The 57,671-nt window shown below is 36.4% G+C and carries 49 protein-coding genes, 1 pseudogene and 1 riboswitch (2 of these 51 only partly in view); of the genes and pseudogenes, 13 read left to right on the forward strand and 37 right to left on the reverse strand.

The features are described from left to right. Window positions 1-375: the 3' portion of a porin Omp33-36 gene (gene omp33-36, locus B9T31_RS01145; protein ID WP_086180126.1), read on the forward strand. It extends 510 nt beyond the left edge of the window; only the last 375 of its 885 coding nucleotides appear in the window; its start codon lies off the left edge, out of view; the stop codon is at window positions 373-375. 45 nt (window positions 376-420) lie between these two features. Here the strand turns inward: omp33-36 and B9T31_RS01150 are convergent, their stop codons facing one another. The 3 genes from B9T31_RS01150 to B9T31_RS01160 form a co-directional block, all read right to left on the reverse strand. Then, the gene (locus tag B9T31_RS01150; protein ID WP_086180127.1) at window positions 421-2,397 is read right to left on the reverse strand and encodes a BCCT family transporter; all 1,977 of its coding nucleotides are present in this window, start codon (window positions 2,395-2,397) and stop codon (window positions 421-423) included. A gap of 207 nt (window positions 2,398-2,604) precedes the next feature. Continuing rightward, window positions 2,605-4,314 (reverse strand): cation acetate symporter, encoded by a 1,710-nt coding sequence (locus B9T31_RS01155; protein WP_086180128.1) that lies wholly within the window; start codon window positions 4,312-4,314, stop codon window positions 2,605-2,607. A 1-nt stretch (window position 4,315) separates the two neighbouring features. Then, window positions 4,316-4,648 carry a DUF485 domain-containing protein gene (locus tag B9T31_RS01160; RefSeq protein ID WP_086180129.1) on the reverse strand — a complete coding sequence of 111 codons (333 nt, stop codon included), beginning with the start codon at window positions 4,646-4,648 and terminating at the stop codon, window positions 4,316-4,318. A gap of 189 nt (window positions 4,649-4,837) precedes the next feature. Between B9T31_RS01160 and B9T31_RS01165 the strand changes: the two genes are divergently transcribed. Together B9T31_RS01165 and B9T31_RS01170 are read left to right on the forward strand one after the other, a co-directional pair. Then, on the forward strand, window positions 4,838-8,329 hold the full coding sequence (locus B9T31_RS01165) for a PAS domain-containing hybrid sensor histidine kinase/response regulator (protein ID WP_086180130.1): 3,492 nt from the start codon (window positions 4,838-4,840) through the stop codon (window positions 8,327-8,329). A gap of 383 nt (window positions 8,330-8,712) precedes the next feature. Next, window positions 8,713-9,480 carry a hypothetical protein gene (locus B9T31_RS01170; RefSeq protein WP_086180131.1) on the forward strand — a complete coding sequence of 256 codons (768 nt, stop codon included), beginning with the start codon at window positions 8,713-8,715 and terminating at the stop codon, window positions 9,478-9,480. 54 nt (window positions 9,481-9,534) lie between these two features. Here B9T31_RS01170 and B9T31_RS01175 read toward each other — a convergent pair whose 3' ends face one another. After that, the gene (locus B9T31_RS01175) at window positions 9,535-10,185 is read right to left on the reverse strand and encodes a response regulator (RefSeq protein WP_086180132.1); all 651 of its coding nucleotides are present in this window, start codon (window positions 10,183-10,185) and stop codon (window positions 9,535-9,537) included. 367 nt (window positions 10,186-10,552) lie between these two features. Between B9T31_RS01175 and msuE the strand changes: the two genes are divergently transcribed. Beyond that, complete coding sequence (msuE, locus tag B9T31_RS01180) at window positions 10,553-11,284, forward strand: FMN reductase (RefSeq protein ID WP_086180133.1); 732 nt, start codon at window positions 10,553-10,555, stop codon at window positions 11,282-11,284. 313 nt (window positions 11,285-11,597) lie between these two features. Here msuE and B9T31_RS01185 read toward each other — a convergent pair whose 3' ends face one another. Together B9T31_RS01185 and B9T31_RS01190 are read right to left on the reverse strand one after the other, a co-directional pair. Then, window positions 11,598-12,905 (reverse strand): CitMHS family transporter, encoded by a 1,308-nt coding sequence (locus B9T31_RS01185; protein WP_086180134.1) that lies wholly within the window; start codon window positions 12,903-12,905, stop codon window positions 11,598-11,600. 222 nt (window positions 12,906-13,127) lie between these two features. Continuing rightward, on the reverse strand, window positions 13,128-13,751 hold the full coding sequence (locus B9T31_RS01190; RefSeq protein ID WP_086180135.1) for a LysE family translocator: 624 nt from the start codon (window positions 13,749-13,751) through the stop codon (window positions 13,128-13,130). Window positions 13,752-13,882: 131 nt separating this feature from the next. Between B9T31_RS01190 and B9T31_RS01195 the strand changes: the two genes are divergently transcribed. The 3 genes from B9T31_RS01195 to B9T31_RS01205 all read left to right on the forward strand — a co-directional run bounded on the left by B9T31_RS01195 (window position 13,883) and on the right by B9T31_RS01205 (window position 15,733). Next, window positions 13,883-14,368, forward strand: coding sequence for an Lrp/AsnC family transcriptional regulator (locus B9T31_RS01195; RefSeq protein ID WP_086180136.1), 486 nt, complete (start codon window positions 13,883-13,885; stop codon window positions 14,366-14,368). A gap of 114 nt (window positions 14,369-14,482) precedes the next feature. After that, window positions 14,483-14,881, forward strand: coding sequence for a DoxX-like family protein (locus tag B9T31_RS01200; RefSeq protein ID WP_086180137.1), 399 nt, complete (start codon window positions 14,483-14,485; stop codon window positions 14,879-14,881). Between the two features lie 15 nt (window positions 14,882-14,896). Then, complete coding sequence (locus B9T31_RS01205; protein ID WP_086180138.1) at window positions 14,897-15,733, forward strand: SDR family NAD(P)-dependent oxidoreductase; 837 nt, start codon at window positions 14,897-14,899, stop codon at window positions 15,731-15,733. A 43-nt stretch (window positions 15,734-15,776) separates the two neighbouring features. Here the strand turns inward: B9T31_RS01205 and B9T31_RS01210 are convergent, their stop codons facing one another. After that, window positions 15,777-16,955, reverse strand: coding sequence for an acyl-CoA dehydrogenase family protein (locus tag B9T31_RS01210; RefSeq protein ID WP_086180139.1), 1,179 nt, complete (start codon window positions 16,953-16,955; stop codon window positions 15,777-15,779). A gap of 142 nt (window positions 16,956-17,097) precedes the next feature. Further along, on the reverse strand, window positions 17,098-19,041 hold the full coding sequence (acs, locus tag B9T31_RS01215) for an acetate--CoA ligase (RefSeq protein ID WP_086180140.1): 1,944 nt from the start codon (window positions 19,039-19,041) through the stop codon (window positions 17,098-17,100). 572 nt (window positions 19,042-19,613) lie between these two features. On the opposite strand from acs, the gene B9T31_RS01220 reads away from it, so the two are divergent. Continuing rightward, complete coding sequence (locus B9T31_RS01220; protein WP_086180141.1) at window positions 19,614-20,597, forward strand: mechanosensitive ion channel family protein; 984 nt, start codon at window positions 19,614-19,616, stop codon at window positions 20,595-20,597. On the opposite strand, the gene B9T31_RS01225 is transcribed toward B9T31_RS01220, so the two are convergent. From B9T31_RS01225 to prfB, 5 genes are all read right to left on the reverse strand, one after another. Beyond that, window positions 20,574-21,284, reverse strand: coding sequence for a 16S rRNA (uracil(1498)-N(3))-methyltransferase (locus tag B9T31_RS01225; protein ID WP_086180142.1), 711 nt, complete (start codon window positions 21,282-21,284; stop codon window positions 20,574-20,576). The two genes, B9T31_RS01220 and B9T31_RS01225, sit on opposite strands and share 24 nt — an antisense overlap. Before the next feature lie 13 nt (window positions 21,285-21,297). Next, window positions 21,298-22,581, reverse strand: a complete 1,284-nt coding sequence (locus B9T31_RS01230; protein ID WP_086180143.1) for a 3-deoxy-D-manno-octulosonic acid transferase — start codon at window positions 22,579-22,581, stop codon at window positions 21,298-21,300. Window positions 22,582-22,674: 93 nt separating this feature from the next. After that, window positions 22,675-23,760, reverse strand: coding sequence for an alkene reductase (locus B9T31_RS01235; protein WP_086180144.1), 1,086 nt, complete (start codon window positions 23,758-23,760; stop codon window positions 22,675-22,677). A 20-nt stretch (window positions 23,761-23,780) separates the two neighbouring features. Beyond that, entirely contained in the window at window positions 23,781-24,080 is a 300-nt protein-coding gene (locus tag B9T31_RS01240) for an ArsR/SmtB family transcription factor (protein ID WP_086180145.1), read from the reverse strand. Window positions 24,081-24,220: 140 nt separating this feature from the next. Continuing rightward, window positions 24,221-25,316 (reverse strand): peptide chain release factor 2 gene (gene prfB / locus B9T31_RS01245; protein ID WP_139840889.1). Its coding sequence is split into 2 segments (ribosomal slippage): window positions 24,221-25,243 and window positions 25,245-25,316, totalling 1,095 coding nucleotides; the frame shifts between segments, so codons are not numbered across the junction. Between the two features lie 368 nt (window positions 25,317-25,684). Between prfB and B9T31_RS01250 the strand changes: the two genes are divergently transcribed. Continuing rightward, window positions 25,685-26,461, forward strand: coding sequence for a putative porin (locus tag B9T31_RS01250; protein WP_086180147.1), 777 nt, complete (start codon window positions 25,685-25,687; stop codon window positions 26,459-26,461). Window positions 26,462-26,655: 194 nt separating this feature from the next. On the opposite strand, the gene B9T31_RS01255 is transcribed toward B9T31_RS01250, so the two are convergent. The 10 genes from B9T31_RS01255 to B9T31_RS01300 all read right to left on the reverse strand — a co-directional run bounded on the left by B9T31_RS01255 (window position 26,656) and on the right by B9T31_RS01300 (window position 40,377). After that, complete coding sequence (locus B9T31_RS01255; protein WP_086180148.1) at window positions 26,656-27,591, reverse strand: bifunctional helix-turn-helix transcriptional regulator/GNAT family N-acetyltransferase; 936 nt, start codon at window positions 27,589-27,591, stop codon at window positions 26,656-26,658. Window positions 27,592-27,846: 255 nt separating this feature from the next. After that, window positions 27,847-29,565 (reverse strand): single-stranded-DNA-specific exonuclease RecJ, encoded by a 1,719-nt coding sequence (gene recJ, locus B9T31_RS01260; protein ID WP_086180149.1) that lies wholly within the window; start codon window positions 29,563-29,565, stop codon window positions 27,847-27,849. After that, on the reverse strand, window positions 29,566-30,222 hold the full coding sequence (pdxH, locus tag B9T31_RS01265) for a pyridoxamine 5'-phosphate oxidase (protein WP_086180150.1): 657 nt from the start codon (window positions 30,220-30,222) through the stop codon (window positions 29,566-29,568). A 9-nt stretch (window positions 30,223-30,231) separates the two neighbouring features. Next, the gene (glmM, locus tag B9T31_RS01270) at window positions 30,232-31,563 is read right to left on the reverse strand and encodes a phosphoglucosamine mutase (RefSeq protein ID WP_086180151.1); all 1,332 of its coding nucleotides are present in this window, start codon (window positions 31,561-31,563) and stop codon (window positions 30,232-30,234) included. A 115-nt stretch (window positions 31,564-31,678) separates the two neighbouring features. Further along, entirely contained in the window at window positions 31,679-33,145 is a 1,467-nt protein-coding gene (gene guaB, locus B9T31_RS01275) for an IMP dehydrogenase (protein ID WP_086180152.1), read from the reverse strand. Window positions 33,146-33,311: 166 nt separating this feature from the next. Continuing rightward, window positions 33,312-33,677, reverse strand: a complete 366-nt coding sequence (locus tag B9T31_RS01280) for a YkgJ family cysteine cluster protein (RefSeq protein ID WP_086180378.1) — start codon at window positions 33,675-33,677, stop codon at window positions 33,312-33,314. A gap of 224 nt (window positions 33,678-33,901) precedes the next feature. Then, window positions 33,902-34,480: a TMEM165/GDT1 family protein gene (locus B9T31_RS01285; protein ID WP_086180153.1), complete on the reverse strand. Its 579-nt coding sequence runs from the start codon at window positions 34,478-34,480 to the stop codon at window positions 33,902-33,904. Between the two features lie 71 nt (window positions 34,481-34,551). Continuing rightward, window positions 34,552-34,691: riboswitch (yybP-ykoY riboswitch) on the reverse strand. A gap of 78 nt (window positions 34,692-34,769) precedes the next feature. After that, on the reverse strand, window positions 34,770-36,716 hold the full coding sequence (locus B9T31_RS01290) for a 2-oxo acid dehydrogenase subunit E2 (RefSeq protein ID WP_086180154.1): 1,947 nt from the start codon (window positions 36,714-36,716) through the stop codon (window positions 34,770-34,772). A gap of 2 nt (window positions 36,717-36,718) precedes the next feature. Next, entirely contained in the window at window positions 36,719-39,421 is a 2,703-nt protein-coding gene (aceE, locus tag B9T31_RS01295; RefSeq protein ID WP_086180155.1) for a pyruvate dehydrogenase (acetyl-transferring), homodimeric type, read from the reverse strand. 296 nt (window positions 39,422-39,717) lie between these two features. Next, the gene (locus B9T31_RS01300; protein WP_086180156.1) at window positions 39,718-40,377 is read right to left on the reverse strand and encodes a M23 family metallopeptidase; all 660 of its coding nucleotides are present in this window, start codon (window positions 40,375-40,377) and stop codon (window positions 39,718-39,720) included. Between the two features lie 108 nt (window positions 40,378-40,485). Here B9T31_RS01300 and B9T31_RS01305 point away from each other — a divergent pair, with 108 nt between their 5' ends. Further along, window positions 40,486-40,929 (forward strand): DUF721 domain-containing protein, encoded by a 444-nt coding sequence (locus B9T31_RS01305; RefSeq protein ID WP_086180157.1) that lies wholly within the window; start codon window positions 40,486-40,488, stop codon window positions 40,927-40,929. 93 nt (window positions 40,930-41,022) lie between these two features. On the opposite strand, the gene lpxC is transcribed toward B9T31_RS01305, so the two are convergent. From lpxC to gshB, 8 genes are all read right to left on the reverse strand, one after another. Beyond that, complete coding sequence (lpxC, locus tag B9T31_RS01310) at window positions 41,023-41,925, reverse strand: UDP-3-O-acyl-N-acetylglucosamine deacetylase (RefSeq protein WP_086180158.1); 903 nt, start codon at window positions 41,923-41,925, stop codon at window positions 41,023-41,025. A 125-nt stretch (window positions 41,926-42,050) separates the two neighbouring features. Further along, on the reverse strand, window positions 42,051-43,232 hold the full coding sequence (gene ftsZ, locus B9T31_RS01315; RefSeq protein ID WP_086180159.1) for a cell division protein FtsZ: 1,182 nt from the start codon (window positions 43,230-43,232) through the stop codon (window positions 42,051-42,053). Between the two features lie 156 nt (window positions 43,233-43,388). Continuing rightward, window positions 43,389-44,651 carry a cell division protein FtsA gene (ftsA, locus tag B9T31_RS01320; RefSeq protein ID WP_086180160.1) on the reverse strand — a complete coding sequence of 421 codons (1,263 nt, stop codon included), beginning with the start codon at window positions 44,649-44,651 and terminating at the stop codon, window positions 43,389-43,391. A gap of 67 nt (window positions 44,652-44,718) precedes the next feature. Further along, window positions 44,719-45,573 (reverse strand): cell division protein FtsQ/DivIB, encoded by an 855-nt coding sequence (locus B9T31_RS01325; protein ID WP_086180161.1) that lies wholly within the window; start codon window positions 45,571-45,573, stop codon window positions 44,719-44,721. A gap of 3 nt (window positions 45,574-45,576) precedes the next feature. Next, the gene (locus B9T31_RS01330; RefSeq protein WP_086180162.1) at window positions 45,577-46,506 is read right to left on the reverse strand and encodes a D-alanine--D-alanine ligase; all 930 of its coding nucleotides are present in this window, start codon (window positions 46,504-46,506) and stop codon (window positions 45,577-45,579) included. A 55-nt stretch (window positions 46,507-46,561) separates the two neighbouring features. Further along, window positions 46,562-48,010, reverse strand: coding sequence for a UDP-N-acetylmuramate--L-alanine ligase (murC, locus tag B9T31_RS01335; RefSeq protein ID WP_086180163.1), 1,449 nt, complete (start codon window positions 48,008-48,010; stop codon window positions 46,562-46,564). Between the two features lie 12 nt (window positions 48,011-48,022). Beyond that, window positions 48,023-49,120: an undecaprenyldiphospho-muramoylpentapeptide beta-N-acetylglucosaminyltransferase gene (murG, locus tag B9T31_RS01340; RefSeq protein WP_086180164.1), complete on the reverse strand. Its 1,098-nt coding sequence runs from the start codon at window positions 49,118-49,120 to the stop codon at window positions 48,023-48,025. 387 nt (window positions 49,121-49,507) lie between these two features. After that, window positions 49,508-50,449, reverse strand: coding sequence for a glutathione synthase (gene gshB, locus B9T31_RS01345; protein WP_086180165.1), 942 nt, complete (start codon window positions 50,447-50,449; stop codon window positions 49,508-49,510). Between the two features lie 256 nt (window positions 50,450-50,705). Between gshB and B9T31_RS01350 the strand changes: the two genes are divergently transcribed. Further along, complete coding sequence (locus B9T31_RS01350; RefSeq protein ID WP_139840890.1) at window positions 50,706-51,089, forward strand: DUF1090 domain-containing protein; 384 nt, start codon at window positions 50,706-50,708, stop codon at window positions 51,087-51,089. Between the two features lie 81 nt (window positions 51,090-51,170). Here B9T31_RS01350 and B9T31_RS01355 read toward each other — a convergent pair whose 3' ends face one another. From B9T31_RS01355 to pyrE, 3 genes are all read right to left on the reverse strand, one after another. Next, window positions 51,171-52,412, reverse strand: a complete 1,242-nt coding sequence (locus B9T31_RS01355; protein ID WP_086180166.1) for an amidohydrolase — start codon at window positions 52,410-52,412, stop codon at window positions 51,171-51,173. A 109-nt stretch (window positions 52,413-52,521) separates the two neighbouring features. Continuing rightward, window positions 52,522-53,214, reverse strand: coding sequence for an ankyrin repeat domain-containing protein (locus tag B9T31_RS01360; RefSeq protein ID WP_213033211.1), 693 nt, complete (start codon window positions 53,212-53,214; stop codon window positions 52,522-52,524). A 328-nt stretch (window positions 53,215-53,542) separates the two neighbouring features. Beyond that, on the reverse strand, window positions 53,543-54,193 hold the full coding sequence (gene pyrE / locus B9T31_RS01365; RefSeq protein WP_086180167.1) for an orotate phosphoribosyltransferase: 651 nt from the start codon (window positions 54,191-54,193) through the stop codon (window positions 53,543-53,545). Between the two features lie 40 nt (window positions 54,194-54,233). Here pyrE and B9T31_RS01370 point away from each other — a divergent pair, with 40 nt between their 5' ends. Both B9T31_RS01370 and B9T31_RS01375 read left to right on the forward strand, forming a co-directional pair. Next, a complete protein-coding gene (locus B9T31_RS01370; RefSeq protein ID WP_086180168.1) occupies window positions 54,234-55,052 on the forward strand; it encodes an exodeoxyribonuclease III in 819 nt (272 codons plus the stop codon). 416 nt (window positions 55,053-55,468) lie between these two features. Next, on the forward strand, window positions 55,469-55,816 hold the full coding sequence (locus tag B9T31_RS01375; RefSeq protein ID WP_086180169.1) for a Spx/MgsR family RNA polymerase-binding regulatory protein: 348 nt from the start codon (window positions 55,469-55,471) through the stop codon (window positions 55,814-55,816). Window positions 55,817-56,064: 248 nt separating this feature from the next. On the opposite strand, the gene B9T31_RS01380 is transcribed toward B9T31_RS01375, so the two are convergent. From B9T31_RS01380 to B9T31_RS01390, 3 genes and pseudogenes are all read right to left on the reverse strand, one after another. Beyond that, window positions 56,065-56,502, reverse strand: a complete 438-nt coding sequence (locus tag B9T31_RS01380; RefSeq protein ID WP_086180170.1) for a DUF2147 domain-containing protein — start codon at window positions 56,500-56,502, stop codon at window positions 56,065-56,067. A gap of 232 nt (window positions 56,503-56,734) precedes the next feature. After that, window positions 56,735-57,403 (reverse strand): annotated as a pseudogene (locus tag B9T31_RS18205) (glutathione S-transferase family protein). A 226-nt stretch (window positions 57,404-57,629) separates the two neighbouring features. Next, a protein-coding gene (locus B9T31_RS01390) for a transporter (RefSeq protein WP_086180171.1) crosses the window boundary here: on the reverse strand, window positions 57,630-57,671 show its final stretch. It continues 726 nt past the right edge of the window; only the last 42 of its 768 coding nucleotides appear in the window; its start codon lies beyond the right edge, outside the window; its stop codon occupies window positions 57,630-57,632.

Below are 57,671 nucleotides of genomic sequence, written 5' to 3' on the forward strand. Positions count from 1 at the left end.
GAAAGTGGTACAATTCACACTGTTTTTGATCGTGCTGTGATTGGTAACAAGAAAGATGTTGCAACAGCTCGTGCAAAATATGTAGGTGCAATTGATGGCACAAACATGGCAATTGGTTTTGAAACTGGCCTAGTTTATGGTGAACACACTGCATATAACATCAAATCTGATTTGTACCTTACTCCAGCGTTAAGCGTTGGTGCAGCTTATTCTGCAACAAGTGCAAATGTTGCATCTGATAAAGTTTGGAGTGCAAATGTAAACTACTTTATCACTCAAGACATTTCAGTTGCTGCTAGCTATGCAAGTACAAGTGCATTAGGTAACCACTCTAATCACCAAGCAGTTGGCTTAAATGCTAAATACCGTTTCTAATTTTTATTAGAAATCATAAAAAAGGACGCTAAGCGTCCTTTTTTATTACTCGGCGGTTCTAACCAGACTAAGAAAATGTAAATGACGTTCGTATTGATCAATAATATCTTGTATTAAATCTTCAATGGTCCATTCCATTACATCATAATTTTGACCACCTTCTTTTAGAAATACCTCGGCTTGGTAATACTCTAATGGCTCCATTTCAGCTTGAATATCAGCCATAAAACTTGGAGGAATGGTTTCCGTTGCCATGACTTGATAAACAAATTTAATTTCATCTAAATGATCCACTCTTAATTTCAGACCATTTTCAACAGTTTGAATTTTCACATCTAAATTTCGTCGTAAGAACTCACGTTTAATTTTCTCAAATGCATCTAAAACTGTTGTCTGAATATATTCATCAATTTCCGATTTTTGATGTGGATAATGCATTATTAAACCCAAGCGTTGTTGCCAACTCCTTGGTTTTTGAATAGCACGAGGCGTAATACGCGCCAACTTTAATGCTTGTATCTTCGTAATATCGAGTCTTAAAGCTTTTAATAAACCCCAACACATCATTAACATGATAAATGTGAATGGTAGTGCACTTAAAATGGTCGCTGATTGTAATGCATGCAAACCGCCAGCCAATAACAATATACTTGCTAATGCTGCCATTAATATGGCCCAAAACAAACGCTGCCAGATTGGAGAACCTTCCTTTTTGGAGGTCAAATAATCGGTTACCAAAGCACCAGAGTCTGCTGATGTTACGAAAAATAAAATCACCAATACCGTTGCAAGAAAACTCATGGTTCCAGAAAATGGCAAGGTATTTAAAAATTCAAATAATGCCATTGAAGAGTCTTTCTGGACGACCGTAATTAAGGCTGTATTTCCTTCATGAAGAATACTGTTTAATGCAGCATTACCCATAAAGCCCATCCAGATTAATGTAAATCCTGTTGGAATCAGCAAAACGCCAACAATAAATTCTCGAATTGTTCGTCCTTGCGAAACTCGAGCAATAAATAATCCAACAAATGGCGACCATGAAATCCACCATGCCCAATACATAATGGTCCAACCACCAATCCAATTATTAGATTGATATGCATACAAATTAAAGGTCATATTAAATAAGTTGGATACATATTGACCTGTATTTTGGATGGTTGTTTGCAATAAATAAATGGTTGGTCCTGCAAAAAAAACAAATAATAATAGGAATAATGCTAAGACTAAATTAATCTCAGACAGTCGCTTAATGCCTTTATCCAATCCCAATACAACGGATAAAGAAGCAAGCGCTGTAACCATCACAATAAGTATTAATTGCGTAGAAGCAGAATGTTCAATTTGAAATAAATGATGTAGACCTGAGTTAATTTGAGTTACCCCAAAGCCTAAGGTTGTTGCGATTCCAAATATCGTTCCAATTGTTGCAAACGTATCTACGCCATCACCAATTGGACCATAAATTTTGTTTCCAATGATTGGATATAACGCAGAACGTATTTTTAAAGGTAAATTATGCCGATATGCAAAATAGGCTAAAGATAAACCAACAATCGTATAAATTGCCCAAGCATGAAATCCCCAATGAAAAAAGGTAACTTTCATCGCCAATTGCGCAGCTTGAACTGTTTCAGCATCACCTACTGGTGGGGAAATATAATGCATCACAGGTTCGGCAATGCCAAAGAACATTAAACCAATACCCATACCTGTAGTAAATAGCATGGCAAACCACGATGCATTCGTATAGCTTGGTTGACTATGGTCTGGTCCAAGTTTAATTTTTCCCATTTCTGAAAGAGCAATATAGATGAGAAGAATTAAAAAAATGGCAACAGATAAAACATAAAACCAACTGAAGGAATCTGTTACCCAGTGGTTTAATTGTTTTGTAATGAGATCAAACGTGTCTGGTGTCAATAAAACAATCGTGATAAAAATCCCAATAATAATGACAGTACTTAAAAAAACATTTGGATTCACATTGGAATACCAGTTTGTTTTCTTGGAAGGCATAATTCCCCCATTTTGAATTTATTTAAATGACTTATAAAGATTTGCTGTTAAAGCAATTAGACACATATTCATGTGAAAAGCGAGATTAAGAAAATATAAAATATTTATTCAATAATAATTAATTGTTAAAAATAAAGCTGTTATAACACTGTTATAATCTCGTAACAAAAAAGCCTCTAAAAAGAGGCTTTTTTTAATCTATTTTAATTAGTGATCAGATGCACCAGAAATTCCTAGCCCCGTTTGTGAGCGTACAAACTGCGCATCAAATGCTTTACGTTCTGCTTGTGCTTGTGCTGAATTATCAGTCACAGAGAACAACCAACAGCAGATGAATGATAAAGGCATTGCAAAAATAGCAGGACCATTAAATGGATTCACAGGCTTATCTGAAATACCGAACGTATCGACCCATACTGCTTTTGAAAGAACAATCAATGTCACTGCTGTAACAAGACCAACAACGCCACCTATCACCGCACCACGTGTTGTTAGACCTTTCCAGTACATTGAAAGTACAAGTACAGGGAAGTTCGCACATGCCGCAACTGAGAATGCTAAACCAACCATGAATGCAACGTTTTGCTTTTCGAATAGAATTCCTAACACCATCGCAAAAATAGCTAAACCTAATGTTGCAATTTTAGACATACGTAATTCAGATTCAGGTGTCGTTTCACCTTTCTTAAATACGTTGGCATATAAATCATGAGAGATTGCTGAAGCACCAGATAAGGTTAAACCAGCAACAACTGCAAGAATTGTGGCAAATGCGACTGCTGAAATAAAGCCCATGAACAAATCACCACCCACTGCATCAGATAGGTGAATCGCTGCCATGTTATTGCCGCCAACAAGTTCTAACTTCCCTGTCACCGCCATTTTTGCAACATCTAAGAATTGTGGATTGTTTGAAACATAAAGAATCGCACCAAAACCAATAATAAATGTTAATAGATAGAAGTAACCAATAAAACCTGTCGCAACTACTACAGATTTACGAGCTTCTTTAGCATCTTTTACAGTAAAGAAACGCATTAAAATATGTGGCAAACCAGCGGTACCAAACATTAATGCAAGACCTAATGAAATTGCATCAATTGGATTCGATGCTAAATTCCCAGGCCCCATGATTTTTGCAGCATCTGTTAATGATACATCATGAACTTTAGAGAACACATGAATCGCTTGTTCAAACATATTTGTGAAGCTGAAACCCACACCTTTCATAACCATGAAAGCCATAAATGTAGCACCCGAAAGCAACATTACAGCTTTAATAATTTGAACCCATGTTGTTGCCAACATTCCACCAAACATTACATATGCCATCATTAAAAGACCAACAATGACAACTGCAATATTATAATTCAATCCAAATAACAGCTTAATAAGCTGTCCTGCACCCACCATTTGTGCAATTAAATAGAAAGCAACAACAACAAGTGAGCTAATAGCTGCTAAGGTACGTACAGGCTTTTCAGCTAATCGGAAAGAAACAACATCAGATAAATTATATTTACCAAGGTTACGTAAGCGTTCTGCAATTAAGAATAATACAATTGGCCAGCCAACCATAAATCCTAAAGAATAGAGCAAACCATCAAAGCCTGATAAAAAAACCATGGCAGAAATACCCAAGAAGGATGCTGCTGACATATAGTCACCCGCAATGGCTAAACCATTTTGGAAACCAGAAATTCCTCCACCAGCGGTATAAAAGTCTTTGGTACTCGTCGTTTGTTTAGCAGCCCATTTTGTAATAAATAAGGTTGCACCCACAAAAATAAGGAACATGATGATTGCAGGCCAATTGGTTGCTTGCTGTTCTGCAGCACCCAAATCTGGGCCAGCAAATACCATTCCAGGTATAACGACCGTAGATGCAATAAGCGCTTTAAGTGAATTCCATTTCATCTTAATTAGGTCCTTTTTCTTGAGCAATCGCTTCAACTTCACGCACTGCTTCTTCATTTAACTGATCTAATTTATTATTCGCAATATAGGAGTACACGCCACATAAAACAAATGATAAAACGATAATGCCCAATCCGAGTGGAATCCCCCAAGTGGTTACTCCACCTGAAAGTGAACTTAATAAAAATTCTTTGTTATAGCCTACTAACAGCATAAAACCGACATAAACAACTAGCATGATGATCGTCAATGTCCAACTAAGGATACTTTTTTGACGAACCATTTCTTTAAACTTTGGATTTTGTAGAATTCGATCTACCTGAGTTCCATCCATAATCTTACTCCTTGATGTATCTAGACCCTAGATACATGAAACTTTTTAATTTGTATTTTCGATGACAAAAGTAACAAGGTTATAGGGTGGTTGTAATTTAGACTTTGGTCGTTAAAAAAATATCAATTCAAACTGTATCGTTCACGAATGGAGTATGATGCTGAATAAAACGATTGTGATGTGAGCAATATGAACAGTTGGCTACTAATTGGAGTGCTTGTCCTTTATATCGCACTTCTATTTATTTGTGCTTTTTTTGGCGAAAAACATGCAAGTCGCCTAAGTACACGTGGTCGAATGTTCTTATTTAGTCTAACACTTGGTGTGTACTGTTCATCTTGGACCTTTTATGGCGCAACTGGTGCTGCAGTACGAGATGGAATTTTATTTTTACCTATTTACTTAGGTCCATTGCTTTTTGTTGCTCTAGGTTACGATATTTGGCGACGTTTAGGTCGTGTGCGACAGCATCATGCGATCTCCTCTATTGCCGATTTTATTGCTGCTCGTTATGGTAAAAGTGGAATGCTTGCCTCATTGGTGACCATTCTTGCTGTTATTGCGATTATTCCTTATTTAGCCCTCCAACTTAGAGCTATTGCATTAAGTGCAAATGTTATTTTAGCTCCTACAGAAGGACTGACAAATACCACCAATAGTGTTTTATTTTTAACAGGCATGCTCGCAATTTTAGCCATGATATTTGGAACAAGACAAATTGCCAATACAGAACAGCATGGCGGTTTAATGCTTGCAGTTGCATTCGAATCTTTTGTTAAGCTCTTTGCTTTACTTTGTGTAGCAGGATTTTTCTTATTTGATTCACCTGAAAATATAGTACTTATTTCACAAGATATTTCACATACATTCAAAAATATACAAATGTATGGTGTTCCAGATACCTTTTGGATTCAAACCTTACTTGCAGGTTTAGCGATTATTTGTTTACCTCGCCAATTCCATGTTGCTGTCGTGGAATTACGTGATGAAAAACATATTAAAGGTGCAAGAAAATGGTTTGCAGTTTATTTAATTTTGACCATTGTTGCCATCATTCCTATTGCAAGTTGGGCTTTACATGCTGCACCACATTACTTAGCTGTACCTGATGTTGCAGTTTTATCATTGCCTTTAAGTTATAACCAAGATTGGTTAACTTTATTGGCATTTTTAGGTGGATTTTCTGCCTCTACTGGAATGCTTCTTGTTTCATCCGTCGCTTTGTCCATTATGCTGAGTAATGATCTTATTATGCCAGCATTATGGCGATTTGAAATATTTTCGAGGCATGATAAACGCTTACCGCTTGTCCTTAAATTTACACGTCGAATCTGTATTTTAGCCGTGATGCTACTTGGCTTTTTGTTCTTTCATTTTTTCAATGATATTGATCAACTTTCTGTTTTTGGCTTATTAGCATTTAGCGCAGTTGCACAATTTTCACCTTCTCTGATTGGTGGTTTATATTGGCGTGGAGGAAGTAAACAAGGAGTTTATGCAGGTCTTATTATTGGTTTTCTCATGTGGGCCTATACTTTACTTTTACCCACAATATTAAGAAGCTTACCGCAAGATTTTCATAGTTACACCCATCATTTTTTAAATTTTGGTCCATTCGGTTTAACGTGGCTCCGACCCGAAGCATTGCTTAATTTTGAATCTTTAGCACCATTAACTCATGGCGTTATTTGGTCATTAGGCTTAAATATCATTCTCTTCATTTGGGTTTCTCATATTTTCCGCCCAAGTATTGCTGAACAAATTCAGGCTGAAAGCTTTTTTTATTATGAAACGAAACCCTTACCATCTCAGTCGTCCAATACAGAAGTCAATTATTTACAACACGATGTTGCTCGCTTAAAAGTAGCCGATCTCATTACACTCGCAAAACGGATTACTGGAGATGAGCCTACTTTACGTGCTTTCCAACAATTTTGTACCCAAAATGATGTTGTACTCAATGAAAATAGTAATGCCAATGGGATGTGGTGGCGTTTTACTGAACAATATTTAGCAGGAACAATTGGAGCCGCATCAGCGCGAACACTCTTAACAACAGCCATGGTCAATAATGGTTTAGCCCTTGGGCAAGTTGCTAATATTCTTGACCAAGCCTCACAATGGCAACGTTTTAACCAAAACCTAATCATGACCATGATTGATCATATGACGCAAGGCGTCAGCGTTGTTGATGAGAATATGTGTTTGGTTGCTTGGAATAATCAATATTTAAAACTTTTTGATTATCCTAAAGATATTGTTTATGTCGGATGCCCAATTTCAGATTTAATTCGTTATAACGCTGAACGTGGTGAATGTGGTCCTGGTTCGATTGAGGAACATGTTCGCAAACGAATCCATTGGATGAAAGTTGGTAGTGCTCATGAATTTGAACGTATTCGTAAAGATGGACTTGTCATTCAAATGCGTGGAAATCCAATTGAAGGTGGTGGATTTGTCACAACTTTTGCTGATATTACAGCCTTTCGTGAAAATGAAGCCGTCTTAGAAGCACGTGTTCAAGATCGGACACAGCAACTTGCGAATGCGTTGACAGAGCAACAACTTGCACGTGAACAAGCCGATAAAGCCAATATGTCAAAAAGCCGTTTTATTGCCGCTGCAAGTCATGATTTACTCCAGCCCATGCATGCAGCACGGTTATTCAGTACTGCACTAGAACAAAGTATACAATCAAAAGAAGATCGAGTGACTTTACAGCAACTTGATCGTGCCTTACATGGGGCTGAAAGTATGCTCTCTGCACTCTTAGATATTGCGCGTTTGGAAGGTGGAACAATTCAACCGAATCGTCAATCTTATCCCTTACATGATTTATTAAATGATTTAGAGCTGCAATTTAAATCAATTGCTGCTCAGCGGAATATTCATTTTAGCGTCCATGATGCACAATTTTGGATTGATACCGATCCACAATGGATTCGACGTATTATCCAAAACTTTGTCAGTAATGCTTTGAGATATACTGCCAAAGGACGTGTGATTGTCGGTGTTTTACGTTCCGCAAGCCGCCCGAATCATATTCGTATTGGTGTTTGGGATACTGGTCCAGGTATTGCTGAAGAGCAACGGATCAAACTTTTTCAAGAATTTGAGCGCTGCGGACATACTTCACCTTGGGGAGAACAAGGTCTTGGCTTAGGTCTTGCTATTGTACACCGCATGACCAGTTTATTAGATTATCCCGTACATGTTTATTCACGTTATGGGAAAGGTTCATGCTTCATGATTGAAGTCCCTACCGTTACTGCACCTAAAATGATAATCAGTCCAACTCAAACGATACCATTGAAATCAAAAGCCTATAAAATACTATGTCTGGATAATGATGAAACTATTCTTGAAGGTATGGCAACATTACTCACCAAATGGGGATATCAGGTTTTTAAAGCGATTGAACCTGAACAAGCCTGTCAAATTATCGAGCAGGAAAATATTCAAGTTTGGTTGGTCGATCAACATTTAAATCAAAACAAAATGGGGCTTGATTTTATTTTACAATATCGTCAAGAGCATATTGCAATCGCGCTCATTACAGCAGATTCAGATCCTGAGTTACCGCAAAAACTCAAAGACCTCAATATTATTTTGTTGAAGAAACCTTTAAAACCAGCATCTTTACGGTCATGGTTATCTGGTCTAAAAATTAATGATACTTAAACTTAAAGTATTTTTAGCCTCTGAATAGCATTAATTCAAAGCTTTTTATATATCATTCCATTATCGCTAGATCATTCATCTCATGGTCTAGCGATGTCATGAGAAAATTTTTTCTGCCAGAAACTAAAGTTTTTAATCAGATTGTTTACTGTGTTGGCATTAACTTCCAAAATATAGTTAACAATACTTTAATCTTTGATTTAATAAACTAATTTATTGATTTTATTGAATATATTTTGTAATTTTTTGCCACACCCAATACTCAACTTATAGCGTATTCTATTTTATAAGATGAAAAACCAACAATTAAACGATTAGTTTAGTCTCTAAGATTTGATCGACATTGAACTGACTAATCACCTCCACATTAGAGGTAACATTAAATGAATACCCCACAAAATATGACTCAAAATAATAGTCAAAATCAACAATTCCATCGCCAATATGGTGAAAATTCACTCTTACCAGATATAAATTGGCAAAACTTATTTCCGCACAGTCATCTCTCATCTGTACATTTAAATGCATTAAATACGCTCTATCAAGCAGCAGTTCCTTTAGCTCTTCAAGTATTTAATGAACTTAATTTTGATGTGTTTACGCCAAATGCATATAAACCTCAAGGGCTTGGTCTTTTTGAAAAAATTGCAGAGCAAGAAAGTAAATTAATTAAAATTTTAGAAAATGAATCTCAATGCTTAGATGAAAGTACACGTCATCAAATTTGGAGCATGTTGTTACGTGGTGGGGCAGTATTGGTATTTAAAGCATGGTTAGGTAAAGTTAAAACTGATCAATATTTATTAGATACAACACAATTTGATGAACTTTCAGATTTATTATTCATTAAAACATCACCAATAACCTTAGCAAAATATTTAAATATTAACCCTCACTCTAAACAAGATCATATATTTTTAATGTATGACAACAGTGTCTATTTAGATCATTTTAACTGCTTAGAGACGGCAGCTTTATTTGTTGAATTAGGTGTATATGATGCAACGTTCTTAAGTTTGAGAGATGATAAAGTTGCACAATATTTGATTGAACGTGATTTGGTCACAACCGAACAAATAGATGAATTACAATGCGCATTAAATCCTTTATTTTGTACAGCTTTGAACCCTAAACAAGATTGTATTGCTTAATTAACTTGACTAAAACAGATATAAAAAGCCTTCATTATGAAGGCTTTTTATATCTTAAATTTTCTTTTCATCTATATTTAACGCATTAATGGCAAGCACTGCTTGAGTACGATTTTGTACCCCCAATTTACGGAAAATTGCCGTAACATGTGCCTTAATTGTCGCTTCAGAAACATCCAATTCATATGCAATTTGCTTATTCAACAAACCTTCTGCAACCATCATTAAGACTCTAAATTGCTGCGGTGTTAAAGACTGAATACGTTCAGCTAAAGCCGTTTCATCCGAAGCTCGTGGATCAAAACTCATATTCTTTGGTAAGTTCGGTGGTAACCAGATTTCCCCTTCTAATACTTGTTTAATCGCTTCTCCAATATGACTTGGATGCGCTGATTTAGGAATATATCCCATAGCACCATGCGCAATTGCACGCTGAATAATAGTTGATTCTTCATGTGCAGAAACCACAACTATTGGAAGAGACGGATACTGTGCTCGAACATGTACTAAAGCTGAGAAACCTGAAGCACCCGGTAAATTTAAATCAAGTAAAACAAGATCTGGCTCAGGACCTTTTTCTAAACGTTCGTAAAACTCATTCACAGCAGCTGTTTCATGAATTTGAGCCTGTGGCAAACTATAACGTACTGCTTGTATTAAAGCATGACGGAATAAAGGATGATCATCAACGATTAAGATATTCATAAGTAACGCGAGAGATCTTGAGCACAATGATCCCTATTCTAACCATACATTTAGGATTTAGGATACGTAATTGATCATATTTTTGAATAAAATTTGAGATTTATATACAAATAATGCATGTATTTTCGTATTTTTAAAAATCTAATCACTTTTTCTTATAAAATTCATACAGGGATTAAAACAACTTTGTATCATTTAATATGATTATATTTTTCAATAAGTTAAGTATCATTTTATATGAAATATCAAATATATATCACTTATATCTAAAAATATGATAACTAATATTTTTTTCATTATTTTACTGTCATGTTCACTTATTAGTTAATAACAAGTATTCCGAGATATATAACTTTTAGGTTTCAAAATGTCTAACATTAATCAACAAAAACCATTAAATATTGTTGCCGTTTCAGGTGGACTCAATAACCCGTCTAAAACAGAAGCTTTAGTTCAAGCAATTATAAATGAATTAGGTGAAGCAACACCCATCAATGTTCACTTCATTAAATTTAGTGAAATTGGTTCTTTATTAGGTGGTGCAATTTATCGCAATCAACTCCCTCAGCGAGTACAAGATGATTTAGCCGCAGTGGAAGCTGCAGATGCTTTAATTGTTGGAACGCCTGTTTATCGCGCATCTTTCACAGGTTTATTTAAACATTTCTTTGATTTTGTGGAACAAACTGCTTTAGTTGATGTTCCAGTATTATTGGCAGCATCAGGCGGTAGTGATCGTCATGCTTTAGTACTTGAGCATCAATTACGCCCATTATTTAGTTTCTTCCAAGCACAAACTTTACCAATTGGCGTTTATGCAACAGATCGTGACTTTACGCCTGAATATACAATTCATAGTGAATTATTACGTGATCGTATTACTTTAGCTGTTGCACGTGCATTACCAATTCTTGAGTGGGCGCCTGCCAAAGGTCAACGTGCTGAAGTCATTAAAGAAAAATCTCAACAAGCGAGTCAAAATTTAGGGATTAATAAGCAAATTGAACAAGAGGAAGTTCTTCCCTCTGCAGCAGTTCCAAGCCTAGATGCTGCTGAAGCCCTGTTACACCCAAATAAGCCAAAAACTCATGTTGCTTAATTTATTTGATATTCAATAAAAAGAAGTAACACAAATCAAAAACTTTCCCATGTTGGAGTGTTTTCCCTAAATGTAATAATGGCATCTTACAATTAGGGCTCATGCTCCAACACAAGAAAGTCATCAATATAAATAAATAGAAAATATCTTTTCTTCAAAATAATTTAAAAATATTATGAAATTCCAAGTTTCCCTTCAAGGCTCGGCTTGAAGGTTTTTTTTATGATGAAAAATTTTATGCTAACGATCACATTAGAAAAACATTAAAAACTTCTCAAAACCTGTCTTTTCATAGCACAGATTTTATCTACAATTAATACAAACCTAATAAATAACCAACTGCCAATAGGTAAAAACTATATAGCCAAATCCAGCCAAATGAATAACGTAAATGGCGCCCCATTTCTGTACCCGCCAATCCCATGGCTAACCATGTCGCAGGTGAAAATGGACTTACAAATGTGCCTGCATTATTTCCAATAGCCATTGCATAGACAACTGAATTTGGAGATACGCCTGCTGTTGCTGTTACTTCCTGAACAATTGGTAATAAAGCAAAGTAATAGGCATCTGTACTGGTAAATAAATCCATAGGAACACCAAGAACTCCTACAAAGATATGTAAACCTCCTACCCATGTGCTTGGTAAAATATAAATTAAATCAACAGCAATGGACTTTAACATTCCAGAATCTGACAAAATTCCTAAAAATGCACCCGCAGCAAAAATAATTGCAACCATGCTTAACGCTTGCGGTGCATGACGACTAATCGCCTGCATTTGTTCTTTAGGATTTGGAAAATTAATTAGCAGCACTAATGCTAAGGCAATCATAAATACATAAGGTGCTGAGAACAATCCAAAGGCTAGACAAGTAATTGCACTTAAAATTAAGACAATATTAATAATAAAGTTTTTAGGTTTAATTTCCGTATTACTATCTTCAGGTAAATCTTTAATTAAACAGTCTTGTTCAAATGGTGTCGTCCCCATAAGCTTTGCTTTCGCAATTCGACGTTGCTCTCTTAATCCCATGATTGCAGCAAAAGCAACCATTCCAAGCATTCCTAAAATTTGTACAGGAATAATGTGTTGCCATAAAAAGGCAGCATCTATTCCTGTCACAGCAGAAGCTCTACCCAGTGGCCCTCCCCATGGCACCATATTCATCACGCCCATACTACCAGCCATGAGTAAAAGCATTAAATATGGACTCATTCCTAATTGACGATATAAAGGAAGTAAAGCAGGAATAATAATTAAAAAAGTTGCTGCACCTGAACCATCTAGATGGACAAATCCAGCAATAATCGTGGTTACGATAGCGACAATAACAACATTCCCTTTTGTCAATGTAACCATTCTTTTTATTAACGGATCAAAAATGTGTAATTCTTTTAAAATACTAAAAAATAAAATTGCAAATAAAAACATAACCGCTACTTTCGTAACTTTCGTTATCCCTGATTCAAAGAAAGTTGCAACTTCGGATGGAGAAAAACCCGCAATAAATGCGCCAATAAGTGGAATAATAGACATCGCAAAAATTGGATTTGCCTTGCCCATCATCAATAATGTCACAATAGTAACAATAATTAGAATCCCGATTAGAGTTAACATCAGAATCAGATACTCCATGTAATTAATTTAGTTTTATGGGAAATAATATGCTTTTATAATAGTGATATATTACTCAATAAATATTATTTATTTAAAATATAATACATTTATATACTTTAAAACAAATTATTTATCGTTTTAATACAATATAATGATTTATATTAAATTTAATCTTGTAATTGATACTTTTAAATGAAGGATATAACTTTTTTAACAACCTAATTAACCAATATTTATTTCGCTATATAGCATTGAAAGTGCTAAAAGCCCCATAATACTTGATAAGATTTTTAATAATATTTGTTGTATTCTTACACTAGTTAATTTTACTTTTAATTGTGAAGAAAAAATAATATATCCTGAACCAACGAACATAAGCGTCATGATTGTCATCAACAATAAGAATATGCTGAGATGAGGCAAAGACTGAGAACCAAAAATAGTCGGTACCAATGCGAAATAAAATGAAATTGTTTTAGGGTTACTCAAGGTAAGTAATAAACCATCGCGATAGGAGGAAAAACTTGCGTTAATTTTAAGTGAATATTCCAACAAATTTTCTTTAATAATCCAAAATTTATATGCTAAATATAGCAAATAAATAGATGACCCGATTGTAAGATAAAAAGTAAATCGCGAATTTATTTGTGTAATGGTTGTCATCATAAAAATAGAGATCGATAAATAAATTATATCTCCAGTAATAAGGCCAAATAGCATCATCCAACCATTTCTTTTTCCTTGTGAAATCGTTTTCAACATAATTCCAATCATGCCAGGTCCCGGTATAAAAGCTGCGAAAGCTAACGTGAAAATATACGTGATCATTTGTATTTTAAGTTCCATCATCATGTCATTTTATGGCTAATTTCGTTTTATATTTTTTTATAAAACCATAGGTAAATGTGTTCTATTCATTTCCCATAATGATAAAAATAAGGTATAAAATACCCTTAAATGATTATTTTTAGAAAAATATGCCTGAAGTTAAAATAGATAAGACAGATGCTAAAATTTTAGAAATTCTTCAGATAGATTCTAGAATTACCAATGCTGATCTGTCCGAACAGCTTGGAATGTCAAATTCGCCTTGCTGGCGCAGAGTCAAACAATTAGAAGATACAAAAATTATTCAAGGTTATGGTGTATTTCTAGATCGGAAAAAAATTGGTCTAGGGGTCATGGTCTTTATTCGCGTTTCAATTGATAGTCATAGTGAAAAAGAAGCAAAAAAATTCGAAGAGCAAGTTATTGCTTTAGACCATGTGATTGCATGCTATAGTATTGGTGGAGATGCTGATTTTTTACTGCAAGTTGTTTCTCCAGACTTAGATACCTATGCTGATTTTTCCATGTCCATCATTCGACGTTTACCAGGAATTAAAGAAATGCAAAGTATGTTTGTTCTAAAAGAAATTAAGCCCTTTTTATCTTTTCCGATTCAGCATCAATATTCAAAATAAGTATGAAAGGTAACCGTTAGAATTCTATCTTCTAGCTGTCTCTTACAAATCAGTCTACTTTAATTAATTTATCTCAATTATTTTCAATAAAATTAATATTTCAAATACGATAATATGAACAATTTAAAAGCATTAACCTTCATTAATATCACTCTTGCCTTTTTATGGTTTTATCAGGGTTTAGTTCCTAAGCTTCTGTTTACTAATACAGATGAAATTGCCATCTGGCAATGGGTTGGACTATCTTATGATCACGCAAAATTAGCTGGTCAAACTTCAGGCATCATTGAAATATTTTTTGGATTAGCATTTCTTTGCACGACCCATCGTTACTTACACTTTTTAAGTATTTTCGGTCTAATATGTTTATTAATACTGGTTGCATGCTTACTTCCAAATACATTAATTGGTGCATTCAATCCAGTTGTCATGAATATCGCCATGATTAATCTCTCTATTTTATATTTATTCCTCAAGCCTACACAGGTTCAAATCCCCATACCAAAAATTTAAAATAAAGGAATCGCAATGAATCAACTTCAAACAAAAGGCTGCGTGGTTATAACTGGTAGTAGTAAGGGCATTGGCTTTGGTTTAGCCCAAGCATTTCTTCAGAAAAATTATTGCGTAGTTCTTTCTGGACGAGATCAAAATCAACTTAATTCGGCATATCATCAATTACTAAAACAATTTGATGCATCAAAGATTCATTGCATTCAATGCGATGTTACTCAAAAAATAGATCTTGAAAATTTATGGCATCAAGCAATTCAAAAATTTAATAATATCGAAATTTGGATTAATAATGCAGGGGGTAGCACGGCAACTTTAGACTTTAAAGACATTTCTAATTTTGATATCGAAAATACAGTTAAAACAAATATATTGGGAACAATGCTTGGTTCTCAGGTGGCGTTACAAGGAATGATCAAGCAAAATTTTGGTCAAATTTTTAATATGGAAGGTTGGGGAAGTAAAGGAGAATGGAGCTCAGGTATGACCGTTTATGCGACGACAAAATATGCCGTGAGTTATTTTAGTAAAGCTCTCGTTAAAGAAGCAAAATCATCTCCCATTTGTGTTGGTACATTAAGCCCTGGCATGGTTGCAACAGATCTACTGATTACTTCATGGAAGAATGGCAACGTGCAAAACTGGAAGAAAATGAAGCGCTTATTTTTCTTTATCATTGATCCACCAGAAATCGTCTGTCAGTATTTGGTGAGAAAAATCATTCAAAACCAAAGAAAGCATGCCCGCATCGTCTGGATGACCCCATGGCGTCTATTTTTAAGATTTTTTCAACCTTCATATTGGAAAAGAAACCCTGTTAAAGATACCGATTTAGAACACCTTGGTCACTGAGAATTTATATATTTCAATAAATTCTCTGCCATAAACGTCATCACTATGAATAAAAACCTGGATTTGGAACTTTGCCTGTAAGCACCCATTCCCCAATTTCCTGATATTTATAATCTACAGGATCATGTAACGTTTGAGTTCTTACATTTCGCCAAAAACGATCTAAATTTAACTTTGCTGTTGTCGCACGAGCACCCAAAACTTGGAAAATATTTTGAGTGATATATAACGATGTATTCGTTGCAGCAATTTTGGCTGTAATCACCGCAATAGAAACTTCTCCGCGTTGTTCTGCTGTAAGCTCTTCGCCAATATTCCAAGCCGATTGCAATGCTTCAATTGCTTTATTGGCAAGTAAGCGAACACTTTCTAATTGCACATAAAATTCAGCAAAATGTTTTTGAGTAAATGGATCATTGACTGCATTTTCAACTAAAGAAGTTGACCATGCTTTTTGTGTCTGAATTGTTTGTTTAGCAACTTCAAAGGCTCCTTCAGCAACCCCTAAAAACAAATGCACAAAAATAAGCTGTGCAATTAATGGTCGCAAACTTGAATATGGTGTGCTTAAAGGACCAGGATTCAATAATAATTCTTCTTGTTGTATGTGAACGTGCTCAAAGTGGCTGGTACCGCTGTCTGTTTGACGTTGCCCCATATTATTCCAATCACCTAAAAAACTAACACCTTTACGGGCTGTTGGAATTACACCTATTAATAATTTTCCTGCTTCGTTATACCCTGAGCACAATAAAATATCTGAATCTATTGAACCTGAACAGAAACTTTTATCACCATGAAAAACATATTCATGTTCAGATATTTTTGTTGCAGTTGTTCTTCTATCTAGCGGATTTAAAGTATTTCCCCAAAATAAATGTGCTTGTGCAGTTTGTTTAAACCATGCTCCATATTGTTCAGGTTGTGCGAATAATTGAACTGTCGCAATTAATAAATGATGGAAACCATAGACATGTGCAAGTGAACTATCGACCTGTGCAATCGTTTGAATCGTTTTATAAATGGTCTTCCAATCTGCACCTTGTCCACCAAACTGTTTGGCAATCGATAAACTTAACAAACCACTTTTACGAATTAAATCACGTTCAAACTTTGGATTTCCACCTTGTTTATCACGCTGTGCTGCCGTTGTTGCAAATTGTTGAGCTAGCTGTTGTGCGATCTCAATTGGGTCAGATAATGTTGAAGATACAGCATTCATATTATTTGCGTCTTTTCGTTTCATTTGTACAATATTTTTAGCTTAGCAGAGCTCGATTCTAGACTTTATCTCAATGTCTGCTGAGCTTATCTTAAAAAGCAAATTACCATTTGATTTTCCAAATGGTAATGTTTTGCATCCATTAATGCTTTGGGTACACTGTCTTAATCAAATATTCAACTACTTGAGGCTCTGCCAATGTTGAAGTATCCCCCAAACTATCCAGTTCATTGGCCGCAATTTTACGTAAAATCCGACGCATAATTTTTCCCGAACGTGTTTTTGGTAATGCTGGTGCCCAATGTAAAGCATCTGGTGTTGCAACAGGACCTAAAATTTTACGTACCCATGCAATCAACTCAGCCCTCAGTTCATCAGACTCATCAACGCCCACTTGTAATGTCACAAACGAACAAATTCCTTGTCCTTTAATATCATGGGGCATTCCGACTACCGCTGCTTCTGCAACATATTCATGTGCAACAAGCGCACTTTCAATTTCAGCTGTTCCTAGACGATGACCTGAGACATTTAATACGTCATCCACTCGTCCCGTGATCCAATAATAACCATCTTCATCTCTTCTTGCGCCATCACCAGCAAAATATCGACCTGGATATGTTGAAAAATAGGCTTCTATAAAGCGTTTAGGATCTCCCCAGATTGTTCGCATTTGCCCAGGCCAAGAATCTTTGATAATCAAATTTCCTTCAGCAGCACCTTCAAGCTCAATACCATCAGCATCCACAAGTGCAGGCTGAATACCAAATAATGGACGTGTTGCTGAACCAGGTTTTAATGGTGTTGCACCAGGCAATGGAGAGATTAAAATTCCACCCGTTTCAGTTTGCCACCATGTATCTACAATCGGACAGCGTTCTTCTCCCACCACTGTATAATACCAATTCCAAGCTTCAGGGTTGATTGGCTCACCGACTGAACCGAGTAACCTTAAACTACTTCGATTACTTTCACGAACAAATTGATCACCTTCACGCATCATGGCGCGAATTGCTGTTGGTGCGGTATAAAGAATCGTAATATTGTGTTTATCTACAATATGTCCAGTCCGTGCCCATGTTGGATATTGAGGAATTCCCTCAAACATGACGGTAGAAATACCATTTGAAAGTGGGCCATAGAGTACATATGAATGTCCTGTAATCCAGCCAACATCCGCTGTACACCAAAAAACATCATCCTGTTTGATATCAAAAACTTCTCTGAATGTACTATTCACATAAGTTAAATAACCACCAGTTGTATGTAATACACCTTTCGGTTTCCCAGTAGAACCAGAGGTATACAAAATAAAGAGTGGATCTTCAGCATTCATCGGCTCAGGTGGACAATCATCTGTGACGGTCATAATTTCCATGTGATACCATAAATCTCGTCCTGCTTTCATGGTAATTGGATTGCCTGAACGGTGGACAACGATCACATTTTCTACCGATTCAGTACCTGAAATTTCTAAGGCTGCATCTACATTTTCTTTGAGGAAAATTGGCTTTCCACCACGCATTCCTGAATCTGCCGTAATAACGACTTTGGCTTGACAATCTTCAATACGACTTGCCAAAGAATCTGGCGAGAATCCACCAAAAACCACACAGTGCACTGCCCCAATACGCGCACATGCCAGCATTGCAATTGCGGTTTCAGAGACCATTGGCATATACAATACCACCCGATCCCCCTTCTTCACGCCATTCTTTTTTAATACATTTGCAAAGCGACACGTTTCATCATGCAACTCCACAAATGAAATAATTTTGTGTCGTGATGGATGATCTCCTTCCCAAATAATAGCAGGCTTATAGGGGTGCTCTTTTAAATGTCGATCTAGGCAATTTGCGCTAATATTTAATTGACCATCTGCAAACCATTCAATTTTAAAATGATCTGGATCAAAACTCGTATTTTTTACTTGAGTAAATGGTTTAATCCATTCTAGTTTATGTGCTTGTTCTGCCCAAAATGCATCAGGATTTTCAATAGAATATTGATACCTTTTAAAGTATTCATCTTCATTGGTCCGCGCTGTTCTTTTAAATCCTTCCGGTACTGGATAAATCTCTTTCATACGCTACTTCCTTGATATTTACATCTCATCACGAAATGCCATGCCTAATTCTCAATTTGTTATACATGCATGCTGTCTCAGTATGGCGACTATTTTTTACACTATTCAATACATCTTTGGTCGTACAATCTTATTTCCATTTCATATCAAAGAATGGATTGATTTATCTTTAAAATATATTTGCTTCGCTTCGTCTAAAAAAGCCCCCCTTAGTATTTTTTCATTCAATTCTCTAAAATTTCAATTGAACATTTTTCTAATTTAATTCTATCACTATGCCTCAAATGTATAATTAATATACTATTATTTATGCTAAATGTATCTCGTAATATTCATTTTTGCTTTCTAGGTAATCAATCAGAAATATATAAAAATAATGTGTTAAAACGCTTACTTCAAACCATTAAAAATATTATCTCCATTATTTTTCCTTCTTTTAAACTAAAATAGCACCTTGAATATCTAAACATATAAATAAATTTCTGCCAGAATATCGCTCGTATACGATAAACAAAAATTAAATTGTTTATATGCAATAAATCACCCTATTCATCATTTTAATGGGAATAATAATGGCTGAACAAAAAGGTAGTTTGAGTGAACTTGTTGCTCAGGAAACATCTCAACTTCTACAAGAGGCAAGTGAAAGAACTGCTCAAACGGTCATCGCACATACCACAAAATACAATGATGCTTATGCAGCTATTGATAAAATTATTGATGGCTTTTGGTCTCGACTACCTTATATTTGTATTGCCCTTGTCGTTTTTACTATTTTTTATTTACTTTCAAAATTGTTTAAATTTTTTATTCGCAAAACATTAACTGAACGTTCATATAGCAAACAAAATCTCGTTTTAGTCCTCAATCGTGTGGGTAGCTCAGCGATTGTTTTCTTTGGTTTTCTGATCGCAATGGTTATCTCTGTTCCAGGATTTACTCCAGGTCAATTAATGAGTGCACTAGGGATTGGTTCTGTTGCCATTGGTTTTGCATTTAAAGATATCTTTCAAAACCTATTATCTGGCATTCTGATTTTACTTGGAGAGCCATTTAAAATTGGTGATGATATTATCGTGGGTGGAATGGAAGGAACCGTTGAAGATATTCAAATTCGTGCTACATTTTTACGTTCACCAGATGGTCGACGTATTGTCATCCCAAATGCGACCGTTTATACCAGTGCGGTTACTGTGAATACAGCATATCAACGTCGACGGTGTGAGTTTAATATCGGCATTGGTTATGAAGCTGATGTACAAAAAGCGAAAAATTTAATTCTTGAGATTCTAAATCAAGAACCGACTATCTTAAGTCAACCAAGTTTTAGCGTAAATGTAACAACACTGGCAGACTTTTCCATTCATTTGTCTGTTCGTTGGTGGATTAATACCACTGAAACATCCATTGCGACATCAGTAAGTAAAATACAAGAAGTCGTGATTGAACAATTTAATCAAAATGAAATTTCGATTCCTTATCCAATTCAAGAAATCAAAATCCAACATGATTCCATCAGCAATGCTTCGGCATTAACTCACAAACAAACGACCTAATATATAGGGAATAACGGTTTCAGTACGAATAATACGACTACCTAAGCTCATTGCTTGACAGCCATTTTTTATAAGTAAATCAATTTCATAGGAAATAAACCCACCTTCAGGTCCAACAATAAAAATACAAGGTCGATTGACTGCATGTGGCATCTCTTTTTCAGCATAAGGATGTGCGACAAAAGCAGGACTATTTACCGTAATAAGATGTGGTAAAACATCTTCTACAAATGGTTTAAATCGCTTATATTGTTCAATTTTAGGAGGATGAGTATCGCCCGCTTGTTCTAAACCTAAATGAATAAAATGATCTAATTGTTGCAAAAATGGAGTTTGCCAATAACTTTTATCCACACGATAACTGTGTAATAAAATAATTTTTTCAACACCTAAAGTCACACTGTCTGCAATTAATCGCCTTAATACTTTCGGTCTTGGTAATGCGAGAATTAACGTGACAGGAAGCTTTGCAGGCACTATTTCTTCAGATATAGGTTTTATTGACACAGCATGTTCAGATATGGCAACAACTTCTGTTAAATAACGTTTCCCTCTTAAAATACCAACCTTTAGGGTATCGCCTATATTAATTCCCACATGTACAGATAAATGTTCAAGTTGCCGTTTTGAAGTAATTTGCCAAATATCTGTCTTTGTCTGTCTTTCATCTAGCAGAACAATATTCATTGCATCAATCCAGTTATATTAAATACTGATCAATAACTTGAATATGCTTGTGCAAAGAACCTTTATTGGCACGCATAATATGATCTGCATTTAAATTCAATTGCTCAACTAAAATTGGATCAAAGGTTAATTGCACCAAAGCCTCTGCCGCCTCTGCAAATGTATGAACAACTTTAATGGCTTGAGCATCTACAAATTCATCAACAATTGTTTGAAAATTAATATAATTTTCCCCTAGAATAGTAGGTACATGCAATGCAAGTGGTTCTAAAATATTATGTCCACCACCAGGCTCATTTAAAGACCCTCCCACAAAGCATGCTTGGCTCAAAGCATACCATAGCCACATTTCACCCATGCTATCTGCCAAATAAACTTGCGTTTCTAATTGAATTGTTTCACGCAAACTACGACGATGTGTCTGCAATTCTAAGTCTTGGCACACCTGAAAAACTTCATCAAATCGTTCAGGATGTCTTGGCGCAACAATACATAGTAATTCCGAATATTGTTGTAAATATGGTTTTAATGCCTTAAGTAATAGTTCTTCTTCAGGCGCATGTGTACTGGCTAAAATGATAATTTTTCGTTCACTCAGCTGCCATTCTGACTGAAGCTGATGTGCCTGTTCAATAAACATTTGGGGTGCAGCAATATCAAATTTAATACTACCCACAACTTGTGCTTTTTCTGGTGATATTCCTAAATCAATAAATCGATCTAAAGTTGCCTGATCTTGTGCCAATAATTGTTTCAAACCTTGAAGCATTGGTTTCGTTAGCTGAGGTACTTTGGCATAGCCTTTCGCAGATTTTTCAGATAAGCGTGCATTAATTAACAAGCACGGTACATGCATTTGATTCGCTTGGTCTATTAAATTCGGCCATAATTCTGTTTCAACTAATGCCAATAATTTTGGTTGATATTTTTCTAAAAATTCACGAACTAAGTACTGCTGATCGGCTGGTAAATATACCGCTTGAAACAAATCTAAATAAGGGGCTTTTAAAAATAAAGATTTTGCACGTGCCTGTCCAGTTTTTGTTGTATTTGTCACAAGCACCGGATGCCCATGTTTTAAATAATGCGCTATTAAAGGTTGTGCTGCATTGGTCTCACCCACAGACACCGCATGGAACCAAATGGCTTGCGTATTTTTGACCATCTGAAAAGGGCCAAATCTTTCTAAAATTTCTTGTTGCAGTTGTTCAGTGCTATCCGCTCGTTTCTTGATCCGCCATTTATAGTAAGGCTTAATGAGAGTTAATGCTGCGTTATACCAAAATGGGGTAGCCAAATGAACTGCCTCAATATTTAATCAATGTAAAATATAACAGAGCCATATTCATAAGTTAATGAATATGGCTCAATATGTTACAAATTCATCACTTTAAACAGACTGAGTGTCGGTTATTAATGCAGATTCTAAACTTGGATAATCCGTATAACCTTCTGCTACAGTTGTCCCAATCATGTTCTCAAATCGAATTTCATTTAAAGGTGCATTTTGTACCAAACGCTCAAATAAATCTGGGTTTGAAATATAAGCTTTACCAAAAGAAACAGCATCGGCTTGTTCAGATTCAAGTAATGCCAAAGCATCTTCTCGAGTTAAGCGCATATTCGCAATGTATGGTACACCTGAACGTTGCTTTAATTCTTCTGAAATACTGTCATCCGCAAGATGTTCACGCGTAAAGAAAAAAGCAATATTACGCTTCCCTAATTCTTCAAGTGCATAGCCAAATGTTTCACGTGGATCATGATCACCCATATCATGTTCATCACCACGCGGTGCTAAATGAACACCTACACGCCCAGCTCCCCAAACCTCAATTAATACATCAACCACTGCTAATAAAAAACGAGCACGATTTTCAACTGAACCGCCATATTCATCTTCACGAAGATTGGTACTACTTTGTAAAAATTGATCAATCAAATAACCATTCGCAGCATGCAACTCTACACCATCAAAACCTGCCTCTTTTGCACGAATAGCAGCTTGTTTGAATTGCTCAATAATCGCATGAATTTCTGAAATTTCCAGTGGACGTGGAACAACATATTCTCGTTTAGGACGAAGCAAACTCACATGACCTGCTTGTTGTACCGCACTGGCAGAAACAGGTGTTTCACCCTTTAATAAATCTGGATGTGATACGCGTCCGACATGCCAAAGCTGTGCAACAATTAATCCACCTTTTTCATGAACCGCAGATGTCACATTTTTCCAACCTGCAACTTGTTCATCTGTGAATAATCCAGGGGTATTTAAATAGCCATTGGCTTCTTCAGAAATTACTGTTGCTTCAGAAATAATGAGACCTGCACTTGCACGCTGAGCATAATATTCTGTCATTAGGGCTGTAGGGACACGATCCGCAGTTGCACGACTACGTGTTAACGGTGCCATAATGACACGATTTTTTAAATGTAAATCACCAAGAATTAAGGGCGTGGTAAATTCAGCCATAACTACCTCTTACTCACTGCTTAAAGTGAGTTTTTTAAATAATTTATATACTGCTGAATCAAAACTTCATTGCGGGAGAAATAAGACCATTGCCCATGTTTATGGGCTTGAATTAGTCCTGACTGTTGTAAAACAGATAAATGATTTGACATGGTCGACTGAGAAACATTGCCTAATTTTTCAATATGACCAGCACAAACGCCACGTTTAAAGTCACCACATTCGGCTGTAGACAAAAATTGTTCGGGTGATTTTAACCACTCTAAAATTTGTCTACGCGTCGGATTGGCTAATGCTTTAAAAATTAAATCTATATCCATTTTCAAACACATCTAAGCATTGATTGCATGATTCAGCATACTACTTTTAATATATCGTATTTTTTAGATATTAATATCTATTTTTTTCGATGTATTAACAATTTCGCTGAATATTGCAATCTTTATTGGTTAAATAATAATTAAAGACCTTGCTTTAAACTTGCTTCAATAAATCGATCCAAATCACCATCAAGTACTGCACCCGTATTTGAATTCTCAACACCAGTACGTAAATCTTTAATCCGTGAGTCATCAAGTACATATGAGCGAATTTGACTGCCCCAACCAATTTCAGATTTGGTATCTTCCAACGCTTGAGCCGCTTCATTACGTTTACTCATCTCTAATTCATAGAGTTTTGCACGTAACTGTTTCCAAGCATGATCGCGGTTTGCATGTTGTGAACGCTGATTTTGACATGCCACGACAATGCCCGTTGGAGCATGCGTTAAACGTACTGCCGAATCAGTTTTGTTAATATGCTGACCACCTGCTCCCGATGCACGATAAGTATCCGTCCGGACATCTGCTGGGTTGATTTCAATTTCAATATTGTCATCCACTTCAGGAGAGACAAATACTGCTGAAAATGAGGTATGACGACGATTTCCTGAATCAAATGGTGATTTACGTACTAAACGATGTACACCAGATTCAGTCCGTAACCAACCATATGCATATTCACCATCAACACGAATAGTCGCAGACTTAATACCGGCAACATCGCCATCAGACTCTTCCATTAACTCTGCTTTAAAGCCATGACGTTCAATCCAACGTAAATACATTCGAAGTAACATCGAAGCCCAATCTTGTGCTTCAGTACCGCCTGAACCCGCTTGAATTTCCACATAACATGGATTTGGATCCATTGGATTATTGAACATACGGCGAAATTCTAATTGTGCTAACTCTTCCTCGGCAGTCGTCAATTCAGACTGCACGTCATTCAACAAACTATCATCATCTGCTTCAACAGCAAGATCAAGCATTGCTTGAGCATCTTCCAATTGAATTGAAAGCCCATCTAGAACATTCAACACATTCTCAAGTTCACCCTTTTCTTTAGCCATGGCTTGTGCACGGTTTTGATCATTCCAAATGGTCGGATCTTCTAATTCACGGAGAACCTCTTCTAAACGCTCTTTTTTCAGATCGTAGTCAAAGATACCCCCGTAATGTTTGACCACGGTCGTTTAAGTCTTTTAATTTGCTCAGATAAGGATTAATTTCCACGTAAAAACTCTCAATGCAGTGAATACTGATAAACTAAAATGCATTATAACATACAGAAAATGATCTAACTGAAAGGTCAAAATTTGAATTTATGTATTTAAAATCTATGAATTGTGGAGATTTTAGTCATTTTATCCTTCATTCATGGGCTATTTAATGAATATTTCATCATGAAAATTGCTTTTTTATGCTTTATTTTAATTTTTTTATTCAATTATTTCAAGTAGATAAACAATATCATTAACAGGAAATTTACAATAGTTACATCCCTATAACACTGATGGATTGTAAAATTAAATATATTTGCTTACACTGAAGTTGTAACAAAATATGTTTAATACTGTTTACACTTCAGAGGGTTTCAAACGATGAAAAAATTAGCAATTGCATCAGCATTACTTTCTGCCCTTGCACTCACAGGCACAGCAAATGCATACCAAGCTGAAGTCGGTGTAACAGCTGGCCTAGTAGATCCTGATAATTCCAGCACAAAAGGTATTTATGGTGTAGAAGGTACAGCATATTTTAAACCTGTACAAACACGTAATGCACCACTTGCTGAAGCTGCTTATTTAGACCGCGCAAGTAATGTCAATGCGCAATATGCTTATAGCAAAGTAGATGATGTTAAATTACATAACTATTCTGCAGGTGTTGAATATTTTGTACCAAATTCAGATTTTTACTTAGGCGGTGATATTGGTCGTCAAGATATGAAATTCAAGCATGATTCGAATTTCAATACGACCCTTTATTCTGCAGAAGTTGGTTATTTACCAGCACCTGGTTTGCTCGTTGCAGCTGGTGTAAAAGGTTATCATAACGATGATCATGACCGTACAGCACCAAGTTTACGTGCTAAATACGTTACTGAGCTTGCAAATGGTCAAGACATTAACTTAGAAGCTGGTGCAACTTTTGGAAATATTAAAGATTACAATCTTGCAGCAGATTACTACTTAGATAAAACACTGAGTGTTGGTGCTGATTATTACAAGCAAGATTTATTAGATAACCGTGAGTTTGGTATCACTGCACGTAAATTCTTCACACCAAGTATTAGCTTAGAAGGTCGTGTTGGTTTTGGTAAAGTGAATGACACTGACTATAATTCTTATGGTTTAGCAGCAAAATATCGCTTCTAATTCTATATAGTTTCATAAAGAACCGCTGTCATCAGCGGTTTTTTATTCATAAGAAAATAACAATAAAGCTCAAATGAAAATCAGATTTATTCTATAAAATATACACAGCATTACGTGCTCTTGATATTTAAACTTTATGTCTATTTTTTAAATTTAAATCGAGATAAGCCTACAAAATTACTGCAATTTCAAGCTCAGGATTTTAAATCTTTCAGCATATAAATATCACAAGAATTATGCCCCGTGCTTCCCACTGGCTTATCCAGTAATTTAAAACCAAAAGATTGGTATAAATCAACTGCAGCACTCAGTTCATTTAGAGATTCTAAATAGCAATACTGATATCCATATTCGATTGCTTTATTAATGGCTAAATTAATTAGTTTTCTACCAATACCTAATCCTGTAAGACTACTTTCAATATACAATTTTTGTAATTCACAATATTCTTCTCCAGCACCTAATAAAGGTGCAATTCCAACGCCCCCTTTTACTTTCCCCTCTATTTCTATGACCCAATAACCTGAGCCTTGCGTACAGTAAACTTCACTCAACTGATGAAGAGATGGATCATTTAAACTTACACCTTCAAGATGATCAATTTGATTATCTATAAAACTTTGTCGTATAACCGCAGCAATTTCGGCATTATCTTTAAGCTCGATTGGTCTTATATTTAACTGAATTTCTCTTTGTTTTCGTGCATTCTTCAAGGCTTTGGTGAAGTTTTTAACTGTGGATCGTAATTGCTGTAATTCTACTTCCGAAGAAAGCATAAGTGCTTCTGCTGTAAACTGATTGGCATATTGATTAATTTCAATTAACCTACTTTCTCCTTTTTCAGTCAATGAAAAAGTGACCGACCTAGCATCTGTGGGATTTATTTTTCTTGAAAGCAATTCACTTTTTTCCAACGTTTTTAATGTTCGGCTAATACTCGATTTTTCCACGCATAAAATATTCGCTAATTCTGTCACGCCCAAGCCCTGCTCGGTCTGATTTAACTCAATTAAAATATGACTCTGGAGAGGAGAAAGCTCCGTTCCTATTGTTTTACGACTGAGCATTCCTAATTCACGAACCAATTCACGGAAAGATGCTCGAAATAACTCTGTTTCTTTTGCTTGCATAGGATCACTCAAAATATATCAAATTTAGTTAACACTGTTAATTAAATTTAGTATATTCAAAATCAAATTTGATGCAAGATATTTAATCAATATTCATCCCTCAATTTTTTCAATGAATTAAATTTAAAGACAATGAAAACACGCTCATTCATTGATTGATAAGTGATACTCATAAAAAAAAGCCCAATCCGAATGGACTGGGCCTTTATAATTTTTATATTAAAAACAAGATCAATAAGATCCAGCATCACGTGATTAAGTTTTTTTAAGATTCTGACTTAAATAGAGTATTCGTAGTTGTAGTGAAATATTGCCATTAAATTCATTCCGAGCTAACTCATAGACAAGATCTACAACACCTAAAGCTGGATTAAAATCATATTTTTCAGCAGCATTAAATGCAATTGCTTCTACAACTTGCCCATTTTTTAGACCCAACCTAAGCTTAAGATGTTTCTCTTTTAACCAACGTGAATCCAAAACATCAAATTTTCCTTCAAAAATAGGTGCAGGAAATTTCTGCCCCCAAGGCCCTAAACTCTGTAATAGATCGACCGTACTGAGTTGAAAACTTTCACTGGGAAGTTCTCCATCCGTCAATAAAACTGAATCAAATAAACTTTCATCATATTGTGCAATTAGGTTTTCAAATTCAATTTTAAATGATTGAAATTGCTCTTTTTTTAAAGTTAAACCTGCAGCGGCCGCATGCCCACCAAAATGACTAATCATCTCTGGATGTTTTTCTGCAACCAATTCAATTGCATCGCGAATATGAATGCCATCAATCGAACGTGCTGACCCCTTTAAATGAATGCCATCTTCATCTGCTGCAAATACAATAGAGGGTCTATAAAATTGTTCTTTTAACCGACCTGCGACAATTCCAATAACACCTTGATGCCAATGCGTATCAAAAACGACAAGTGCTGCTGGTAATTGTTGCTGATCAAATTTCAACTTTTCAAGCTCTTGCAAGGCTTCTTGTTTAATTTGATTCTCAACTTGGCGTCGTTCAATATTTAAATGATCTAATTGTTGAGCCAATGGATAAGCCGTTTCAATATCGTCTGCCAATAAACACGCAATACCAATATCCATTGTTTCCATACGACCCGCAGCATTAATACGTGGTCCAATGACAAAACCTAAATCTGCTGCATGTAATTGTGCGGCATTTCTCCCAGCGATCTCAAGCAATGCACTAATTCCTGGGCGACATAAATGCTGTTGAATCCGTTTCAGTCCTGCATCAACTAAAATACGATTATTAAAATCTAAACTTGCCACATCTGCATAAGTACCCAAGGCAACCAAATCTAAATATTGAGTGACTTGGATAACCGATTTATGTTGTTTTTTACGATAACTTGATAAATTTGCAAGTAAATAAAATGCAACGCCAACACCCGCTAATGCTTTACTTGGAAACGCACAGCCTAATTGATTCGGGTTAACAACAGCATTAGCCGTAGGTGTTTCTTTGGTCGTAAGATGATGATCGGTAATAATTACCTGCATACCATGTGCTTGAGCTTGTGCTACACCCGTATGACTTGAAATTCCATTATCTACAGTGATCAACAAATCTGGTTGAAAACGCTGAAATGCTAAATCTGCAATTGCGGGTGTTAAGCCATAACCATATTTAAATCGATCTGGAACTAGATACTCAACCTGTGCACCAAACTCCTGAAGCGCAAGCACCATCAAGGCTGTACTGGTTGCACCATCGGCATCATAATCACCCACAATGACTATTTTTTGTTTTTCATCAATTGCACTATCGATAATCTGAATGGCTTGTTCCAAACCTTTCATGGTAGGTGCGAGTAAGTTTTTTAATTTAAGTTCAAGTTCCTTTTCCGAATGTACACCTCGTCCAGCAAGAATTCTTGCAACAAATTCGGGGAGGTCCTGAAAAATTTCAGGACGTGAAACTAAAGGACGTTGTTGGACAATCATTTCTTTCATTTAAGGCATAAGCCTTTGTAATGTCCAAATATCATTGGTTTTTTCATAAATCAAACGGTCATGTAACCGATTTGGTCGACCCTGCCAAAACTCATAATAGTCTGGGCATAAACGATATCCCCCCCAAAACTCGGGTTTCTCTAAAACACGGTCTTGCCCAACACGATCATATAATGCTTCAAATCGATTTTGTAATTCCTCACGACTCGCGATAATGCCACTTTGTGGCGTACTAATATGTGCTGCAATTTGGCTATCTCGTGGGCGTTTATGATAATAATCGGTCGACTCAACTTCTGAAATTTTTTCAACTCGCCCACTAATTCGAATTTGACGCTCTTGTTCTTGCCAATAAAATAAAATTTCAGCATAAGGATTTTCAGCCAAATCTAAGCCTTTTTGGCTGTCATAATTGGTATAAAAATCATAACCCGTTTCTGTTGCACCACGTAATAATACAGTTCTCACGTGCGGACGCCCTTGAGCATTTGCAGTTGCTAATGAGAGTGCATATGGTTCATGTAGTTTCGCTTCAAGTGCGTGATTAAACCAGTTTAAAAATTGCTGATGTGGGGTAGAACTTACATGATCTTCATGTAGTTCACCTTTTTGATAACTCAGACGCAATTCACTTAAATCTTTAATTAAATCTGTCATATTTATTCTCTAAATTGCATTGGCTTTAATAACATCTGCTAGATGGTTTGCTAATACTGTTACTTCTTCTAAATTTTCACCTTCAACCATCACACGAATCATCGGTTCGGTACCAGATTTTCGAATCAAGAGACGCCCTCGTCCCTTTAATTGTTGTTCTGCTTTCTCAAATTCAGTCACCAATGCGGGAATACTATACGGATCAAACATCTGTGTTAAGCTGACATTCACCAGTACATTTGGCAATAATGTAAAACCATCAATTAATTCATGTAATGCTTTATTTTGCTCAATCATCACAGTGAGTACTTGCAGTGAAGCAATAATAGCATCACCTGTTGTACTCTTATCCAAAGTCAAAATATGTCCAGATGGTTCACCGCCAATCACCCATCCTTTTTCTTCCAGACCTTGTAAGACATAACGATCACCAACATTAGCACGTAATAGTGGAATATTAACTTTCTCAAGTGCAAGCTCTAAAGCCATATTACTCATTAAAGTACCCACAATTCCGACAGGTTTTTGCGTGGTTTGTGTGCCTAAGATATACAAAATATGATCACCCGTCATCAGTTGGCCATTCTGATCGACCATCATAACCCGATCAGCATCACCATCAAACGCTATTCCTAGATCTGCACCATGCTCTATAACAGCGCGCTGTAACGATTCTGGATGCGTTGAACCACAGTTTTCATTAATATTTAAACCATTCGGTTCATTATGCAAAGTGATAACTTTTGCACCTAATTCACGATAAACAGCAGGTCCCACGTTATATGCGGAACCATTTGCACAATCCACAACAATTTTTAAGCGTGATAAATCATAGTGGTATGGAAAAGTTGATTTACAAAATTCAATATAGCGCCCATTGGCATCTTTAACACGAACACTTTTTCCTAAATTTGCAGTATCTTCAATATACAAATCATTGGCTAATTCTTGATTAATCGCATCTTGTATTTCATTCGGTAATTTTTTTCCATCACCTGAAAAAAATTTAATTCCATTATCAAAATATGCATTATGCGATGCTGAAATCACAATTCCTAAACTTGCATGCAATGCACGCGTTAAATGAGCAATAGCAGGTGTTGGTAGTGGCCCCAACAAATGTACATATACACCAGCAGCATTAAGCCCAGCTTGTAAAGCAGATTCTAAAATATAACCAGAAAGACGCGTATCTTTACCCAATACAACGATAGGTTTATTTTTTGTCGTCGCATTTTTTAAAACTTTTCCTGCTGCAAATCCTAATTTTAATGCAAACTCAGGTGTGATTGGAAATTCCCCAAATTTCCCACGAATTCCATCAGTACCAAAATAACTCATGTTTTGCTCACTACTTACGGTGGTCTTATCATTACAAATATTTTAATTACTTTACACCAAAAACAAAAAAGCCGTCACAGATATGACGGCATTTTCGTAAATAAACTAATAAAGCTTAGCCAACACGATAATTAGGTGCTTCTTTTGTAATCGTCACATCATGAACATGAGACTCTTGCATGCCTGCAGCCGTAATTTTGACAAATTTTGCATTCTGGCGTAAATCTTCAATCGTTGCAGAACCCGTATATCCCATAGATGAACTCAAACCACCCATCATTTGATGAATAATATTGCCCATTGGTCCTTTATAAGGTACTCGACCTTCAATTCCTTCTGGTACAAGTTTTTCTGCACCTGCTTTAGAATCTTGGAAGTAACGGTCTGCAGAACCTGTCGCACCCGCCATTGCACCTAATGATCCCATACCACGATATGCTTTATAATAACGACCTTGGAAAAACTCAACTTCTCCAGGAGCCTCTTCCGTTCCTGCAAGTAATGAACCAACCATAATCGTACTTGCACCAGCACCAATCGCTTTCGCCATGTCACCAGAGAAACGAATACCGCCATCTGCAATCAATGGAATTTGATCTTTTAACGCATTTGCAACACTATCAACGGCTGAAATTTGTGGCATTCCAATCCCTGCAACAATACGTGTCGTACAAATAGAACCCGGTCCTATTCCGACTTTCACCGCATCTGCACCTGCATCCAATAAAGCAAGCGCAGCATCACCTGTTGCAATATTACCACCAATAACTTGAACTTGAGGGTAATTTGCTTTCACCCAACGTACACGTTCAATCACACCAGCAGAATGGCCATGTGCGGTATCAACCACAATGACATCTACACCTGCATCAACCAATGCTTCTACACGACTTGGTGTTTCAATTCCTGTACCAACAGCAGCACCCACACGTAAACGACCTAAATCATCTTTACAGCTATTCGGATAAGATTCCGCTTTACGGAAATCTGTTACTGTAATCAGACCTTTGAGTTCATTATTGTCATTAACAACCAGTACTTTCTCAATGCGGTGTTTTTGCAGCAATGCTTGAATATTTTCTTTTGATTCATTTTCATGAACCGTAACAAGGCGATCATGCCCAGTCATAATATTACTAACAGGTTGCTCTAAATTCGTTTCAAAACGAGTATCACGACCTGTCACAATACCAACAACTTTGCCATCTTTAACAACAGGCACGCCACTAATATTATTTGCTTGCGTTAAGGCAATTAATTCACGAACCGTTGTTTCAGGTGTGACAGTAATTGGATCTTTCACCATTCCTGCTTCAAACTTTTTCACACGGCGAACTTCAGCAGCTTGGGCTGAAATATCCATATTTTTGTGTAAAATACCAATACCACCACTTTGTGCCATTGCAATGGCCATACGTGATTCTGTCACAGTATCCATAGCAGCTGAAACGAGTGGAATATTGAGTTGAATGCCACGAGTAAAACGTGTCTTTAATGAGACATCTTTTGGAAGGACAGTAGAATAGGCAGGGAGTAATAAGACATCATCGAAGGTGAGGGCTTCTTGAACGATGGTCAACATAACAGTCTCGCTGGTGATTTCCGTGCGCTATTATAAACAAATTTAGATTAAAAGTGCATTGTAATAATTAAAAGTTCATTTTTATTTAAAATGAACACTCTAATCCAGCTCTCTCACTGTATTTTTTATTTGATTCAATACCGATATAAATCTAGAAATTTCAGATTTATATGACTTGCTCATATTCCTCATCATTCATTGGTATTTCTGTTTCTATTGAAATGAATGGAATTAAATTATATGCCATGCGTGCTTTATTACATTGCTCATCTGCGACCTGAACTTCTTTGCATGAAGAACTTCGTACTTCATAGATTCCACAACTCACTTGTTCTCCTACAATACCCTGTAATGCGATACATTTAGGTTGTTGTTGGTTGGTTCCCTTCATACATGAATATATTGGAGTAACCTGTTCTATCATATTTTCTGGAATTTCAATCCCTTCAGCCCAATAAAATGATACACGAAAAAATGCACAGCATGCTCCACAGCTTAAACATGCTTCTTTTTCAGGAAGTTTTAATAACATAATCGAAATTCTCGCCATCTATGGTTTAACTCTTAGACGAAAATATAAAAAAGTTACTTTTTAAATTCAATAGAATTGAATACTTTTTAAATATAAAAATTATTACAATTCATATAATTAAAATATATTTCACATATTATTTATTTAAATTTATTCGTTATTTTCCAATCTTCTGCTTAAAACCCTTGCAGATTGCTCGGGCTTATAGGCACGTGGTTTATAATTTATAGAAAGTAATGTTGTAATAATGCACCAACACCCATAATAAGAAAAATTGCTGCACCTATTTTATGAATTAAAGCAATTGGAAGCTTATCTGCTAATTTATCACCAATGAAAACTGCAGGTAAATTCACCAACATAATTCCAAGCGTTGTGCCAATAGTCACCCAACCAATACTATCAAAACGTGCTGCCAAAGCAATTGTAGCTATTTGAGTTTTATCTCCAATTTCTGCTAAGAAAAACAAGATAAAAGTTGCACCAAATACGCCATATTTTTGCCACCTGTTAATACTTTCAGACTCATCATCTAATTTATCAGGTATCAACATCCATACAGCCATACCAATGAAGCCCAAAGAAACTAACCACAGTAATGTCGTTTCACTCAGAACAGTCGTTATCCATTGACCAAGTACAGCAGAAACCCCATGGTTCACTACCGTCGCTAAAAAAATAGCAAACAAAATTGGAATAGGTTTACGAAATTTTGCAGCAAGTAATAATGCAAGCAGCTGTGTTTTATCGCCCATCTCAGACAAGGCAACAACAACTAAAGAAATCAGAAAAGCATTTAGCATGATGTGTTTCTCTGGCTAGCAATTACATACCAATGATTCATCCCTCCTGCTAGCCAAAAGCAGAGTGATAAATCAAAGGTCTTGCCAACAAAAGAAAGCTTAGAGAAAGCTCATTTGGTTCTTTGCTATGATGACCATGCTTGTTTTAAAGCAAATATGTTGATCATCACCTGTTCATATAGAACAGCGGCTACTCCCCAATGAAGTAGTGTAATTATAGCTCATTTAGTCCGATTTGCAATAAAAAACCCTGCCGAAGCAGGGTTTTCATGATAAACGCATGAATGAATTAAATTAATAAAGTACGGATGTCTTGAAGTAATTTAGTTAATTTATTGGTGAAACGTGCTGCGTCTGCACCATTAATAACACGATGATCATAAGACAATGATAATGGTAACATCAACTTAGGATCGAAGCCTTGCCCATTCCACACTGGTTGTATCGTTGCAGGTGAAATACCCAAAATAGCAACTTGTGGCCAATTTACAAGCGGCGTAAAGGCAGTTCCACCAATCGCACCAAGACTCGAAATCGTAAAGTTAGCACCCTGAAGATCTTTTGGTGAAAGTTTCTTATCACGTGCTTTTTGACCTAAAGTCCCTAGCTCAACCGCAATTTGCTTAATGGTTTTTTGATCAGGATTACGTAATACGGGTACAGTTAAACCATCTGGTGTAGCAACTGCAATACCCATATGAATTTCATTACGAAGTAAAACTGATTTACCATCATCTGCTAAATGACCAGCAAATTCACGCTCTTCTTTTAACAAGTGCGTCACCGCTTTAATAATGAAAGCCATAATCGTAAGACTAATACCTTCTTTCTTAAAGTTGCCCTTAAGATCATTACGCCATGCTTCAAGCTCAGTAATATCAGCTAAATCAAACTGCGTTACTTGTGGTATATGATTGTTTAAAGAAAGTTGTGGAATTGACACTTGTTGTAAACGCGTCAAAACTTTCTCTTCCACACCGCCAAATGCCGTAAAATCTGGAAGTTTTGGCAAACCTGAAACAACTGCTGTTTGGGTAGCAGCTACAGGTTGTGGTGCAGTTAAACGACCTTTCACATAAGCAAATAAATCTTCTTTAATGAGGCGTGAATGTGCACCAGATGCTTTCACATCAGCCAAAACAACACCTAGCTCACGTGCAAGTTTACGCACCGCAGGACCTGCATAAACTTTTGCATTTGCTGCATTTTGCTCTTTCGTTAATTTATCAACACTGCTTGTTGTCGTAACTGACGCAGAAGTTGATTCTACTTTTGCGATCACTGGTGCCGATGGTGCAACTTTTGGCACTGATGTCGTCGTTACTGAAGCAACTGCTTGACCTTCAGCTTCAATCGTCAGTAATGCCACACCTTCTGAAACACTTTGACCAAGCTGAACATGAATCGCTTTGATGGTACCTGCGGTTGTACTTGGAACCTCTACCGTTGCTTTATCAGATTCAACGACAATAATACTTTGATCTTTTTCAACTTTATCGCCAACTTGAACCAAAATTTCGGCAACTGCTGCTTTATCTACACCTAAATCAGGTACAGAAATTTCAATCGGTCCTGTCGTAACAACAGCAACAGGTACAGCTACTTCGGCTTGCTTTACTTCAACAGGTGCTGTCACTTGAACAGTTTCTACCGTAGCAGCTGAAACTGCACTTGTAGTTTTAACTTTAAGAATAACAACACCTTCTTTAACAGTATCGCCCTCTTTAATTTCAATTGCTTCGACAATTCCCGCAACAGTACTTGGAACTTCAACCGTCGCTTTATCAGATTCAACGACAACAATGCTGTCGTCGATTGCAATTGAATCGCCAACTTTAACTAAAATCTCACCAACTGTTGCTTTTTCTACACCAATATCAGGCACTTGAATATCAACAATCTGAGAAGTCGTAACCGCTGCAACTGCCAGTGGAGTCTCTACTTTTACTACAGCTGGCTCAGATTTGACTTCAGCTTTTGGTGCCGCTGCAACTGGTACTTTAACTTGAGCATCAGCTTCTAATTCAATAAGAACAGCCCCTTCAGAAACTTCATCACCTAAAGTTACTAAAATACTTTTTACCACACCTGCTGAAGTGCTAGGCACTTCAACAGAGGCTTTGTCAGACTCTAGCAATATAAGACTGTCATCTACGGCAATGGTATCGCCCACTTTAACTAAGATTTCTGCAACAGTTGCTTTATCTACACCAATATCAGGAGTCGTAATTTGCATGATTATTTCTCCTCTTTATAATCAGCAACCGCATGAAGTTCTGGATGTACTTGAGGTTGCCAAGCAACTGGACGCTCTGTTTCCAATTCAAAAGATGAAATTGCATCTTTCACTAATCGTGCATCTACTTCGCCTTCATCAGCAAGTTTTTTCAATGTTGCAACAACAATATGTGCTGCATCTACACCGAAATAACTACGTAAATTTCCACGCGTATCTGAACGACCATAACCATCTGTACCTAATGCAACAAATGGACGGTTATCTGGAAGATATCCGCGAATTTGTTCGCTGTATGCACGGACATGATCTGTTGCAGAAACAACAATACCCTTCGTACCACGAAGTTGTTTAGATACCCAAGATTCTTTCTCTTCCTCAGCTAAAGGATGGAGGCGATTGTATTCTTCACACGCCATACCATCACGCGCCAATTCATTAAAGCTTGTTGCGCTCCATACGTTTGAATGGATTTGATATTCATCACGTAAAATTTGAGCAGCTTTGATCACTTCACGAAGAATAACCCCTGAACCCATCAACTGAACCGTTGCTTTTTCATCTTTTTCAAGTAGATATAAACCACGTTTAATCCCTTCTTCAACACCTTCAGGCATTTCAGGATGCTCGTAGTTCTCATTCATTACTGTTAAGTAATAGAATACACGCTCTTGATTTACATACATACGTTGTAAACCATCGTGAACAATGACAGCAAGCTCATAACCAAAACATGGATCATAAGAAATACAGTTTGGAATCGTATTTGCAAGAATGTGAGAGTGCCCGTCTTGGTGCTGTAAGCCTTCACCATTTAATGTCGTACGACCAGCAGTTGCACCTAACAAGAAGCCTTGTGCCTGTGCATCACCTGCAGCCCACGCAATATCGCCAATACGTTGGAAACCAAACATTGAGTAATACATATACATTGGAATCATTGGCAAGTTATTGGTTGAATAACTCGTTGCTAATGCAGCCCATGCACTCATTGCACCTGCTTCATTAATACCTTCTTGAAGCATATGACCATCTTTTGCTTCACGGTAATGCATTAACTGCTCTTGGTCTTCAGGTGTATATTGTTGACCATTCGCTGCATAGATACCCAACTGACGGAACATACCTTCCAAACCGAACGTACGTGCTTCATCAGGTACAATTGGAACGACGCGATCTTTAATGGCTTTTTCTTTCAGCAAGGCTGCAATCAAACGAACCATGACCATCGTCGTTGATTGTGCTTTACCATTTGAACCTTTCAGCACTGCATCAAATGCAGATAATTCAGGGATAGCAAGTTGTTCGCTATCTTTACGACGTGCAGGTAGATAACCACCTAAAGCTTCACGACGTGCTTTCATATATTTTAATTCAGGCGAGTTTTCGCTTGGACGATAGAAAGGTACTTCTTCTAATTGTTCATCATTAAATGGCAAATTAAAACGGTCACGTACATATTTTAAAGATTCAATTTGCATCTTTTTAATTTGATGCGTTTTATTTACCGCTTCAAGCTCTTCAGATAAACCATAACCTTTTACTGTTTTCGCTAGAATTACAGTCGGTTGACCTTTTGCTGTACAGGCTTCTGCATAAGCAGCAAATACTTTATATGGATCATGTCCGCCACGGTTTAACCCATTAATATCGTCATCACTTAAATCTTTTACGAGTTCAGCTGCTTCTGGATATTTACCAAAGAATTTTTCACGTGTATACGCACCACCTTTTACTTGGTAACGCTGATATTCACCATCTAAAGTTTCTTCCATCACAGCTTGAAGCGCGCCTGTCTCATCTTTTGCGAGTAAAGGATCCCAATGGCGGCCCCATACTACTTTAATCACACGCCAGCCTGCACCACGGAATAACGATTCAAGTTCTTGTATAATTTTACCGTTACCACGCACAGGACCGTCTAAGCGCTGTAAGTTACAGTTCACAACCCAAATTAAGTTATCTAACTTTTCACGACCTGCTAAAGAAATAGCACCAGTACTTTCTGGCTCATCCATTTCCCCATCGCCAAGATAAGCCCATACCTTACGATCTTCTTCTTTAATCAAACCACGATTCATCAAATATTTTTGAATATGCGCTTGATAAATCGACATAATTGGACCAAGACCCATAGATACTGTTGGGAATTGCCAATAGTCAGGCATTAAATACGGATGTGGATAGCTTGATAAGCCTTTACCAGCAACTTCACGACGGAAATTACTTAAATGCTCTTCAGTTAAGCGTCCTTCTAAAAACGAACGAGCATAAATACCAGGCGCACAATGCCCTTGGTAATAAATCATGTCTCCGCCAAAATTATCGCTATTTGCACGGAAAAAATGGTTAAAACCTACATCATATAACGTCGCAGACGAAGCAAAACTTGCTAAATGTCCACCTAAGTCATCACCTGTTTTATTCGCTCGAAGTACCATCGCAAGTGCATTCCAACGAATAAGTGCACGAATACGACGCTCCATATCTTGATCACCTGGCATTGCAGGCTGTTCCGCTACAGAAATAGTATTGAGATAAGGGGTATTTAGGCGCTGAATAGGTACATGCTTTGCAATCGCTTGCTGATAGAGCTTTTCTAATAAAAATGCAGCACGCTCAGTGCCCATATGTTGCAAAACCGAGTCAAAAGCTTCTTGCCATTCTTGGGTTTCTTGCGCGTCAGTATCGCCATAAAACGCCATGTTTCACCTATCCTATGAACCTATTAATAGTGCATATATGTACCACATTTTTAAGCACAACACATATCGCCATAAATGAATACGACAATGGTCTATTATTTAGGAAATAAATAGTGATTGATCTTTTTACGATTTTTGATTAAAAAATAAGCCAATTAAGCATTCATTTAAACAGGTGAAGAAAAAATGGGCAATTTTATACTAATAAAATAAAAATGACTCAACATGACCAATCCTTCAGTCATGTTAAGTGAAATGAGGTTAATTTTAATGAAGTGTTAAAATAATTTGAAATTTTAATCAAGCATTGCCAAATAAGAAGATGGATTTTTACGCTGTCCATCTTTGACAACTTCATAATGTAAATGAGGACCTGTACAACGTCCTGTACAGCCAACATTAGCAATATGATCACCTGCTTCTACCTGATCACCCACGTTTACGATTAAACGTGAAGCATGTGCATAACGCGTTAAATAACCATTACCATGGTTAATTTCAACATATTGTCCATAGCCTGTGCCCCAACCTGATTTTGTTACAATGCCAGGACCAGTGGCATAGATAGGTGTACCTGCCGGTGCGGCTAAATCAAGACCTGAATGATTTTCTGCACGTCCTCCCATTGTTCTGCCACCATAATTTGAACTTACTCGTGCAGAAGGTAATGGATGAGTGACCAACCATGAATAGGGATTATTAGAAGCATTAAAATTGGAAGAAACATTTAAACCATATTTTTTTTCTAAAGATTCATTATCTATTTCAATCGCTTTATTCTTATCACGTAAAGTTACTGACATTTTAGTTGATGATGAATTTAATGATTTTGTCAGTTGTTCGATTCGATCCATTGATTGATTGTTTACAGCATTTAAATCAACTAAGTCCGCAAATGCAGTAGATATTGTTGTTGCTGCAATTGAAAAAGCAAAAATTATACGTTTTATCGACATAAAAACCTCATGATCAATCCTCCTCACAAATTTTCTTGATAATTTCTATCCTTGAAATTAAGTTAATAGAACGTATAAGATTAAGACATAATGGTGGAGAAATTATGTATGTCTGAACTTATTAACGTTTTCCAACAAACAAGAAAACAAAAAAAAACGGGAAACTTAACGTTCCTTTCTACACAAATTGCTGCATGGCAACAACTTACACGATTAATTCAACCTTTATTGCCCCAACCAGAACAATGGCAAGTTGCTTGTTATCAACAAGGCATTCTAACGATTACTGGATTAAATCAAGCAATGATCAGTCAGCTTGCTTATTTACAAAAGCATTATATTACACAGCTTTCACAACTCAACGAATTTAAGGATTTAAACAAAATCCAAGTTCGCTTAAGAGTGTCTGCTAAGACATCATTAAAACCCAAAGCTATTCCGAAATCGCTTAGTACGGATACTCAAGAGATGCTCAAAAGTGCTGCTGACTTTATAATTGATCCTAAGCTTAGCCAAGCTTTATTACGTTTGGCAAGTAAAAATGAAAAATAACATTTTGTTTATTCACTTTTTTGTTCATTTAAAATATCGGTAGACATTAATATTTTGTGATTTTTGTAAAACTTTCCTTATCAAGACAAACGATTACATCACACTTACATACTTAATTGGACAACTTTCCATGTCATCAAATGTTACAATTTTATAATTACTTGGGTCACTTTGAACATTGCGCAGCAACTGATTATTTAATGCATGACCTGATTTATAACCATCAAATTTTGCAATAATTTGATGTCCTAATAGGTACAAATCACCAACTGCATCTAGAATTTTATGCCTTACAAATTCATCTGAGTAACGAAGTCCCTCTTCATTCACAACACCTGTATCATCTACACCTATTGCATTTTCTAAACTTGCACCTAATGCTAGATTATTTGCTTTTAAATAATCCAAATCTTTCATAAAGCCAAAGGTTCGAGCATCGCTGACTTCATACACAAAAACTTCTGTTGATAAATCAATGCTCGCTGACTGATATTCTTTTTTAAATGCAGGATGATCAAAGTCAATCGTGAAATTGAGTTGAAATCCTTCATGAGGGCTAAAAATTGCTTTTTTATCATCAATGAGGGCTTTAACTGGTTTTAAAATCTTAATAAATTTTTTGGGTGCATCTAATTCTTTTAAACCGCCTTGCATCAGCAAATAAATAAATGGCCCCGCACTACCATCCATAATAGGAACTTCTGAGGCAGAAACTTCAATAATTAAATTATCAATACCTAAACCTGCAATTGCACTCATTACATGCTCAATCGTCCCTACTTTTGTATTTTCTAGGACTAAATTTGAACACATAAATGCCTCTTGAACTAACATTGCATTCGCGTGAATCTCAACAGGCGGACTTAAATCAATACGACGAAAAACAATACCTCCATCAGCATGGTGAGGCACAAAGTTCATCAGCACTTTCTGACCACTATGTAGACCAATACCACTCGCTTTCACGACACGTTGTAAGGTACGTTGTTTCAACATGTTTCTTTAATCGCCTACCTAAAAATAAGCTTATACGTTAGCATATTTAGCTATTGATAAAAAACAAAAAGGTAGCATCTTCGCTACCTTTTTATTTAAGGAATGGAGGTAAAGACGTTAAAAAATCATTTACGTTGCTGATTTTTCAAATAATCTTGAATGCTCATCGGGGTTGGACGAGAAACCCCTGTACCACCCTGTGAAGATGCTGGATGTCCAGATTCTGCCTGTTGACGCTGAATTGCAGGGACATCATCTTCATCTACAGCACTATTATTTACATGTGTATTCTGTGAAACTGAGCGTTTTACAGGCTCTACCGCATCCGCTGAGTTGCGTGTCAATCCTGTAGCGATAACGGTAACGCTAAGCTCATCACGCGCATCTGGATCAAATACAGTGCCATAGAAGACCTGACCTTCTTCCAAATCTGCAATTTGATTGACAACATCTGTAATTTCTTCAATTTCACCAAATGTAACATCATCACCGCCTGTTACATTAATCAAAATACCTTTCGCATTCATGATCGTTACATTATCAAGCAACGGACTACGAATTGCTTGCTCTGCAGCTTGACGTGCACGCGTTTCACCACGACCCGTACCCACCCCCATCATGGCATAACCACGAGTGCTCATTGCTGTTTTCAAGTCAGCAAAGTCAAGGTTGATATGACCTGGGCGTACAACTAAATCAAAGATACTACGGACAGCATTTAATAAAACATCATCTGCTTTTTTATATGCATCTTTCATTGAAATATCACGAAATACTTTCAATAAACGTTGATTTGGAATAATAATTAAAGAATCAACATGCTGTTCTAATGCTTCAATTCCTTTTTCTGCAGATTGAAGACGGCGTTTTCCTTCAAAATTAAATGGAGTAGTTACAACACCAACCGTTAAAATACCCATTTCTTTTGCAATTTCAGCGACAACTGGTGCAGCGCCTGTACCGGTACCACCACCCATACCCGCAGTGACGAATACCATATCCGTACCTTCAAGTTGTTGGCGTATTAATTCTCGACTTTCCTCTGCGGCAGTTTGTCCGACTTGAGGATTCGCTCCAGCACCTAGTCCACGCGTACTTTGCTCACCCAACTGGATTTTGAATTTTGAATCCATTCGATCCAAAGCTTGCTTGTCTGTATTTGCACAAACAAATCTTACGCCTTGAATGTCTGATTGCAACATATGTTGTACAGCATTACCACCTGCACCACCCACACCAAAAACAGTGAAACGGGCTTGGCCGTTATTGTCTGCTTGATCATCTTCAAAAAAATCAAATGATGCCATGACCTTTAGATATCCTAATTTGCTATTGGCAGCGACAAATGCCCGTATACTGCCTTGTTCTTAAAAAAATTGTTTTAAGAATGCGGTGCTATAACGCACTTGTCAAGTACAAGTCATTATTCACCTACTTCTTCACACTAGATTGCAACAATTCTACTAAAAAATTGATTTTAATTTGTCATTTAAGCCTGACCAAGCTCGACCAAACCGTCCCAAAATAGACAGTTTCTCTAATTCTTCAGTTTCGACAATAGTCTCTTGTGCATAGGTTTGACTATACATGAGTAAGCCTGCTGCCGTAACATATTGTGAACGACGTAATGATGCTTGGTTTTGCTCATCAGCATAAACTTCTACAGGTGGATTACCCAAATGCGCAGAAACACCTAAGCGTGTACGAGCCAGACTCACCATACCCTCAATTTGGCTCGCGTCACCTGCTAAAACAACACCATGATATAAGCCATGAATTGCGCCACTTTGCTCTAATTCATGGCTAATTTGGCTAAAAATTTCGTCATAACGTGCGATAATAATTTCAGCCAACTCTATACGGCTAATCGTCTGAGGCCCATCTATCCCTTGAATCTGGATCATATGATCAGGCTTCACCACACTTAAGTCGACACATCCATAAAGGAGTTTAATTCTTTCAGCTTCTTCAGTCGTTGTTTGTAACACTGCTGCAATATCACGTGTGACATGTTCTCCACCACGTTGAATCGTTTGAGCAAATGCTAAACGCCCATCTAAATAAACCGCTAAATTGGTCGTACCTGCACCAATATCAACCAGACAGACACCATACTCTTTTTCATCTTTTAACAAGGTTGCTTCGGCCGTTGCAAGATTAGAGACCACCATCTTCTCAACGCCAATATTTGCACCTTTTAATGCCCGATCTAAGTTTTGCATAGTACTGATAGGCAACATCATCAACTGATAATGAGCAGTCATACTATGTGCTGACATACGAATAGGGTTTTGTACCCATTCACCAGAATCATCCAAATCGAAACCCAGTGGTACCGCACTCACTAAATAATGATCTGAAGTGAGATGGCTTGCTTTCGCTAGCTCCAATGCTCGTACAACTTCACTTGTTGTTATTGTATGATCATGGTTTTCAATTGGTGTTCGACCAGAAGCATAAAAACTTTTTAATTCTGTGCTCGGAATAGAAATCCATGCTGAATGCACACGACATTCTGCCATATCTTCTGCTTCTTGAACGGCATTTTTTATGGCAGTTATGACTTTATCTAGACTAACAATTTTTCCTTTACTCATGCCTCGGTTACGAGCAGTTGCCATACCAATAACTTCAATATTATTGGACTCGTGTACCTTACCAATCAAAACTGAAACCTTGTGCGTCCCAATGTCTATTGCTACAACTGAGGGAACAGCTTCACTCATTATCTACTACCATTACATATGTGTCTGATTTATGGCTTTTAAAGCCTATTATTTATAAAGCCTATTATTATGGCTTCACCCCTATTATATCTGCAATGTTTATGTCATTACTCGTTACAACAAAATTACCATTTATTATCTTAGGTGGTACTGAATTCTTCCATTGTATTGCTAATCCATTTCGATATCGTACATCAATTGCAGAAATTTGATTCCAAATAGGTTTTAGATCATGTTCTGCCAGATAACTTAATCGCTGTAATTTACTCATCATTTGATCTTGATCTACAATAATACGTAGCCCGGAATCAAATTGCATAAACCATGTCATTCGATCTGTTAAATAAAGTTCTTTTAACCGCAGATTTACAGGTAAAAATAGTTGGTTAATCTCATTATAGCGACGCATCATCATTTTTGATTGATGAATCGGTCCATGTAACAAAGGTAATTGCTGATTATTTTTAGTCACAACTTCAGTAAATACATCTCCGCTATCGCTCAGCAAACGCCCTGTACCCCACCGTGCAATTGCATGTTTTGGCATAACTCGAACTCGAATTGAGTTCGGCCATGAGCGAGAAACAACTACGCGATCGACCCAAGATAACTCTAATGCCTTATCTCGAATTTGCTTTAAATCGGATGTAAAATAATTACTTGTAACAACAGGCATTACATGATTGATAACTTGTTTTTGCTCAACTCCAGATTGTGTGCCTACAACATCAAGCTCTGCAACTTTAGCATTGGTCATGACTTGATATAAACCAAACAAGCCCAAGACTAAAATGACAAAGGCAACCAACAACAACACCCACCCACCAAAGTTTGTAAGCTTATCCTTACGCGATGGTGGTTTATCATGAATCGAGGTTATTGCTACTTTCTTTCGACGCATTGAAGCTGGAAGTTGAGCCATAATCTAGTGGGTCACTTCTATTAAGGTCTGCTCAAGAATAGCAACACATAGACTTTCAAAGCTATAACCAACTGCTTGAGCTGCTTTCGGAACGAGAGAATGACTCGTCATTCCTGGCACAGTATTAACCTCTAATAGCCAAAAGTTTCCTTCTTCATCTTGCATTGCATCTATACGTCCCCAACCACTTGCTCCAACTGCTTGGAAAGCTCTTAAGGACAATGCTTGAAGACGCTTTTCATCTTCTGGTGTTAAACCACACGGAATCCCATACTCAACATCATTACGCGTGTATTTTGCTTCATAATCATAAAAAGCAACATCTTCAGGTGGCTGTAAACGAATGACTGGTAAGGCTTGATTGTTTAAAATGACAATGGTAAATTCGCGCCCTGTAATCCACTTTTCAGCCATCACAACAGCATCATGTTGTGTAGCTTTTTCAATTGCAAGTGCGAAATCTTCTATTTTTTCGACTTTACTCATACCAATACTAGAACCTTCATGTACTGGCTTAATAATGAATGGCAAACCAATTGAGTCTACAACATCCTGTAAATTAGAATCTTTTGCCACAATACGATAGGGTGCTGTCGGGAGTTCAGAACCTTGCCAAATTTGCTTGGTTTTAATTTTATCCATTCCAATGGCAGAGCCTTGAACACCTGTTCCAGTATATGGCACACCTAACCATTCAAGTGCACCTTGAATTTGACCATCTTCTCCACCACGACCATGTAAAACAATGAATGTACGATCGTACTGCGTGAGTTCGGTTACACTCCGATCTTGAGGATCAAAACCTTCAGCATTTACACCCGAATGGAGCAATGCTTCTAATACAGCTTTACCACTGGCTAATGACACCTCACGTTCAGCAGATTTACCACCAAACAACACGGCAACTTTGCCGAACTTAGAAGCATTTGTCACGTTAATATCCTTAAAATTTATTAATCAGCAATTAAAAGCTAAATCACAAAAGTGATCATTTTATATATAAATTGTGCTGTGCAAGTTCAATTGAAATTGCACCCACATTACCTGCACCTTGTGTTAATAACAAGTCTCCAGGTTGTAAGACATTTTGCATGACACTTTGAAGATTTCCATCGACTGGATCAATTAAAATTGGTTCTACTTGACCGCGTAATCGAATACTACGTGCCAAAGCACGACTATCAGCACCAACGATTGGTTTTTCCCCTGCAGAATATACGTCTAACAACAACAACTGATCAACTTGTGATAAAACCTCAACAAAATCATCAAAGCAATCACGGGTACGACTATAACGGTGTGGTTGGAACATCATCACTAAACGATGATCTGGATGGCTTTCGCGTGCCGCTTTAATTGTGGCTTCCACTTCTTTCGGATGATGTCCATAATCATCGACCAATTTCACGTGACCTTCTTCAATATTAAATTCACCTTGAACTTGGAAACGACGTCCTACACCACTAAAGCTTTCTAATGCACGACAAATTGCGCCATCTGAAACACCCTCATCTGTTGCAATACCAATGGCTGCCAATGCATTTAATATATTATGCGCACCTGGCATATTAATGGTGACACGTAGTGGTTCTTTTCCTTTACGCAATACGGTGAAATGCGATTGCATACCATCATGTTCAACATCAACTGCTCGAACGTCATTGTCTTCATTAAAACCATAGGTTAAAACAGGACGACCAATACGTGGCATAATTTCACGAACATCTTCATCATCACCACAAACAACAGCTAAACCATAAAATGGAAGTTTTTGTAAAAACTGTACAAATGTATCTTTTAATACATCAAAACTCCCCCCATAGGTATCCATGTGATCTGCATCAATATTTGTGACAATGGCTGCCATCGGCTGTAAATGTAAAAATGATGCATCAGATTCATCCGCTTCAGCCACAATATAGCGACTCGCACCCAGCGCAGCATTTACACCTGTTCGATTTAATAACCCCCCGATCACATAAGTTGGATCAAGGTTTTCTTCTGCCAACATACATGTCACTAAACTTGTTGTTGTCGTTTTACCGTGTGTTCCAGCAACGGCAATACCATGACGATATCGCATAAGTTCACCCAACATTTCTGCACGACGTACAATGGGAGTTCGACTTTCTATCGCTGCTTTAATTTCTGGGTTTTCAGGATCAATTGCCGTGGAAACTACCAATACATTCGCATTTTTAATATTATCTTCAGCATGACCGATATAAACTTTAATTCCATTTTCTTCAAGCTGCGCTGTTGTTTTCGAGGCTTTAATATCTGACCCAGAAACATGATAGCCTTGGTTTTTTAAAACTTCAGCAATACCACACATACCAGCGCCACCAATGCCCACAAAATGGATGTGTTTCACACGGCGCATTTCTGGCACTTTAATTAACTTTTTTGCTTGATCTGCTGGTGTTAAAAGAGACATATTTTTCTCGAATTAAAGTTCTTGAATTAAACGAACGACTTGTTGAGTTGCATCTGGCTGTGCTTTCTGGCGTGCTTTTACGGCCATATCAGACAATGTTTTACGACTCATCAAGGGGACTAAAACTTCTTTTAAGCTCTCTGATGTCATTGTTGCCTGCGGGCAAATTTTTGCTGCATGAATATTTGCTAAAAATTTAGCATTTGCCGTTTGATGGTCATCTACTGCTGTTGGCAATGGAACAAAAATAGCTGCAACCCCAGCTGTTGCAATTTCAGTCACGGTCAATGCACCAGCTCGACAAATAATTAAGTCGGCATTGGCATATGCATCAGCCATATCTTCAATAAAAGGCTGAACCTCAACATGAAGCGATGCAGGCTTATTTTGATAACGTATTAATGTTTCTTCTGCATGATTTTGCCCACACTGATGATAGACTTGCATCGGAACATTTAACAACTTCAACGCTTCTGGTACTCGCTCATTGAGTACCTGTGCTCCTAAAGAACCGCCAACAATTAAAATACGTAATGGTTCATCTGCTTTTTCACGTTCCTGATAACGCCATGAAGGACTTAAAATTGCGGTAATTTCTTTTCGAACAGGATTACCTGTTGTGATGACTTTCTGACTTTGTGGAAAGGTGTTTGGGAAAGCTTGACATACGGTCTTCGCAATACGCGACAACTGGGTATTGGTAAATCCTGCAACCGCATTTTGCTCATGAATAATTACTGGAATACCTAAAATTCGAGCAGCCAAACCACCAGGTCCTGCAACATAGCCACCAAAACCCGCAACAGCGTCTACGTTTAATTTTTTCATGTAGCGCATAGCACTTAATGTTGCTTTTAGAATTTTAAATGGTGCTGCAAGTTTACGAATCAAACCATTACCACGCACACCTTGAATATCAATTTGATAAATTGGAATATTATGATTTTTTAATAATCTGTTTTCCATCCCAGCTGGCGTAGCCAACCAAGACACTTCCGTACCTTGTTGTTGCAATTCTTTTGCAACAGCTAAAGCAGGAAAGACATGTCCACCTGTACCTGCGGCCATCATCATGACATGTTTGGGCTGTTTTTTCTGAGCTTTGGTCACGATCTATTTCTTCAATTTAAATAAGGCTAATGAAAATTCGTTATAAGCTTGCAATTGTAATCACAAACGCATAGGCATGAAAGTTTATTTACCGCTTTTCACCTAGCATTTTATTGTTTTTTCCAACAGTAATGGGAGTTTAAACTAGTTTTATCATTAAATTCTAAAAACCAATTTGAATTTCAAAATCCTACACAAAAATTAATATGATTAATACAGAATAAATCTTTTCTGTAACAGATAAAACTTTACTTAAATAATCCTCTAGTAAAGTCAAAAATAATATCATTTGATATCAATCATAAGCGACACATACCGCTTTAAAAATGATTTGATCTTTTATAATAATGAGCACAATGCCGACTGTGCTCATTTTAAAGTAAAATTTTATTGACGGGGTTGTTCTAACACATCAAATAAATCATCTGCAATGGATGTTCCAAATTGTGCATCAATTTCACGAATACAGGTTGGACTCGTCACATTAATTTCTGTCACATAGTTTCCAATCACATCTAACCCAACAAATATTAATCCTTTTTCACGTAAAAAAGGACCAACTTTTGCAGCAATTGCTTTGTCATTCTCCGTTAAAGGACGAGCTTCACCCCGACCACCAGCGGCTAAATTACCCCGTGTCTCACCATGCTGTGGAATTCGTGCAAGGCAATAAGGTACTGGCTCTCCATTAATCATAAGAATTCGCTTATCACCATCTACGATATCTGGAATATAACGTTGAGCCATAATCGGTTGTTGACCCATTTCAGTTAACATCTCTAAGGTTGAACCAATATTGACACCATCTGCAGTCAAGCGAAAAATCCCTGTTCCACCCATTCCATCAAGGGGTTTTACAATGACATCTTGATGTTTGATAATGAATTCACGAATTAAACTTTGTTGAGACGTAACCAGCGTTGGTACTTGTAATTCAGGAAACTGTGTAGCAAATAATTTTTCATTACAATCACGTAGGCTTTGTGGTTTGTTAATAATCCAAACACCTTCACGTTCAGCTTGTTCTAAAATATAAGTGCTATATACAAAGTTCATATCAAATGGTGGATCTTTACGCATTAATACAACATCGTAAGCAGCAAGTGATTCTTTTTGTTTTTCGCCAAGCTCATAATAATGATGATGATCTTCAAAAACTTTTAAAGGAGAAATCAAACCAAAAGCTTTACCTTGATCTATATATAAATCTTGCTGTAATACATAACCTAATTCATGACCACGACGCGATGCTGCCCACAACATTGCCATCGTCGAATCCTTCTTTAAACTTACATTTTCAATAGGATCCATCACAACAAGTACACGCATATGCTTTGCTCTTTTTTAAGTAACCTCATAGCAGTATAGCTGAGATTATGACGCATTTTTATAAAAAGAAAATAAATCCTAATCAATAAAATCTGATTTAAATACTGGCGCCTATATTCATATTACATTCATATTTTTAGATGAAATATGTAGTATTATAAATCTATACCTTAATAAATATTGTAGTCAATTTTAATAAATAACTGAACCATAGAGCAAACGGTCTATGGCAAATTTTTAATGAGGAGTGCTATTCATGAAACTCAATAAATCAATCATTATGTTTGCAACTTGTTTAATTCCTTTTACAGCGATTAAAGCTGAGCAACTTCAAGGCTGTGCAGCGAAAAAACACAATATTGAAAGACAGCTACAATATGCAAAACAAGCTGGAAATACATATCAAATACAAGGTTTAGAGAGAGCTCTAGAAAAAACCACAACATATTGTAATGATAAGAATTTAAATAATCAGCAGTTAAAAAAAATAGCGGAGAAAGAGCGAAAAGTTGAAAAAAGACAACAGGAACTCAATCAGGCACAAGCAAAAAATGATCTCAAAAAAATTACTAAATCACAAAAAAAGCTTGCTGAAGCGCAGGCTGAGTTAAAAGAAGCGAAAAGAAACTTAAATCGTTAATGCTAAATAAAACCCTTAATCATAAAGTCATTAAGGGTTTTAAATATCAAAATTGATTTCTTCTATATCGTGCCATGAAAATTAATTATTTTCATGGCGCTGCCACGAAATATTTCCTCGACTCATGGTCATTGTTCGTGGCGAAATGCGTGCAATCACTTCTGCTGAACAAGACGCATCAAATAAAGTGATATCTGCACAATCTTCTTTCATTGGCCACTGTAATAGACCTTCATTATTTAATGGGGTCATACCTGTGGCAAAATACAACGCCCGAGATAAATGATATTCACTTGCCCAACCATACAACTGCGCAATCACATTTGCTCTCTCTATAATGTCACCCTGCCCGAATGGCGTCCAATGATCAGTAATACTATCGGTGCCTAATTCAACAACAACACCATGCTCATGCAATTCTGCTAACGGCATTCTAAATTGAATAGGAACACTGCTCACCAACTTTACGCCCAAGCTTTGCATCTGGCTTGCAAAATCTAGTAGTTGCCCATCTTGATGAATATCGTGTAAAACAAAAGCATGACTGATGGTTACATTCTGCTGTAACGATGGATTTTGCTCTAACAGCTTAAATAAATAATTTAAGGTTTTTTTACCTGCATCATGCCGTTCATGTAAATGAAGATCGATCCCTTTATGATAATCTAATGCGAGCTGGAACGTCATTTCTAATGATTTTTCTAAATTTCCATCCACTGCATTCGGGTCTAATCCCCCCACAACATCACAGCCCATTTGTAAAACATCTTTCATCAAAGGAACTGCATCATCTCTGAATAAACCATGTTGTGGAAATGCAGCAGTCTGAAATGAAAAATGCTTAGAAAATTCCTCTGTTAATAATTTTTGAATGGTTTCAAAATGATGTATACCAATCGTCCGATCCACATTACAGTGATTGAAAAATCGAGTTGTACCTTTGGAACGAATTAAATCTAAAATTGCTTTTGCACGTTGTACTACAAAAGGGGCTTGTTGTCGTAACAGTGCTTTCTCTAGTGCAATCATATCAAGCACCGTTTTATTTTCTTCCGCTGCTGTCCAAGGGCCACCATAATATGTTTTATCTAAATGAATATGAGCATCTTTAATCCCTGGTAATGCCAAAGCACCAGAACCATCAACAATTTTAAGGTCGATAAGCTCATCTGGAATCGCATCCCAAAAAATATCTTTGATTCTTCCTTGATCTATATGTAATGCTGCTCGCTGTGTTTTAGTTCCAATGATATGCCCTGCATCGTTATGTAAAAAACCTATTTCTAACAGAATATTCTTGAGTAGATAAGTGTTACTAGACATTAATAGACCCCATCTGTAGTTTTTATTAAATTTTCTAAATCAAATAATTCACTTGAATCATAATCTAAGAAAGTTAATTCATAACTGATCAAATGAATCGTTTGTGTCATTACTTTAATAATTCCACTATCTGATGAAAACCTCGTCGCTGTGCATGTGTTAATGCACTTACATTGTTTTTATCTGGAATTGTTTTATCCGCACCAGCATCTAATAATATCTTTATAATTTCGGCTTGATCATGACCACCATCACCCAATACAACTGCTTCCATTAAAGCTGTCCATCCTAGACTATTAACATAATTAATCGGATAGTTTTTAGTATTTGCTAATAAACGTACTGTTTCAACATGACCTTTCTCGGCTGCTGGAATAAGTGCTGTTCCACCATAACGGTTATATATTTTAAAATCGGGTTGGTGATTCAGCATTAATTTAACAAGCTCAATCTTCCCTTCTGCTCCTGCATATAAAAATGGGGAGTTCTTCATTTGATCTTGTGCATTCACGTCTGCACCAGCATGTATTAAAAGTTTAGCAATTTCATCTTTATTTTGATAAATCGCATTCATTAATAATGTTTCACCACGTGAATTACGTATATTCAAATCACCTGATTGCTGAATATAAGATGAAACTTCTGGAATATTATTTGTAACAATTAAATTGAAAGGATTTGTCATATTTTTATTCGATTGAGTTGATATTTGGGCAGCAGAATTCGCTTCAGAATAACATGAAATTGTTATGCCATTTACGATCAGTATCGTTGCAAAAAAAAGCGTTTTTTTCATCATCATTTTTAAAAACTCTTGATTATTAATATAACAGTCTAGCAAAATATATTTTTTAAACAGCCCACTCCTTACTTTTTGCATTAAAATAATGTATTAAATGTCACATTAAACAAACAAATTGCAAATTAATTCAGAACATAGACCCTTAATATCATTCGTAATTCTTCTAAAACAAACCAAGAAAATGAATGACATTTTCCTAAGAAATAAAATTGTATAAATTTGTTTGCAATACATATTTTTCCGAAAAAGAGTATGAAAAATATAATTTATTTTTATATTCTAAAAAAAGGAAGTCTTCACTTCCTTTTTAATTCTCATTAATATCCTCTTAGATACCATATTGAATACGATATGCTTCCATTTTCGCTAAAGCGTCTGATTCACCTCGATATTCTAAAAAGTTCATTAAATCTTTCATCGTAACTAAAGCATGTACTGGTATATCCAATTCTTTTTGAACCTCTTGAATGGCAGATAGACCACCTTGTCCTTTTTCTTGACGATCTAGCGCGACAAGAACACCCGCAATCTCTGCACCCGCTTTTTTCAAAATACCCACTACTTCACGAATTGCGGTGCCTGCAGTAATTACATCATCAATAATCCAAACCTTTTTGCCTGCAACTGAAGCGCCAACCAATACACCACCTTCACCATGATCTTTTGCTTCTTTACGATTAAAGCCCCATGGCACACTGACGCCATGATTTTGAGATAATGCGACTGCTGTTGCTGCAACAAATGGAATTCCTTTATATGCTGGGCCAAAAACAACTTCCACATGATCACATTTAATCAGTGTATCTGCATATCCAGAAGCCAGCAAAGATAAAGCTTCACCATCATTCAATAAGCCAGCGTTAAAAAAATAAGGACTCACTCGACCCGATTTTAAAGTAAACTCACCAAATTTAAGTACACCTTTAGATAAGGCAAGTTCGATAAATGTTTGAGGGTTAAACTGAGCTGGCGACGTCATGAGGTGCTCCAAAATTCATAAATTGAGGTTATGACTGCACATGATACCAAAGAGTAGCTATTCAAGTGATCAAAAAATTCTTCGTGTCGTTTCAATTAATGTAAATGGCTTACGTGCATCTGTAACAAAAGGCTTACTGGATTGGCTAGAAAAGTCTGAAGCAGATGTTATCTGCATGCAGGAAAGTCGTATTACACATGCACAATGGACTGATAAATTTAAACCAGAAGGATGGTTTACTCACCTTTTTCCAGCTGAGCGTCCGGGTTATGCTGGAACTGCAATATATAGTCGTCTGCCCTTTGTCTCTGTAACCAATGGCTTAGGTTTTGAACTAGCCGATTCTCAAGGTCGCTTTATTTCAGCTGAATTTGATTTAGGTCTAGAACAATCTGTCTTTATTTGCTCTCTTTATCTTCCTTCTGGGTCTTCTGGAGATGATGCACAAACACGTAAAGATCTATTCTTAGATGAATATAAAAGCATTCTTAAAGAATGGCGCAGTCAAAATAAGTCTGTCATTGTTTGTGGCGACTACAATATCGTGCATAAACGAATTGATATTAAAAATTGGTCTGGAAATCAAAAAGCCTCTGGCTGCTTACCTCATGAACGTGCATGGTTAGACCATATTTATGATGATCTTGGATATGTCGATACATTTCGTGAGGTTCGCAAAGAAGCTGAACTATATTCATGGTGGTCTAATCGAGGACAAGCCCGTGCGAAAAATGTCGGATGGCGTATTGATTATCAGGCCTGCTCACCTGACTGGAAAGAACGCACGCTCAATGCATGGGTCTATAAAGATGAATGGTTTAGTGATCATGCACCTGTAATCATTGATTATAAGGTTTAATAATTGACTAATTTAGTCGGATTTAGTGAACGATTGTTTACTCAATAATATTGAATTTCCTACAAAAGCTGTAGTTATTAGAGATTTATCTTTCTCAAAAATACATGCATTATATCTCCCACGGCAAAGGGACGATGTCAGGATGACAGCAAAGGGATAGGACGCCGTAGGATGGAATGAACAATAGCAATATTGTTCTCATGGATGTGACAATGGACGTTGTACTGAGACCCGCAGATCAGGATGATTAATGCGGGTTTTCTCTTTTTGTCATTTCTTTTTTATTAAAAGTTCCACATCAACTTATCAATTCATATTAAAAACAATAATTTAAAAATTCTACCGATTAAAGATAGTATCTACAATAACTTTCCGCTAGTCTAACTTTAATTTCACACTATCTCTCAGGACATTTTATGCTTAAAATTTATGGTATTAAAAACTGTAACTCAATGAAAAAAGCATTCGATCTTCTTTCTGAACTTGGGTTAAATTATGAATTTCATGATTATAAAAAACAAGGGATTGATGCTGATACATTAAAGAAATGGTTAGAGCTAAAAGGTGAAAGTATCATCTTAAATAAAAAAGGAACGACTTGGAGAAAGCTAAGTGAGGCCGAACAGCAGCATGCTTTAGCAAGTGAAGAAAATTTAATCAATGCACTCATAACACATACTAGCCTAATTAAACGTCCTGTTATTCAAAATGATTCCCAACTCATTGTTGGTTTTAATGAAGATGAGATTCGTCTACTAAAATAAGTCGTGTGCTTGAGCAATTTTTTTACATTCTAGCGAAAGTCATCATGTAGATGTTATTTATAGAAATAGCATCTACTTTTAATTTTAGGACAAATTTATAAAGAAAAATTATATTGAAAATGCATACAAATTTTTCGAATTTTTGATTTCAAATATCTGTCAGATTTACATCGTTCAAAATAAATAGAAGATTATTTTTAAAAAAGTCTGATTTTCATCAGACTTATTATTCTAAAAATTGATTGTTCTTAATTTGCACGAATCCACGTTTGATTGCGCCCTAAAACTGAGATTCCGATATAACCACGTAACTCTAGTTTTTGCCCACCATCTGCAATATTGCCTTTTAACTTATACGTTTTACCAGATTGTGGATCCATAATTGTGCCATTGTCATAATTGGTTCCACCAACATTTTTTAAATCATGCACAATTGTTAAACCTTTAAGAGACTTATCTTTATATGGCCCCTCACATTTCGAACAAGAATTCTCTTCACCTTTGGTTAAAATTGATTGAATAGTTGCAGATAATGTTCCATTTTTTTGTTCAGTAAATTTAACAAGTGCTTTTGGCTCTTTTGTTTTATCATCAATCGTTTTCCATACAGTACCATTTAATGGATCTGCTGCATTCGCGAATGCCATAAAGCCGAATAATCCTAATGCGATTGTAATTTTTTTCATAGCTTATTTCCCTGAGTCTAATGTGTCTAAGATAGACGGATTAAGTATTCAAAAAACACTATAATTTTGCAATTTTTGAATGTGACCGATTAGTGTAATCTTGTAAATCTGAAACTCAAAATATAAATGATTTTTGATCTAATAACACTAAAAATTAAATTTACGACTCAAATATCATTCAAATTTCAAAATATTACCGCTTTTCTAATTATTTTTTAATATTCATAATCACTTATTCATTTTCATTGTAAATCTCGTAATAATTCACTTTTTCTGTTTCATTCAACGCATCCTGTATCCATGCGTTGATTGTGGGGTGAGTTAACATTGTATTGATATAACGTTGTGCATCTTCACTAACGGGTAAACAATAAGTTTGAATTCTGGTGATCACTGGTGCATAAAATGAATCTGCTATAGAAAAATCACCACATAAAAAACCATCATAATTTGGTCTTTCTCACCAGATTTTTTCAATTCTAGCGAGATCTTCTCTTAATGCATGGTTGTTACTCCACAGCTTTTCACCCATATTTTTAAAATTTTCACGAATATTCATTGTACATAATTCACGTAAATGAGAAAAACCGCTATGCATTTCTGCAGAAATACATCGAGCACGTGCACGTAGCATTTTATCCAAAGGCCATAATTTTTTCTCAGGAAATACCACAGCTAAATATTCAGCAATCGCATATGTATCCCAAATTAAAAGGTCTTGATCAAGTAATGCAAGAACTTTTCCTGTCGGGTTGATATGTTGAAATAATCTACCTGTTTTTCGTTACTCAGAAGGATACGCCACTATTACTTCTTCAAATGGAATATCAAAAGCTTTTAATATAATCCAAGAACGCATTGACCAACTGGAATAGTTTTTATTGGCAATAAAAAGTTTCATTTTTATTATTTCCCATACATTTCAAAATTTTAATCAACTATTTCACCTAGATATATTCAGTTAAATCTATAAGTTTTTTAGCCAATTCGAAATGTGCTTCATCAAAATAATCTTAAAATCACACCAGATCAATGATGTTGACGATTAAAATATATAAATGCCAACATCATTTCCATCTTAAACTGATGAACATCGACACTGCTTTTCAGCATTCCTTCAGTTCATTTTAGAACAAGTATGACACCCCGAATCCTGCATGGTATCTATC

Origin of the sequence: Acinetobacter sp. ANC 4558, assembly GCF_002135375.1 — a bacterium.
Lineage (GTDB): Bacteria > Pseudomonadota > Gammaproteobacteria > Pseudomonadales > Moraxellaceae > Acinetobacter.

Excerpts from the sequence above, each read along its gene's own strand:
- aceE (WP_086180155.1), bottom strand. The coding sequence starts at position 39,421 with ATGGCGTTTTATGGCGATACTGACGCGCAAGAAACCCAAGAATGGCAA.
- B9T31_RS01250 (WP_086180147.1), top strand. The coding sequence starts at position 25,685 with ATGAAAAAATTAGCAATTGCATCAGCATTACTTTCTGCCCTTGCACTC.
- msuE (WP_086180133.1), top strand. The coding sequence starts at position 10,553 with ATGTCTAACATTAATCAACAAAAACCATTAAATATTGTTGCCGTTTCA.
- B9T31_RS01205 (WP_086180138.1), top strand. The coding sequence starts at position 14,897 with ATGAATCAACTTCAAACAAAAGGCTGCGTGGTTATAACTGGTAGTAGT.
- B9T31_RS01380 (WP_086180170.1), bottom strand. The coding sequence starts at position 56,502 with ATGAAAAAAATTACAATCGCATTAGGATTATTCGGCTTTATGGCATTC.
- B9T31_RS01200 (WP_086180137.1), top strand. The coding sequence starts at position 14,483 with ATGAACAATTTAAAAGCATTAACCTTCATTAATATCACTCTTGCCTTT.
- B9T31_RS01235 (WP_086180144.1), bottom strand. The coding sequence starts at position 23,760 with ATGGCTGAATTTACCACGCCCTTAATTCTTGGTGATTTACATTTAAAA.
- ftsA (WP_086180160.1), bottom strand. The coding sequence starts at position 44,651 with ATGAGTGAAGCTGTTCCCTCAGTTGTAGCAATAGACATTGGGACGCAC.
- ftsZ (WP_086180159.1), bottom strand. The coding sequence starts at position 43,232 with ATGGCATCATTTGATTTTTTTGAAGATGATCAAGCAGACAATAACGGC.
- B9T31_RS01175 (WP_086180132.1), bottom strand. The coding sequence starts at position 10,185 with ATGAATATCTTAATCGTTGATGATCATCCTTTATTCCGTCATGCTTTA.
- B9T31_RS01300 (WP_086180156.1), bottom strand. The coding sequence starts at position 40,377 with ATGTCGATAAAACGTATAATTTTTGCTTTTTCAATTGCAGCAACAACA.
- B9T31_RS01240 (WP_086180145.1), bottom strand. The coding sequence starts at position 24,080 with ATGGATATAGATTTAATTTTTAAAGCATTAGCCAATCCGACGCGTAGA.
- B9T31_RS01290 (WP_086180154.1), bottom strand. The coding sequence starts at position 36,716 with ATGCAAATTACGACTCCTGATATTGGTGTAGATAAAGCAACTGTTGCA.
- B9T31_RS01165 (WP_086180130.1), top strand. The coding sequence starts at position 4,838 with ATGAACAGTTGGCTACTAATTGGAGTGCTTGTCCTTTATATCGCACTT.
- B9T31_RS01325 (WP_086180161.1), bottom strand. The coding sequence starts at position 45,573 with ATGGCTCAACTTCCAGCTTCAATGCGTCGAAAGAAAGTAGCAATAACC.
- pdxH (WP_086180150.1), bottom strand. The coding sequence starts at position 30,222 with ATGACAGATTTAATTAAAGATTTAAGTGAATTGCGTCTGAGTTATCAA.
- recJ (WP_086180149.1), bottom strand. The coding sequence starts at position 29,565 with ATGAAAGAAATGATTGTCCAACAACGTCCTTTAGTTTCACGTCCTGAA.
- B9T31_RS01220 (WP_086180141.1), top strand. The coding sequence starts at position 19,614 with ATGGCTGAACAAAAAGGTAGTTTGAGTGAACTTGTTGCTCAGGAAACA.
- B9T31_RS01285 (WP_086180153.1), bottom strand. The coding sequence starts at position 34,480 with ATGCTAAATGCTTTTCTGATTTCTTTAGTTGTTGTTGCCTTGTCTGAG.
- B9T31_RS01210 (WP_086180139.1), bottom strand. The coding sequence starts at position 16,955 with ATGAATGCTGTATCTTCAACATTATCTGACCCAATTGAGATCGCACAA.
- B9T31_RS01370 (WP_086180168.1), top strand. The coding sequence starts at position 54,234 with ATGATACCAAAGAGTAGCTATTCAAGTGATCAAAAAATTCTTCGTGTC.
- B9T31_RS01305 (WP_086180157.1), top strand. The coding sequence starts at position 40,486 with ATGTCTGAACTTATTAACGTTTTCCAACAAACAAGAAAACAAAAAAAA.
- B9T31_RS01195 (WP_086180136.1), top strand. The coding sequence starts at position 13,883 with ATGCCTGAAGTTAAAATAGATAAGACAGATGCTAAAATTTTAGAAATT.
- guaB (WP_086180152.1), bottom strand. The coding sequence starts at position 33,145 with ATGTTGACCATCGTTCAAGAAGCCCTCACCTTCGATGATGTCTTATTA.
- B9T31_RS01170 (WP_086180131.1), top strand. The coding sequence starts at position 8,713 with ATGAATACCCCACAAAATATGACTCAAAATAATAGTCAAAATCAACAA.
- B9T31_RS01150 (WP_086180127.1), bottom strand. The coding sequence starts at position 2,397 with ATGCCTTCCAAGAAAACAAACTGGTATTCCAATGTGAATCCAAATGTT.
- B9T31_RS01225 (WP_086180142.1), bottom strand. The coding sequence starts at position 21,284 with ATGAATATTGTTCTGCTAGATGAAAGACAGACAAAGACAGATATTTGG.
- pyrE (WP_086180167.1), bottom strand. The coding sequence starts at position 54,193 with ATGACGTCGCCAGCTCAGTTTAACCCTCAAACATTTATCGAACTTGCC.
- B9T31_RS01255 (WP_086180148.1), bottom strand. The coding sequence starts at position 27,591 with ATGCAAGCAAAAGAAACAGAGTTATTTCGAGCATCTTTCCGTGAATTG.
- B9T31_RS01160 (WP_086180129.1), bottom strand. The coding sequence starts at position 4,648 with ATGGATGGAACTCAGGTAGATCGAATTCTACAAAATCCAAAGTTTAAA.
- murC (WP_086180163.1), bottom strand. The coding sequence starts at position 48,010 with ATGTCTCTTTTAACACCAGCAGATCAAGCAAAAAAGTTAATTAAAGTG.
- B9T31_RS01190 (WP_086180135.1), bottom strand. The coding sequence starts at position 13,751 with ATGGAACTTAAAATACAAATGATCACGTATATTTTCACGTTAGCTTTC.
- B9T31_RS01185 (WP_086180134.1), bottom strand. The coding sequence starts at position 12,905 with ATGTTAACTCTAATCGGGATTCTAATTATTGTTACTATTGTGACATTA.
- B9T31_RS01375 (WP_086180169.1), top strand. The coding sequence starts at position 55,469 with ATGCTTAAAATTTATGGTATTAAAAACTGTAACTCAATGAAAAAAGCA.
- B9T31_RS01155 (WP_086180128.1), bottom strand. The coding sequence starts at position 4,314 with ATGAAATGGAATTCACTTAAAGCGCTTATTGCATCTACGGTCGTTATA.
- acs (WP_086180140.1), bottom strand. The coding sequence starts at position 19,041 with ATGAAAGAGATTTATCCAGTACCGGAAGGATTTAAAAGAACAGCGCGG.
- B9T31_RS01360 (WP_213033211.1), bottom strand. The coding sequence starts at position 53,214 with ATGATGATGAAAAAAACGCTTTTTTTTGCAACGATACTGATCGTAAAT.
- B9T31_RS01350 (WP_139840890.1), top strand. The coding sequence starts at position 50,706 with ATGAAACTCAATAAATCAATCATTATGTTTGCAACTTGTTTAATTCCT.
- B9T31_RS01280 (WP_086180378.1), bottom strand. The coding sequence starts at position 33,677 with ATGTTATTAAAACTTCCTGAAAAAGAAGCATGTTTAAGCTGTGGAGCA.
- B9T31_RS01355 (WP_086180166.1), bottom strand. The coding sequence starts at position 52,412 with ATGTCTAGTAACACTTATCTACTCAAGAATATTCTGTTAGAAATAGGT.
- lpxC (WP_086180158.1), bottom strand. The coding sequence starts at position 41,925 with ATGTTGAAACAACGTACCTTACAACGTGTCGTGAAAGCGAGTGGTATT.
- gshB (WP_086180165.1), bottom strand. The coding sequence starts at position 50,449 with ATGCGTGTACTTGTTGTGATGGATCCTATTGAAAATGTAAGTTTAAAG.
- glmM (WP_086180151.1), bottom strand. The coding sequence starts at position 31,563 with ATGAGTTATTTTGGTACTGATGGAATTCGTGGGAAATTTGGGGAATTT.